The organism is Methylophilus aquaticus (genome assembly GCF_030769565.1).
Taxonomy (GTDB): Bacteria; Pseudomonadota; Gammaproteobacteria; order Burkholderiales; family Methylophilaceae; genus Methylophilus; species Methylophilus aquaticus.
On record NZ_JAVCAP010000002.1, the window covers coordinates 112010 to 168881 of the forward strand.

The 56872-nt window shown below is 50.4% G+C and carries 60 protein-coding genes (2 of these 60 cut by a window edge); 42 read left to right on the forward strand and 18 right to left on the reverse strand.

What is annotated here, in order from left to right; genetic code table 11:
• A protein-coding gene (ilvB, locus tag Q9291_RS02350) for a biosynthetic-type acetolactate synthase large subunit (protein WP_306388384.1) crosses the window boundary here: on the reverse strand, positions 1 to 1161 show its 5' portion. Its footprint begins 603 nt before the window's first position; 1161 of the gene's 1764 nt are visible here — the first part of the coding sequence; the start codon lies at positions 1159 to 1161; its stop codon lies beyond the left edge, outside the window.
• Between the two features lie 176 nt (positions 1162 to 1337).
• Between ilvB and Q9291_RS02355 the strand changes: the two genes are divergently transcribed.
• The 20 genes from Q9291_RS02355 to Q9291_RS02450 all read left to right on the forward strand — a co-directional run bounded on the left by Q9291_RS02355 (position 1338) and on the right by Q9291_RS02450 (position 21636).
• The gene (locus Q9291_RS02355; protein ID WP_306388385.1) at positions 1338 to 1646 is read left to right on the forward strand and encodes a hypothetical protein; all 309 of its coding nucleotides are present in this window, start codon (positions 1338 to 1340) and stop codon (positions 1644 to 1646) included.
• Positions 1647 to 1737: 91 nt separating this feature from the next.
• Positions 1738 to 2355: a 30S ribosomal protein S4 gene (rpsD, locus tag Q9291_RS02360; protein ID WP_306388386.1), complete on the forward strand. Its 618-nt coding sequence runs from the start codon at positions 1738 to 1740 to the stop codon at positions 2353 to 2355.
• 178 nt (positions 2356 to 2533) lie between these two features.
• Positions 2534 to 2773 (forward strand): hemin uptake protein HemP, encoded by a 240-nt coding sequence (gene hemP, locus Q9291_RS02365; RefSeq protein WP_306388387.1) that lies wholly within the window; start codon positions 2534 to 2536, stop codon positions 2771 to 2773.
• A 4-nt stretch (positions 2774 to 2777) separates the two neighbouring features.
• Complete coding sequence (locus tag Q9291_RS02370; protein WP_306388388.1) at positions 2778 to 3020, forward strand: hypothetical protein; 243 nt, start codon at positions 2778 to 2780, stop codon at positions 3018 to 3020.
• On the forward strand, positions 3020 to 3883 hold the full coding sequence (locus Q9291_RS02375; RefSeq protein WP_306388389.1) for an energy transducer TonB: 864 nt from the start codon (positions 3020 to 3022) through the stop codon (positions 3881 to 3883). The genes Q9291_RS02370 and Q9291_RS02375 overlap by 1 nt, the downstream gene beginning before the upstream one ends.
• Positions 3884 to 3911: 28 nt before the next feature.
• On the forward strand, positions 3912 to 4655 hold the full coding sequence (locus Q9291_RS02380) for a MotA/TolQ/ExbB proton channel family protein (protein ID WP_306388390.1): 744 nt from the start codon (positions 3912 to 3914) through the stop codon (positions 4653 to 4655).
• On the forward strand, positions 4652 to 5071 hold the full coding sequence (locus Q9291_RS02385; RefSeq protein WP_306388391.1) for an ExbD/TolR family protein: 420 nt from the start codon (positions 4652 to 4654) through the stop codon (positions 5069 to 5071). The genes Q9291_RS02380 and Q9291_RS02385 overlap by 4 nt, the downstream gene beginning before the upstream one ends.
• A gap of 43 nt (positions 5072 to 5114) precedes the next feature.
• A complete protein-coding gene (locus Q9291_RS02390) occupies positions 5115 to 6251 on the forward strand; it encodes a PepSY-associated TM helix domain-containing protein (protein WP_306388392.1) in 1137 nt (378 codons plus the stop codon).
• 47 nt (positions 6252 to 6298) lie between these two features.
• Positions 6299 to 6478: a hypothetical protein gene (locus Q9291_RS02395; protein WP_306388393.1), complete on the forward strand. Its 180-nt coding sequence runs from the start codon at positions 6299 to 6301 to the stop codon at positions 6476 to 6478.
• Positions 6479 to 6600: 122 nt separating this feature from the next.
• On the forward strand, positions 6601 to 7074 hold the full coding sequence (gene azu, locus Q9291_RS02400; protein WP_306388394.1) for an azurin: 474 nt from the start codon (positions 6601 to 6603) through the stop codon (positions 7072 to 7074).
• A 191-nt stretch (positions 7075 to 7265) separates the two neighbouring features.
• A complete protein-coding gene (locus tag Q9291_RS02405; protein ID WP_306388395.1) occupies positions 7266 to 8171 on the forward strand; it encodes a DUF6607 family protein in 906 nt (301 codons plus the stop codon).
• 141 nt (positions 8172 to 8312) lie between these two features.
• Complete coding sequence (locus tag Q9291_RS02410; RefSeq protein ID WP_306388396.1) at positions 8313 to 10412, forward strand: TonB-dependent siderophore receptor; 2100 nt, start codon at positions 8313 to 8315, stop codon at positions 10410 to 10412.
• 25 nt (positions 10413 to 10437) lie between these two features.
• A complete protein-coding gene (locus tag Q9291_RS02415) occupies positions 10438 to 12636 on the forward strand; it encodes a TonB-dependent receptor (RefSeq protein WP_306388397.1) in 2199 nt (732 codons plus the stop codon).
• Between the two features lie 15 nt (positions 12637 to 12651).
• Positions 12652 to 13956, forward strand: a complete 1305-nt coding sequence (locus tag Q9291_RS02420; protein ID WP_306388398.1) for a PepSY-associated TM helix domain-containing protein — start codon at positions 12652 to 12654, stop codon at positions 13954 to 13956.
• Positions 13957 to 14066: 110 nt separating this feature from the next.
• Positions 14067 to 16235, forward strand: a complete 2169-nt coding sequence (locus Q9291_RS02425) for a TonB-dependent siderophore receptor (RefSeq protein ID WP_306388399.1) — start codon at positions 14067 to 14069, stop codon at positions 16233 to 16235.
• Between the two features lie 438 nt (positions 16236 to 16673).
• A complete protein-coding gene (locus tag Q9291_RS02430) occupies positions 16674 to 18887 on the forward strand; it encodes a TonB-dependent receptor (protein WP_306388400.1) in 2214 nt (737 codons plus the stop codon).
• Positions 18888 to 18895: 8 nt separating this feature from the next.
• A complete protein-coding gene (locus tag Q9291_RS02435) occupies positions 18896 to 19576 on the forward strand; it encodes a Fe2+-dependent dioxygenase (RefSeq protein ID WP_306388401.1) in 681 nt (226 codons plus the stop codon).
• Between the two features lie 6 nt (positions 19577 to 19582).
• Positions 19583 to 20623: an alpha-hydroxy acid oxidase gene (locus tag Q9291_RS02440; protein WP_306388402.1), complete on the forward strand. Its 1041-nt coding sequence runs from the start codon at positions 19583 to 19585 to the stop codon at positions 20621 to 20623.
• A gap of 195 nt (positions 20624 to 20818) precedes the next feature.
• Positions 20819 to 21100: a PepSY domain-containing protein gene (locus Q9291_RS02445; RefSeq protein ID WP_306388403.1), complete on the forward strand. Its 282-nt coding sequence runs from the start codon at positions 20819 to 20821 to the stop codon at positions 21098 to 21100.
• An 8-nt stretch (positions 21101 to 21108) separates the two neighbouring features.
• The gene (locus Q9291_RS02450) at positions 21109 to 21636 is read left to right on the forward strand and encodes a cytochrome b/b6 domain-containing protein (RefSeq protein WP_306388404.1); all 528 of its coding nucleotides are present in this window, start codon (positions 21109 to 21111) and stop codon (positions 21634 to 21636) included.
• 33 nt (positions 21637 to 21669) lie between these two features.
• Here Q9291_RS02450 and tfpB read toward each other — a convergent pair whose 3' ends face one another.
• Both tfpB and nadC read right to left on the reverse strand, forming a co-directional pair.
• Positions 21670 to 23460: a type IV pilus assembly ATPase TfpB gene (gene tfpB / locus Q9291_RS02455; protein ID WP_306388405.1), complete on the reverse strand. Its 1791-nt coding sequence runs from the start codon at positions 23458 to 23460 to the stop codon at positions 21670 to 21672.
• A 108-nt stretch (positions 23461 to 23568) separates the two neighbouring features.
• Positions 23569 to 24435: a carboxylating nicotinate-nucleotide diphosphorylase gene (gene nadC, locus Q9291_RS02460; RefSeq protein ID WP_306388406.1), complete on the reverse strand. Its 867-nt coding sequence runs from the start codon at positions 24433 to 24435 to the stop codon at positions 23569 to 23571.
• Between the two features lie 151 nt (positions 24436 to 24586).
• Here nadC and Q9291_RS02465 point away from each other — a divergent pair, with 151 nt between their 5' ends.
• A complete protein-coding gene (locus Q9291_RS02465) occupies positions 24587 to 25210 on the forward strand; it encodes a glutathione S-transferase family protein (protein WP_306388407.1) in 624 nt (207 codons plus the stop codon).
• A gap of 63 nt (positions 25211 to 25273) precedes the next feature.
• On the opposite strand, the gene Q9291_RS02470 is transcribed toward Q9291_RS02465, so the two are convergent.
• The 3 genes from Q9291_RS02470 to Q9291_RS02480 form a co-directional block, all read right to left on the reverse strand.
• Positions 25274 to 25606, reverse strand: coding sequence for a hypothetical protein (locus tag Q9291_RS02470; RefSeq protein ID WP_306388408.1), 333 nt, complete (start codon positions 25604 to 25606; stop codon positions 25274 to 25276).
• Between the two features lie 77 nt (positions 25607 to 25683).
• Complete coding sequence (gene mnmA / locus Q9291_RS02475) at positions 25684 to 26778, reverse strand: tRNA 2-thiouridine(34) synthase MnmA (protein ID WP_306388409.1); 1095 nt, start codon at positions 26776 to 26778, stop codon at positions 25684 to 25686.
• The gene (locus Q9291_RS02480; RefSeq protein ID WP_306388410.1) at positions 26775 to 27206 is read right to left on the reverse strand and encodes an NUDIX hydrolase; all 432 of its coding nucleotides are present in this window, start codon (positions 27204 to 27206) and stop codon (positions 26775 to 26777) included. The genes mnmA and Q9291_RS02480 overlap by 4 nt, the downstream gene beginning before the upstream one ends.
• Positions 27207 to 27447: 241 nt before the next feature.
• On the opposite strand from Q9291_RS02480, the gene Q9291_RS02485 reads away from it, so the two are divergent.
• From Q9291_RS02485 to Q9291_RS02495, 3 genes are all read left to right on the forward strand, one after another.
• Positions 27448 to 27696 carry a CopG family ribbon-helix-helix protein gene (locus Q9291_RS02485; RefSeq protein WP_306388411.1) on the forward strand — a complete coding sequence of 83 codons (249 nt, stop codon included), beginning with the start codon at positions 27448 to 27450 and terminating at the stop codon, positions 27694 to 27696.
• A 38-nt stretch (positions 27697 to 27734) separates the two neighbouring features.
• The gene (locus tag Q9291_RS02490) at positions 27735 to 28034 is read left to right on the forward strand and encodes a type II toxin-antitoxin system RelE/ParE family toxin (protein ID WP_306388412.1); all 300 of its coding nucleotides are present in this window, start codon (positions 27735 to 27737) and stop codon (positions 28032 to 28034) included.
• 139 nt (positions 28035 to 28173) lie between these two features.
• The gene (locus Q9291_RS02495; protein WP_306388413.1) at positions 28174 to 28755 is read left to right on the forward strand and encodes a hypothetical protein; all 582 of its coding nucleotides are present in this window, start codon (positions 28174 to 28176) and stop codon (positions 28753 to 28755) included.
• A 39-nt stretch (positions 28756 to 28794) separates the two neighbouring features.
• Here Q9291_RS02495 and Q9291_RS02500 read toward each other — a convergent pair whose 3' ends face one another.
• Positions 28795 to 29430, reverse strand: a complete 636-nt coding sequence (locus Q9291_RS02500) for a YchE family NAAT transporter (protein ID WP_306388414.1) — start codon at positions 29428 to 29430, stop codon at positions 28795 to 28797.
• 33 nt (positions 29431 to 29463) lie between these two features.
• Complete coding sequence (locus tag Q9291_RS02505) at positions 29464 to 31398, reverse strand: peptidase U32 family protein (RefSeq protein ID WP_306388415.1); 1935 nt, start codon at positions 31396 to 31398, stop codon at positions 29464 to 29466.
• Positions 31399 to 31520: 122 nt separating this feature from the next.
• Between Q9291_RS02505 and Q9291_RS02510 the strand changes: the two genes are divergently transcribed.
• The 7 genes from Q9291_RS02510 to Q9291_RS02540 all read left to right on the forward strand — a co-directional run bounded on the left by Q9291_RS02510 (position 31521) and on the right by Q9291_RS02540 (position 36321).
• On the forward strand, positions 31521 to 31805 hold the full coding sequence (locus tag Q9291_RS02510; protein ID WP_306388416.1) for a CopG family ribbon-helix-helix protein: 285 nt from the start codon (positions 31521 to 31523) through the stop codon (positions 31803 to 31805).
• Between the two features lie 9 nt (positions 31806 to 31814).
• Positions 31815 to 32111, forward strand: a complete 297-nt coding sequence (locus Q9291_RS02515) for a type II toxin-antitoxin system RelE/ParE family toxin (RefSeq protein WP_306388418.1) — start codon at positions 31815 to 31817, stop codon at positions 32109 to 32111.
• A 59-nt stretch (positions 32112 to 32170) separates the two neighbouring features.
• Positions 32171 to 33424, forward strand: coding sequence for an adenosylmethionine--8-amino-7-oxononanoate transaminase (gene bioA, locus Q9291_RS02520; RefSeq protein WP_370530729.1), 1254 nt, complete (start codon positions 32171 to 32173; stop codon positions 33422 to 33424).
• Positions 33421 to 34836: a D-alanyl-D-alanine carboxypeptidase/D-alanyl-D-alanine endopeptidase gene (gene dacB / locus Q9291_RS02525; protein ID WP_306388420.1), complete on the forward strand. Its 1416-nt coding sequence runs from the start codon at positions 33421 to 33423 to the stop codon at positions 34834 to 34836. The genes bioA and dacB overlap by 4 nt, the downstream gene beginning before the upstream one ends.
• A 107-nt stretch (positions 34837 to 34943) precedes the next feature.
• On the forward strand, positions 34944 to 35408 hold the full coding sequence (locus tag Q9291_RS02530) for an FKBP-type peptidyl-prolyl cis-trans isomerase (protein WP_370530724.1): 465 nt from the start codon (positions 34944 to 34946) through the stop codon (positions 35406 to 35408).
• A gap of 76 nt (positions 35409 to 35484) precedes the next feature.
• Positions 35485 to 35910: an OsmC family protein gene (locus Q9291_RS02535; protein WP_306388421.1), complete on the forward strand. Its 426-nt coding sequence runs from the start codon at positions 35485 to 35487 to the stop codon at positions 35908 to 35910.
• Positions 35911 to 35913: 3 nt separating this feature from the next.
• Positions 35914 to 36321, forward strand: coding sequence for a VOC family protein (locus tag Q9291_RS02540; RefSeq protein ID WP_306388422.1), 408 nt, complete (start codon positions 35914 to 35916; stop codon positions 36319 to 36321).
• Between the two features lie 62 nt (positions 36322 to 36383).
• On the opposite strand, the gene Q9291_RS02545 is transcribed toward Q9291_RS02540, so the two are convergent.
• The 3 genes from Q9291_RS02545 to Q9291_RS02555 form a co-directional block, all read right to left on the reverse strand.
• A complete protein-coding gene (locus Q9291_RS02545; protein WP_306388423.1) occupies positions 36384 to 36701 on the reverse strand; it encodes a DUF2322 family protein in 318 nt (105 codons plus the stop codon).
• A 26-nt stretch (positions 36702 to 36727) separates the two neighbouring features.
• Positions 36728 to 37366, reverse strand: a complete 639-nt coding sequence (coq7, locus tag Q9291_RS02550) for a 2-polyprenyl-3-methyl-6-methoxy-1,4-benzoquinone monooxygenase (RefSeq protein ID WP_306388424.1) — start codon at positions 37364 to 37366, stop codon at positions 36728 to 36730.
• 92 nt (positions 37367 to 37458) lie between these two features.
• Complete coding sequence (locus Q9291_RS02555) at positions 37459 to 38883, reverse strand: S41 family peptidase (protein WP_306388425.1); 1425 nt, start codon at positions 38881 to 38883, stop codon at positions 37459 to 37461.
• A gap of 174 nt (positions 38884 to 39057) precedes the next feature.
• Here Q9291_RS02555 and Q9291_RS02560 point away from each other — a divergent pair, with 174 nt between their 5' ends.
• Positions 39058 to 39354 (forward strand): Rdx family protein, encoded by a 297-nt coding sequence (locus Q9291_RS02560; protein WP_306388426.1) that lies wholly within the window; start codon positions 39058 to 39060, stop codon positions 39352 to 39354.
• A gap of 20 nt (positions 39355 to 39374) precedes the next feature.
• On the opposite strand, the gene Q9291_RS02565 is transcribed toward Q9291_RS02560, so the two are convergent.
• Positions 39375 to 39962 carry a C40 family peptidase gene (locus Q9291_RS02565; RefSeq protein ID WP_370530730.1) on the reverse strand — a complete coding sequence of 196 codons (588 nt, stop codon included), beginning with the start codon at positions 39960 to 39962 and terminating at the stop codon, positions 39375 to 39377.
• 225 nt (positions 39963 to 40187) lie between these two features.
• Here Q9291_RS02565 and yoaA point away from each other — a divergent pair, with 225 nt between their 5' ends.
• Both yoaA and arfB read left to right on the forward strand, forming a co-directional pair.
• On the forward strand, positions 40188 to 42140 hold the full coding sequence (gene yoaA, locus Q9291_RS02570) for a DNA repair helicase YoaA (RefSeq protein ID WP_306388428.1): 1953 nt from the start codon (positions 40188 to 40190) through the stop codon (positions 42138 to 42140).
• Positions 42137 to 42538 carry an alternative ribosome rescue aminoacyl-tRNA hydrolase ArfB gene (gene arfB, locus Q9291_RS02575; RefSeq protein WP_306388429.1) on the forward strand — a complete coding sequence of 134 codons (402 nt, stop codon included), beginning with the start codon at positions 42137 to 42139 and terminating at the stop codon, positions 42536 to 42538. Before yoaA ends, arfB begins: the two co-directional genes overlap by 4 nt.
• Positions 42539 to 42630: 92 nt before the next feature.
• On the opposite strand, the gene argJ is transcribed toward arfB, so the two are convergent.
• Positions 42631 to 43857, reverse strand: coding sequence for a bifunctional glutamate N-acetyltransferase/amino-acid acetyltransferase ArgJ (gene argJ, locus Q9291_RS02580; RefSeq protein WP_306388430.1), 1227 nt, complete (start codon positions 43855 to 43857; stop codon positions 42631 to 42633).
• A gap of 202 nt (positions 43858 to 44059) precedes the next feature.
• Between argJ and Q9291_RS02585 the strand changes: the two genes are divergently transcribed.
• The gene (locus Q9291_RS02585) at positions 44060 to 44755 is read left to right on the forward strand and encodes a hypothetical protein (protein WP_306388431.1); all 696 of its coding nucleotides are present in this window, start codon (positions 44060 to 44062) and stop codon (positions 44753 to 44755) included.
• Between the two features lie 25 nt (positions 44756 to 44780).
• Here Q9291_RS02585 and Q9291_RS02590 read toward each other — a convergent pair whose 3' ends face one another.
• Both Q9291_RS02590 and cysS read right to left on the reverse strand, forming a co-directional pair.
• The gene (locus Q9291_RS02590) at positions 44781 to 45719 is read right to left on the reverse strand and encodes a hypothetical protein (protein ID WP_306388432.1); all 939 of its coding nucleotides are present in this window, start codon (positions 45717 to 45719) and stop codon (positions 44781 to 44783) included.
• A gap of 12 nt (positions 45720 to 45731) precedes the next feature.
• Positions 45732 to 47093, reverse strand: a complete 1362-nt coding sequence (gene cysS, locus Q9291_RS02595; RefSeq protein ID WP_306388433.1) for a cysteine--tRNA ligase — start codon at positions 47091 to 47093, stop codon at positions 45732 to 45734.
• Between the two features lie 288 nt (positions 47094 to 47381).
• Here cysS and Q9291_RS02600 point away from each other — a divergent pair, with 288 nt between their 5' ends.
• From Q9291_RS02600 to Q9291_RS02620, 5 genes are all read left to right on the forward strand, one after another.
• On the forward strand, positions 47382 to 48440 hold the full coding sequence (locus Q9291_RS02600) for a nuclear transport factor 2 family protein (protein WP_306388434.1): 1059 nt from the start codon (positions 47382 to 47384) through the stop codon (positions 48438 to 48440).
• Between the two features lie 78 nt (positions 48441 to 48518).
• Positions 48519 to 49766 carry a L,D-transpeptidase family protein gene (locus tag Q9291_RS02605; protein WP_370530725.1) on the forward strand — a complete coding sequence of 416 codons (1248 nt, stop codon included), beginning with the start codon at positions 48519 to 48521 and terminating at the stop codon, positions 49764 to 49766.
• A 26-nt stretch (positions 49767 to 49792) separates the two neighbouring features.
• The gene (locus Q9291_RS02610; RefSeq protein WP_306388490.1) at positions 49793 to 50335 is read left to right on the forward strand and encodes a peptidylprolyl isomerase; all 543 of its coding nucleotides are present in this window, start codon (positions 49793 to 49795) and stop codon (positions 50333 to 50335) included.
• A gap of 28 nt (positions 50336 to 50363) precedes the next feature.
• Positions 50364 to 50858, forward strand: coding sequence for a peptidylprolyl isomerase (locus Q9291_RS02615; protein WP_306388436.1), 495 nt, complete (start codon positions 50364 to 50366; stop codon positions 50856 to 50858).
• 3 nt (positions 50859 to 50861) lie between these two features.
• The gene (locus tag Q9291_RS02620) at positions 50862 to 51629 is read left to right on the forward strand and encodes a UDP-2,3-diacylglucosamine diphosphatase (protein ID WP_306388437.1); all 768 of its coding nucleotides are present in this window, start codon (positions 50862 to 50864) and stop codon (positions 51627 to 51629) included.
• Positions 51630 to 51663: 34 nt separating this feature from the next.
• On the opposite strand, the gene nusB is transcribed toward Q9291_RS02620, so the two are convergent.
• The 3 genes from nusB to Q9291_RS02635 all read right to left on the reverse strand — a co-directional run bounded on the left by nusB (position 51664) and on the right by Q9291_RS02635 (position 54327).
• Positions 51664 to 52134, reverse strand: coding sequence for a transcription antitermination factor NusB (nusB, locus tag Q9291_RS02625; RefSeq protein ID WP_306388438.1), 471 nt, complete (start codon positions 52132 to 52134; stop codon positions 51664 to 51666).
• A complete protein-coding gene (ribH, locus tag Q9291_RS02630; RefSeq protein WP_306388439.1) occupies positions 52131 to 52580 on the reverse strand; it encodes a 6,7-dimethyl-8-ribityllumazine synthase in 450 nt (149 codons plus the stop codon). Before ribH ends, nusB begins: the two co-directional genes overlap by 4 nt.
• A gap of 85 nt (positions 52581 to 52665) precedes the next feature.
• Complete coding sequence (locus Q9291_RS02635; protein WP_306388440.1) at positions 52666 to 54327, reverse strand: OFA family MFS transporter; 1662 nt, start codon at positions 54325 to 54327, stop codon at positions 52666 to 52668.
• 171 nt (positions 54328 to 54498) lie between these two features.
• On the opposite strand from Q9291_RS02635, the gene phoB reads away from it, so the two are divergent.
• A complete protein-coding gene (gene phoB / locus Q9291_RS02640; protein WP_306388441.1) occupies positions 54499 to 55203 on the forward strand; it encodes a phosphate regulon transcriptional regulator PhoB in 705 nt (234 codons plus the stop codon).
• 190 nt (positions 55204 to 55393) lie between these two features.
• Positions 55394 to 56872, forward strand: the 5' portion of a protein-coding gene (locus tag Q9291_RS02645) for a glycosyltransferase family protein (RefSeq protein WP_306388442.1). Its footprint extends 93 nt past the window's final position; the window shows 1479 of its 1572 coding nt (coding positions 1-1479); the start codon lies at positions 55394 to 55396; its stop codon lies beyond the right edge, outside the window.

The window sequence follows — 56872 nt, forward strand, 5'->3', positions numbered from 1 at the left end:
GATCACGTATTGTGGCTTGATCACGCTATCGGAGGTGGCGTAATCCATGGATTCTACGCCACGCCATTCGTTGATCTGTTTCCACCAGTCGGCGATTTCAGTGTGCTGGTTTTCTTCCTGCGCCAGAATTTCATTCATGTCCGTCAGCACGGAATGCACGTCACCGACAATCGGCACGTCGACCTTCACGCGTTTGGAAATGCTGGAAGGATCCACATCGATATGAATGATCGTGCGTTTCTGGCTGGTGAAGTGCTTTGGGTTACCAATCACACGGTCATCAAAGCGTGCACCTACCGCAAGCAACACATCACAGTGCTGCATGGCCATATTGGCTTCGTAAGTGCCGTGCATACCTAGCATGCCGACAAACTGTTTGTCGGTTGCAGGGTAGCCGCCCAACCCCATCAGTGTGTTGGTGACCGGAAAGTTGAGTGCTTTGGCCAATTTCACCAGTTCTGCTGCACCGTTGCCCAATACCAAGCCCCCGCCGGTATAAATCATCGGACGTTTTGCGCTCAGCAATAGTTTGACCGCTTTTTTGATCTGGCCGTTATGCCCTTTCAAAATCGGATTGTATGAGCGCATTTCTACCGTTTTTGGGTAAATGAAATCCGCGACATGTGCGGTGATGTCTTTAGGAATATCTACAACCACTGGGCCTGGTCGGCCGGTTTTGGCAATAAAAAATGCTTTTTTGATGGTCGGTGCAATGTCTTTAACATGCTTCACCAGGAAGTTATGTTTTACACATGGGCGGGTGACGCCCACCATATCCACTTCCTGAAAAGCATCCATGCCAATCGCCGGAACAGGCACCTGGCCGCTGATCACGACCAGCGGCACTGAATCCATATAAGCGGTGGCAATGCCGGTAATGGCGTTCGTCGCCCCTGGGCCGCTGGTCACTAATGCCACGCCTACGTCGCCTGTGGCGCGTGAGTAAGCATCGGCTGCATGCACTGCGGCCTGTTCATGACGCACCAGAATGTGCTTGAAGCCATTCTGTTTGTACAGAGCATCATAAATATGCAAGACCGCGCCGCCGGGATAGCCAAAAACAAATTTGACTTTTTCCTCGTTCAGACAATTAACAACAATGTCCGCTCCCGTCATCGATTTGGCGGGAGTGTCGGTCGCGGGGTGGGTTGAAGAATCCATAAAACCTTGATTTATTGGCTAATTAATGTTGAACCCTAAACATTAACTTGGTTTGGGTATTTGGTCAAGATTCAAGCGAAAGTTAACTTTATGCAGTCTGATTAAAAACGCGCACAAATGTTTTGACAATACAAATGAGAAGTATTATCATTTACAAAAAATGCGAGGAATGACTGATGCAATGCAATCACGAAGCTGAACAGACAGGCGTGTTTGATCCTGATTTACCTAACGCGAGTGCAGTGCTGGTGTCGCTGAGTTGTGTTGCCACCCGCTATGCCTGTAATCCTTCTGAGGATCTTGCTTTGCTTGGGTGGAGTCTGGCGCAAACGCTGACTGCACCAGAGTATGCCGAGAGCGGGTTGGTGGTGTCGGCGGCAAGACAGTTGATGCAGGAATGGCGCAACTTGCTGGATGCGCATCGCGAGTTTGCCATGCAGCAGGTCGTTACAGAGTTTATTCCGCAATCAGCCACTATGCAGTGAGTGATTGGGAGGTGAGCGGCAGGTTTGCGAAATGCCGGGCAGTCATGGCTACCCGGGGATGATTAATATTGAATGAGTTAAGGGTATGTAAATGGCAAGAACAACGGGACCAAGATTAAAGATTATGCGTGCATTGGGCGTGGAATTGCCTGGGTTGTCGCGCAAATCCATAGAAAATCGTCCTAATCCACCTGGTCAGCATGGCCAGCAGGCTTCGCGCCGTCGTCGCTCCGATTTTGCGGTGAAGTTGGTTGAAAAGCAGAAAATCCGCTTTAACTATGGCGTCAGCGAAAAGCAAATGCGCCGCCTGATGCTGGAAGCGCGTAAAGGCACTGAGCCTACTGGTGAAAAGTTGATGTCTCTGCTGGAGCGCAGGCTGGATAATGTGGTGTTCAGAGCTGGGTTTGCACCCACGGGTGTGGCTGCGCGCCAATTGGTCACCCATGGCCATGTGCTGCTGAATGGCAGGGCTGCCAACATTCCATCCATCCGGTTACGTGTAGGCGATGAGGTGGTGGTGAAGGAAAATAGCCGCAAGATTCCTATGGTGGTGGAGTCGCTGAAGGCCCCTGCACTCGATCGGCCAGAGTGGCTGTCAGTGGATACAACGGCTGCATCGGTGAAGCTTGGGCATTTACCATCCATCGCGGATGTGCCTTTTCCGATAGATGTGCAGCAGGTGGTCGAATATTACGCAAATCGCGTGTAACAACGCTTTTGTGTTGCAGAATTTGAGCAATGTCCCTAATCCCCCGACACATGTCCATTGCTCAAATACGGTGTTGCTTGCGACGCCGCAATCACCCCTGGTAAGGGTGTTCCTTGAAATCTGTGCCGCATTGTTCGCGCATGTAAGTCGGCTTTTTTTATTAATGACAGGGGTAAGGATGACGGAACATGTAAGGCCACTGGCGCGGACTGTCGAGCTCGCGAATGCCGGATATGTGAGTGACAGGCGACATGGCTTGCCGGAAATTAATGCGGACCAGCTATTTGGCGCATCCAATACCGTGGCAATCATGCATGCGGGTGAGGTGTATCTGCTCACGCGTACCAAGTTAAACAAGCTGTTACTGACCAAGCAGGGCGGGTTGTCGGCCACCATGCGGTCAGCATACAAGGAGTAATGGCATGACGGATGAAGCACATCAGCGTATATTACTGGCAAAAAATACAGCAGGTACGGTTGAATTTTGTGATAGTTGTGAAGTAGTTGAGTTGAATGTAGGCGCTACCAGCTTGCGTTTTTATATGGAAGATCTGGCTGTGCTGTCTACGCTGTTACGGGATGCGGATGCCCGGTTGCAGTATTATCAACTGGCGCAGGCCGGCATCGAGCAGATGCGTCCTACGTCAGCAAAGGAGTTGAATTAATGACACAGCGCAAAACGTGGGGGCAGTTGTCGTTGTCGCCCTCTCAAGATGTGCCTTCTGAGCTGCCTGAACTTAGCTTGCGTCGTCGCCAGCTGGGCGAGTTGGCGGGCGTATTTCGCTGGTCTGTACTGGCGGTAGAGGATATCTGGAGCGCGCACCGTCGCCAGCAATCATGGCCTTGTTTTGGCATGTTGGCGGTGGTGGCTGCGCACATCGCATTGATCTGGTGGGCGTTATATGAGATTGAGCCACCACTCTCCAAAGTGGAGCCGCCGCCGATGACGGTCTCATTGATCACCTTGCCCGCCGAGAAGACTGCACCCGAGCCGGAAATTGTACCTATTATCAAACAAAAGCCGGTTGAAAAACCTGTGATCAAGCCAAAAGAAACGCCTGTACAAAAAGTGGTTGAGCGGCCTGCTCCGGTAGTCGAGCGTATTGTGGAGCCTGCTGCCGATACGCCGCGTTTTGAGGCCAGTGCACAAGCAGCACCGCCACCACTGGCTGCGCCTGAGGCGGCGGCACCAGCCAAAGTGGCGGCTACACCGGTGGCTCCTCCCAAGCATGAGGTTGAGGAGAAAGAGGAGCCGCCAAAGTTTGGGGTGGCTTATCTCAACAATCCGGCACCGGAATATCCGCGGCTGGCGAAGCGCGCAGGTGAGCAAGGGCGTGTGTTGTTAAAAGTACTGGTAAACGCGGATGGCCTGCCAGGTTCGGTAGAAGTTTCAAAAGGCAGTGGTTTTGAGCGGCTGGATAATGCAGCTTTGGAAGCGGTCAAGCAATGGCGTTTTGAACCTGCCCGCAAGGGTGGCAAGGCCATTAGTGCTTATGTCATTGTGCCGCTGTCTTTTACATTGAATTAACTAAATTTTATCTGGAAAGGGTGTTGTTATGGAGTCTATGAACGGGCTGGCATTTATCAGTCAGGGGGGCGCGGTTTCAATTATTGTTGCGCTGATTTTAGCCACCATGTCAGTGTCAAGCTGGTATTTTATTGTGGTCAAGACGTGGCAGGCATTCAAGCATCGCAGTGCGGTGAGTGGCTATATTCGCCAGTTCTGGCAAAAATCAACCTTGCAGGAGGCCTTGCAAGATGTGCAGTTGCATTCTCCCGCATTTCGTTTGGCATTGACGGCCACCGAGTCTGCACAGCATCACCAGCAATATGCCAGCCAGTCACTGGCAGCCGTATGTAGTCAGGATGAGTTTATTGTGCGCCAGCTTCGCCGCACTTTGTCGCAAGAGCAGGCCACCATGGAAAGTGGACTATCTGTGTTGGCCTCGGTCGGTAGTGTGGCGCCTTTTGTTGGTTTGTTTGGGACGGTCTGGGGCATTTACCACGCGTTGACTGCGATTGGTCAATCCGGTGTGGCGACCATCGATAAAGTGGCTGGCCCGGTAGGTGAGGCGCTGATCATGACCGCGATTGGTTTGGCAGTGGCGATTCCGGCGGTATTGGCTTATAACGCCTTTATCAAGGCTAACCGCGGCGTGATGGCAGAGCTTGAGGGCTTTGCGCAAGACCTGCACACGTTGCTGACGACGGGGGCGCCACTGATGATAAAGCCAGGTAGCAAGCCTGCCAATGTGACGGCGATTCATACGAAAGTGGCCAATAAAGGCGGTAATGTATGATTGGCAATAACCCTTTCAGCAGCGGAGAGCATACGCAGCCGATGAGTGAGATCAACACCACACCGTTGGTGGACGTCATGCTGGTGCTGCTGGTGATTTTTATTATCACGGCCCCTTTGCTCACACATGCGGTCAAAATTGATTTGCCGCAGGCCACTTCACAACCTCTGGAAGAAAAGCCGGAAGTGATTGATCTGGCCGTGGATACTGACGGCAAGCTGTATTGGAATGACGCCGAGATCGATAAAGTCGATCTGGCCGCACGTTTGAGAGAAGCCAGTGCCAAACAGCAGCAGCCTGAGTTGCAGATTCGTGCGGATAAAAACACGCGTTATCAGGTATTGGCCGAAGTGCTGGCGCAGGCACAAACGGTAGGCATGAAGAAGGTTGGCTTTGTCAGCCAGCCGCAGCCGTAACTGTGCCATAACTATCACTGTATAAGTCACAAGGGTAAGCGACATGACGCCACAGCGACTTCGAACCTGGGTATGGATTCACAAATGGTCCAGTCTGGTGTGCACAGCATTTATGCTGTTGTTATGCCTGACTGGCCTGCCTTTGATATTCAGCCATGAAATTCACCACTTGCTGGGTGGCGAAATTGAAACGCCCAATATTGCACATCAGGGCCCCAATGCCTCGATGGATGACTTGCTCGGCGCTGCGCAGAGTTTGTATCCCAAACTGGTGCCGCAGTATATGTTTCGCGATGAGGATGAGCCGCTGCAGTGGACTGTCCGTTTAGGCGCCACGCCTACAGACCAGACACAGTTGCAAAATGTAGTGCTGGACGCACGTACGGCACAGGTATTGGGGCAGCCACCCGCCAACGAAGGCTTTTTATACGTGATGTTCAAGTTGCATGTCGACTTGTTTGCGGGCCTGCCGGGCATGCTATTTCTGGGGCTGATGGGCTTGCTGCTGGTACTGGCCATTATCTCCGGCATCGTGCTTTATGCGCCTTTCATGCGCAAGCTAGCCTTTGGTGAAATCCGCCATACACGCGGTGAAAAACTCAAACGATTGGATATTCATAATTTTATCGGGATCGTAACCTTGAGCTGGGCGCTGGTGGTGGGGTTAACCGGGGTGATTAATACCTGGTCAGAACTGCTGGTGAAATACTGGCAATTTGACCAGATGACGCAAATGGTCGCGCCTTACAAGCACTTGCCGCCGCCCACGCAATTCGCTTCTCTACAGCAATCATTGCAAGTGGCAGAGCGCACAGAGCCCGCCATGCAATTAGGCTTTATTGCATTCCCAGGTACGCCTTACACCAGTGAACACCATTACGGTATTTTCATGCGGGGTGATACACCACTCACCAAGCGGCTGTTCAAGCCTGTACTGGTGGATGCACAAACTGCGCAGCTGACTGATAGTCGTGACTTGCCTTGGTATCTGGTGGCTTTGCTGGTTTCGCAGCCTTTGCATTTTGGTGATTATGGTGGCATGGCATTGAAATGGATTTGGGCAGTATTGGATGTGTTGACGATTGTAGTCTTGTGGACTGGCTTGAAGTTATGGTGGAAAAAACGCCACCAATATGTCCCTGATGTCAGCACACGTATTGCATTGAGCGAGGCTTATTAACCGCATACATTGGCGAATGTGAAAAAATAATGGTGACGCATTTATTTATGGCAAACAAAAGCTTAAAACATATTTTTCTATGGCCGACAATCATTGCCATATTGACCAGCGCTGGTTTGGTCACTGCATTGCTATTTGATGATTCACGCGAGTGGCTATCGAATGCAGCAGTGGCTACACCGGTATTATTCGCGCTGTATTACTACTGGCTAAAACCCCAGCCATAAGCTTAATTGCCCTGATTGCTTGCCTGTGCATCCTGTACAGGCAAGGTACTTAACCAGCCAGCCAACGAGTGTTGTACTCCTTTAGCCAGCCAATCTTTCTAGATGGATGAAACGGAGCACACATGAACAAATACACACACTTGCATTGGCATACTCTTTCTATTCTGGCATCCGCCTTTTTTGGACTCCATCAATACGCACTGGCCGCAGACTCCTGCGAAGTGACGGTAGAAGCGACCGATTCCATGACCTTCACGACCAAGGAAATTGCAGTCCCCAAAAGTTGTAAGGCATTTTCAATTCACCTCAAACATACCGGCACGATGAGCAAAAATATCATGGGCCATAACTTGGTGGTCAGCAAGCAGACGGATCAGCAGCCAGTTCTGCAAGACGGCATGAAGGCAGGTGCCAGCCAATCGTTTGTTAAGCCGCAGGATGTCCGTGTGCTTGCCTTTACCGCGCTCATTGGTGGTGGAGAGCAGGCCAGCACGACATTTAGTCCGGCAAAACTTGAGGTCACAGCGAACTATGTCTTTTTCTGTTCTTTTCCTGGGCATGCTTCAGTAATGAAGGGTGCGATCAAATTAATTTAATCCGTTCCACAAGTTGAGAGTGCGGCGACGGCGTGTTCCACGTTCTCAGCAATGCATCTTTCAACAGAGCGTAAGGCTCATGCTTAATTAGCGCCTTATCCAAAAGTCACCTTGGAGCATTAAATTAAATGAATCTGTCAGATTTTATGGTTCGTCCCCAGCACGCTGCCTGGTTGACATGGGCTGTGAGCATGGCGCCGATGACTGTGTTGGCCTCTGCTGCCAATCAGGAGGATGCGGCAACCCGGGACAGGCAAGCCATTTTGTCCATGCAAGGCGAGTACGAAGTAGAGTTTAAATTTATTGAAACGGTAACCCTCAAGCCAAACTACCACCGCAAAGGTGAAAAGTTTTCCGGAGCGTTTGAGAAAGTCTATGTCGTTGAGGATACACCGACAAAAATTGTGCTTCAGCATTTGCTTATTTCTGATAATGGCGATGTGATCAAGCACTGGCGGCAGGATTGGTTATATGAGGCTACCACACGACTAGAGTTTACTGAAGACCAGGTCTGGCGAGTGAGAAAGATCGCCGACGACAAAATAACAGGCTACTGGACGCAGTGTGTCTATGAAGTGACTGATGCGCCACGCTACTGCGGAACGGGCAAATGGAACCACCATTACGGTCATCCTACCTGGACATCGGACCGTACCTGGCGCCCGTTACCCCGTCGCGAATATACCACCCGCAACGACTACAATGCGCTCAATGTCGAAAATCGTCACACCATCACTCCATCTGGCTGGACACATGAACAAGACAACACCAAAGTCGCGCGCAAAGGCGAAGCCACAGAAGCATTGCTTGTACGTGAGATTGGATTTAATGATTATCAAAAGGTTAAGGTCATCAATTTCAAAGCAGCAGATGAGTACTGGCAAAAAACATCCAGTTACTGGGCGGGCATCCGTCAACGCTGGGAATCGATTTTGCAGCAAAATAAGTGCTTGAAACTCAAGTTTGATCTAAATGATACGCAGCTGATGAATGTCGTGTTTGAGCAAGCGGAACAGCGCATTCAAGGTCGTCAGGCAGAGCAAGCCGCATTGGACTTGGCATTCTCGACTTGGGTGGCGGCCTGTCCAGCGCAGTGAAATGCCTAGCGACTGATTGGATCAATAGTTTGTCGGTATAAAAATAGCTTGCATTAGTTAATGATAATTATTATCATTTAAGACTTTCGCAAGCCAACGAGTCTCACTCCAGTAGCCAGCTGTTTGTTTACTGGAGTAGATATGTCCATTTTTCGAAAGAAAACGCTTTCCCTTGCCTTAATGCTGGCGATGCCTGCAACCCCACTATTGGCGGAAGATGGCCGTGTAGAAGAGCAAGCAACATTGTCAGAAGTGTCTGTGAAGGCACAAAAAGACCGCAAAAAAGATCGGTTTATCACGCAGGACCGAACCACCAGTGTCGGTAAAAGTCCGGTCAGCGTGCAAGATTCCCCGCAGTCTATCACCGTCGTTGATGTTGAGCAGGCGCGTGAAATGGGCGCACTGAACATTCAGGATGCTTTAACTTATGCCGCAGGTGCATATTCCGGCCGTTATGGTTTTGATACCAGAGGTGACTGGGTTTCAGTGCGTGGTTTTACACCCTCTATTTTTCTAGATGGTATTCGTACTTTGTATGGCTCTTACAACAACACGCGCATGGATATCTATACGCTTGAGAGCATAGAGGTTCTTAAGGGGCCATCATCCTCTTTGTTTGGTCAATCTGATTTGGGCGGGATCGTGAACGCAGTGACCAAGCGCCCGAAAAAAGAAGCTGCTCGCGAAGTTAACATGCAATATGGCATGTACGACCGAAAACAGTTGGCTGTTGACTTCACTGGGCCGGTGACTGAGGATGGCGAATGGCTATATCGTTTTGTTGCATTAAAGCGTGACAGTGGTACACAAGTTGACCATGTCAATGATGATGCTGTCTTGTTTATGCCATCGATTACTTGGCAACCCAGCGACAAAACCAGCATTACGCTGCAATACCTCCATCATGAGGTCGATACTGTTGTTTCTTCTCAGTTTTTGCCTTCCAAGGGGACAATACAATCCGCTCCGCTCGGCAGAATATCAAGCAGCACTTTCGTTGGTGAGCCTGGGTGGGATCGTTATGACATGAAAAGAGATGAGCTTTCGTTGTTTGTAGATCAGGCGTTGACCAGCCAAATTAAACTGATTGCCAATATCAGAAAAACCAACTCAAGTAGTGAAACTCGCGAGCATTGGGCAAGCGTCGGTGCAATTCCTGATAATGCGGGAAACATCACTAGAACAATACATACTGCAGACCGTAGCACGCATGTGTTTGCGACAGATACGCGCCTGCAGGGTGATTTTAAGCTGGGTGAAACGAAACATTTGGTTTCGCTTGGCATGGATTATCAAGATGCGCTATGGACAGAAAGCAATTACGCGTCTACCACCTCTGCTTTTGGTATCAACTTATATAACCCAGTCTATGGCAATGTTGATTACTCAAAGCTGGTTGGCGCTGAGCGCGATAACAACAAAATCGTGCAGACTGGTTTTTACCTGTCAGACCACATTGAATGGGGACCTTGGGTAGCTTCAGGGGCCATTCGACGCGATCATGCAACTAATACCTTGTTGCGATTCAATCAAGCGCTGGCTGATGTGGATTCGAGAAATTCGGCAACCACGGGACGCTTGGGTCTGATGTACCGTTTTGACAACGGTATTTCACCATACATTAATTACTCCGAAGCGTTTGTTCCAAATCTGGGAACGGATGGTGCAGGAGGCGTACTCAAGGCTACTGAAGGTGAGCAACGAGAGGCAGGCATCAAATATTTGTCGCATAGTGGCGATACTTCAGTGAATTTTGCCTGGTTTGACATCGAGCAAATCAATCGCGTTGTGCAGGGGAGCACGCCTGGTGGAGTCGCGCAAACGGGGGCTATTACGCAAGGGTGGGAAGTAGATGCGCGCCAACGTTTTGGCAAGCTTGATTTGCTCGCAAACTATACGCATATGAGCGCTATTAACGACGTCACAAAATTCCGTTTAAGTTCAATAGCTGAAAAAATTGGTTCAGCATGGGCACAATATCGATTTAACGATCATTGGCGCGCAGGCGTTGGTACGCGATATATTGGGGATGTGGTTGGTGGAACAGCGAATCTGCTCGAAGTGCCCTCGGTGACGCTATTTGATGCCATGGTTGGATTTACTTATGGCCCTTGGGACATTCGTGCAACTGTGAGAAATATCGCAGACAAAGAGTATGTTTCTTGGTGTCGAGGATTGAATCAAGATTGCGGTTATGGTGAACGAAAAAACGCAGTGCTTTCTGCGAATTACAAGTTCTAATAGAACATTTAATCCAGGACTCACCATGAAATGCACCCCTCAAAAACTGTCATTTGCCGTGCTTTATGCTATTTGTCTAAACCAAGCGGTTGCAGCAGAAAGCAAAACAAATGATGCTCAGGTTGATACCTTGGATGAAGTAAAGGTCAACGCCTCCGCGGATGCCAATGCCAAAGGACTGATGAAACCCTATGCCGGTGGTCAGGTTGCCAAAGGCGGCCGCGTGGGGGTGATGGGAAACCAGGATGCAATGGATACGCCGTTTTCCATCAACGCCTATACCAACGCGCTCATACAGAATCAGCAGGCGCGCAGTGTGGGCGATGTGTTGCTGAATGATCCTTCTGTACGTGTTGCCCGCGGTTTCGGTAACTTTCAGGAATCATACTTTATACGTGGTTATATTTTGAACTCGGACAGTGTGGCCTACAACGGCTTGTATGGATTGTTGCCACGTCAATATATCTCTGCTGAATTGTTTGAGCGGGTAGAGGTGCTGCGTGGCGCTTCTGCTTTCTTGAATGGCGCTAGCCCTAATGGTGACGGAATTGGAGGCTCTATTTCTTTATTGCCCAAACGTGCCCCTAATGACCCTTTAAATCTGGTGACAACAGGGTGGAGCTCTGGCAACCAGCAGTTTGTTTCAGCTGATATTGCACGACGTTTTGGACCTGATGACAGTGCCGGTTTGCGGCTGAATGTTTCCAAGCGTAAAGGGGGAACTGCTGTTGACCGAGAGCATGTTGAGCTTGATTTGATCTCGCTGGGGTTTGACTGGCGAGGCGAAAATATACGTGTATCCGCGGATGCTGGCTATCAGGACAATAAGCTGAATGAAACCAGAACCAACGTCACTTTAAGTGCCAGCAGTCCAGCAATTACTGGCGTGCCAAGCGCACCTGCCAGTGATAAGAACTGGGCTCAACCATGGTCATATTCGAATGAGCGCGATGTGTTTGGTACTTTGCGCGCAGAGTGGGATGTAAGCGCCCAGTTAACAGCCTATGCCGCAGCAGGCGCTCGCCATACCAAAGAGGCGAATTCCCTGGCAAATCTCACGTTAAGCAATTCAAGTACGGGTGCCGGGACGATGTCGAGATTCGATAATATTCGTGATGAATCAGTCATTACTGGAGAAGCTGGCTTGAAGGGGACGTTTAATACGGCCTCCATTGAGCACGACTGGGTGCTTTCTACCAGTGCGTATTCAGCAGTGCGCAAGATTGACTTTGCATTTCAGCATAGTTTAAACACTAATCTTTATACACCAGTTTATTATGCGCAACCCGCTTTCACTGGTGCTAATGCGGCTCCATTTGATCTCTACGTCAACTATGAGGCAAATCTGCAAAGCGTGGCGCTGGGTGATACCTTGTCATTGTTTGATAAGCGTTTATTGCTGACATTAGGCGCACGTCAGCAGAATTTGAAGTATATAAATAAAAACGCGACAGGTGCCACGACCAGTCAATACGACGAAAGCAAGTTAAGCCCAGCATTAGGTATGGTAGTTAAGCCATGGCAAGGGATCTCGCTTTATGCAAACTATATCGAGGCGTTGTCACAGGGTGATACCGCACCTGCAACTGCAAATGGGAGTCCGGTTGTGAATGCCGGTCAGGTGCTGGCACCATTTGTTTCCAAGCAAAAAGAGGTGGGTGCCAAATTTGATTTTGGTAAAGTGCGACTGACAACTGCTTATTTCACCACTGAGAAGCCCAGAGGAGTGACCAACACATCCAATATTTTTAAACAAGAAGGCAGCGAAGATCATCAAGGCGTAGAGCTGATGACTTATGGAGAGGTTATGGCTGGCCTGCGATTGCTGGGCGGTGTGACATGGCTGGATACCAAACAAAAGAACACCAATAATGCTGCTACTGAAGGCAAGCGCACGATAGGCGTCCCTGATAAACAAGCTAATTTGGGCGTTGAGTGGGATGTGCGAGGGGCATCAGGATTGACCTTGGATGCACGCGTGATTGTAACAGACAGTGTTTATGCCAATGCTGCCAATACACTTGAAGTACCCGGTTGGACAAGGCTGGATATTGGCGCACGCTATGTCACCGATATCAAAGGTAAATTAGTCACTGTACGAGGCCGTGTAGATAATGTGACTGACCGTGACTACTGGGCCTCCAGTGGCGGGTTCCCTAATAATGGCTATCTGGTATTGGGTGCGCCACGCATGGTCACCGTCAGTGCGCAACTCGATTTTTAATGTTTGAATCTATTTATGCGTCCATTCTTTCTTAAAGTGCACCGCTGGTTAGGCCTGGCCAGCGCGCTGTTTTTGCTGCTGACCGGGCTGACCGGGGCGCTCATTTCGTGGGACCACGAGCTCGATGAATGGCTCAATCCGGCGTGGATGCATAGCAGCGCAACGGGCGCACACTTGCCTTCACTTGCACTGGCACAACAGGTGGCCCATCGCTATCCGCAAGCACAGGTGACCTCGATTCCGCTTGCCGTGGAAGCCGGGCATACCCTGTCAATTGGCGTGAAGTCGCAGGTTGATCCTAGCAGCGGCCAGCTGTATGACCTCGGGTTTAACCAGGTGTTTATGGACCCGGTCACCGGGCAGGAACTGGGTAAGCGGGAGTGGGGTGCAGTGTGGCCGTTGGACCGTACCAACTTTGTCTCGTTCTTGTATAAACTGCATTACAGCCTGCATTTGCCCGAAATGTGGGGGATTGACCGCTGGGGTATCTGGCTGATGGGAATCGTCGCGATCATTTGGCTGATAGACAGCTTTGTCGGGGTTTACCTCACCTTGCCAAAGTCGGCAAAAGTGGCCAGACGCAAGCCGGGTGTATCCGCAACGATGTCCCATACGTCATTTGGCAAACGCTGGTTGCCTGCGTGGAAGATCCGCTGGAACAGTAGCGAGCATAAGCGCTACTTTGATCTGCATCGTGCGTTTGGTTTGTGGACATGGCTGCTGCTGATTATTCTGGCTTTTTCTGCGTTCGCACTCAATTTACGGCGTGAAGTGTTTATGCCGTTGATGCAATCAGCTTTTACATTGACGCCCACCCCCTTTGATTTACGCAAGCCACTGCCAAAATTGGAACAAGTGCCGCCTAACGTTGGTTTTGAACAGGTGCTGGCGCTGGCAATCCGTGACGCAAGGGCAAATGGCTGGCACGAGCCTGCCGGGCGCATTTCCTATAGTCTGCCTTATCAGCTGTTTAGCGTAGATTTTTACTCCCCTGACGCTGATCACGGCGTGGCCGGCGCAGGGCACAAGCGCTTGTACTACGATGCGATCGACGCCCGGCCATTGGGGCAGCGCATTCCATGGCAAGGGACGGCAGGAGACCTCATTTTGCAAGCGCAGTTCCCCTTACACTCAGGACGCATATTAGGCTTGCCGGGCAGAATTCTGATTTCTGTCATGGGTGTCGTGGTGGCCATGCTTTCTGTCACTGGCGTGTATTTATGGTGGAAAAAACGCAAGGCGAGAAAAGTATCCGTCATGATTGCGCAAGGCAGCACACAGCTGCATGCATACCGGCCCGATCGGGTGGATGTTTTTTGAGTCATTCACAAGCATAGTCATGCGATTGCATGGCTGTGATCTGAAATTCATATAGCAAGCCAACGAGTCATCACTCCTGTAGCCAGCCGTTACGTTACAAAGGGAGTTTTATGATGCACTTGCAATATAAGCAGTTTCGTTATCGCGTCCTGGTCGCCGCCACAATGCTGGCTTTACCGTATGTCGTGTTCGCTGAAACGACAGAATCCAGCAAAGAGCTTGAATCACTGCCGGAAGTAAGGGTGGTTTCAACCGCTGCGAAAGACCAGCCTTCTGAGAAAACAAAGTCATATACGGTTAAATCTACTGCAACGGCGACACGTTTGAACACCAGCCTCCGCGAAACGCCGCAATCTATTTCGGTGATTACCCGTGAGCAGCTGGACGACTTTCGCGTATTCAGTGTGAATGATGCGCTGTCTTATGCAACAGGTATTAAGGTCGAACAGTTTGAAACAGACCGCACCGAATATATGGCGCGCGGCCTTAATATTACTAATTTTCAGATAGATGGCCTCAGTACGCCAATCAGCTTTAGCGGTACGAACTATGGTGATCTGGATGTGGCATTGTATGACCGTATTGAAGTACTGCGCGGTGCCAATGGTTTATTAACGGGCACCGGTAACCCCTCTGCCACCATCAATTTTATTCGCAAACGTCCGACCAAAGATTTTCAGGCAAAAGCAAATTTCTCTTTGGGTTCTTGGGATAATCGCCGTCTCGATGCCGATGTATCAGGCAGTCTTAATGATGAGGGGAATGTGCGTGGGCGGTTGGTAGTCGCCAATCAACATAGAAACTCATACCTTGACCGCTACAGCACAGAAAGAAACGTTGTTTACGGCGTGGTTGAAGCTGACTTAACTGACAGCACCAATCTGGCTATTGGACACACTTATCAGCAAAACGACGCGAGTGGCAATAACTTTGGTAGCTTGCCTTTACTTTACTCTGACGGCAGTAAACGTCACTACAAAGTGTCTGATTCAACTGCGCCAGACTGGAGTTACAGGAATGTAGGGACCAATATTAGCTTTATCGAACTTACACATGAGTTTAATAACGACTGGAAGCTTAAGGGGCAGTTGACCCATAAAGAAGTCAGCTCTAAAGGACGTCATCATTATATTGATGGCACTGAAAACCGTTCCACGGGGTTGATTACATACACAAGCTATCCTTACATTTACGACTTTGCAACCAAAGACCATGTCGCGGATGTGTACGCCAACGGACCTTTTGAGTTCGCAGGGCGCAAGCACGAGCTGGTTGTGGGTGCAACGATGAGTAAGACCTATATGAAAGAGTATTCACGAACAGGCAGCACGCTTGGCAACACTTTCGTAAGTAGCTTTGATGATATAGGCGATTTTCCGCTGCCAACGTTCGGTGCCGAGAGTAAATCCTCAGACTACAGGGCTACAACCACCAATGTATATACCGCAGCTAAACTCAACCCTGCGGATGACTTAAAAGTGACGGTGGGCGGCAGCTTGCTGAGATACAAGTTGGACGGCGTGAGCTATGGTGTCGACCAAAGCGCAAAAGAAGACAATAAGTTCACACCGTATATCGGTGCCGTGTATGACTTGAATGACCTTCACTCCTTGTATGTGAGTTATGCGGGTATTTACAGACCACAAGTGGAGCGCGGTGCCAACTTAAAAACACTCGCCCCGCTAAAAGGCAAGAATTACGAGACAGGCGTTAAAAGCGAATGGTTTGATAAAAAGTTAAATACCTCTTTTGCACTCTTTAAAACCGAGCAGGAAAATCAGGCGCAGCAGATTGAAACGGCCAATACTTCGGGCGGAACGGTCAATATTTATCAAGGTATTCAAGCGACAACCAAAGGCTATGAAGTTGATATGTCTGGTGAAGTGAATGATCACTTAAGCATGAGTGCTGGTTATACCCGCTTAATGAGTGTCAAAGATGACCAGGACCAGAATGTGAATCCATTTTTACCTAGACACATGGTGCATGTGAGCACGGTCTACAAAATGCCATTTGTTCAGGACTTAAAAGTGGGGGCAAGCCTCAACTGGCAGAGTGATGTGCATGTAGATATTGGCAGTGTGCGGTATGAACAGGAAAGTTACGCTGTTTTAAATTTGATGGCTAATTATAAAATTGATCATCACTGGGATGCCGCTATTAACCTGTATAACGTGACAAACGAAAAATACTTGTCAAGCTTAAGGTATGCTTTCGCCGGTCAAGCCTATTACGCGGCGCCTGCAAGTGCGTTGGCCACCCTCACATGGAAGTATTAGCCATGAGGTTGATCTCGATTGCGGTGCGTTGAATCATGAAGTTTCATTTTTAAAAATTAAACGCCCTGCCAGCCAGCAGGGCGTTTTTTATTGAGAGACTTTTGTACGAATCAAAGTAAATACTAAAAAATGCATCACTTTTTCATCCTCGCGAACGCGGGGATCCGTGTAAGTAATTGATTCAAATGGACTTCCGCTTTGCGAGCATTCGCTACGCGAGTTGCCTGCTAAAACCACCACGCGGGAATAACGGGCGCTTGATTTTTTGTTAAAAGTTGTCTTTTTTTAGTTAACGCAAAAGTATCATTGAGTATAAATATACTTTCGCAGTATGTTTTGTTGTTTAACTTAATGAGAATTGTTATCATTAGGATTTTTATCGCAAGCCAACGAGTGATTGTCTCAAGTAGCCAGCAATTCATATAAACGGGAGAAACCATGCCTAAGGGCTTTAATAAAAAGGCAATGACGATTGCGCTGATGTTGGCATTGCCGGCACTTGCAGTTGCTGAAGAGCAAATCGCTGAGAGTTCGCAAACGATGACTGAAGTAAAAGTGAAGTCACAGCGCATACAGGATGCCCCGAACAAGGGTTATCAGGCGACTAAAACGCGCGTTGGCAAAACCTATCAGGACCCACAAGATGTGCCACAAGCCGTCACCACATTGACCAGAGAGTTGCTGCATGATCAGCAAGTGGGTTCATTGCGTGAAGCCTTGCGTAACGTGGTTGGCTTGTCAGTGAATGCCGCAGAAGGCGGCCGTGCGGGGGATAACTTTAATCTGCGAGGCTTTTATACATTTGGTGATATCTACCTGGATAACATGCGTGATACCGCACAGTACAACCGTGAGACATTTAACCTGGAACAAGTGGATGTGCTGCGCGGCTCTGCTGCGATGCTGTTTGGGCGCGGTCAGGCAGGTGGTGTAATTAACCAAGTGACCAAGATGGCTGAGTTGCAGGATAAGAACACGTTAACGGGTAGTCTGGGTAATTATGATTATCATCAGGTGACAGGGGACTTTAATAAGAAACTGACTGAAACTTCTGCAATTCGCGTCAATGTGATGGACAGGCACGAAGAAACCTATCGTAAGAATCCAACCACAGGCGATAGACCAGAGTTTGACCGTCAAGGGATTGCGATTAGTTTTGGCGCAGGCATTGGAACAGAGAATGAGTTTTTCCTGAACCATGTATATACACAGACTCGTGATGTGCCTGACTTTGGTATTCGTTTCTTTAATAAACGACCACAAAGCAATACTGCAAATGGCGCAAGCGATAAAACTTTCTGGGGGGCTAGCAATAACTTCGATGATAGTGATACACGGATAACCACGGGTATTTTTACCCACAAATTTGATGATAATACACAGCTTAGAACTCAGTTGCGTCATGCGAGTTATCAGCGTGCTTATTGGGCGAAATTACCTCCTGGGAATACGGCAACGCCAGCATTGCCGACGGTAAATAGTAGTGTAGGTTCAAATCAGGCGCGTTATCTTGACTATGAAACAATCAACTTGCAGTCGGATTTCAGCACCAAGCTTGAATTGGCGGGTATGAAGCATAGTCTGTTGACGGGTATTGAGTATTTAAACGAGAACTCCTACCGTGCAAACCTGGTGGACTTAGATAGTTCCTCCGGTTTCAATTTTAAACGACACACGTATGATCGAAGCAATCCAACCAAGTACGATGCAGATAATTATGCTGTATACGTGCAGGATAGCGTTGAATTTATTCCAAACTGGACAGCGCTGGCGGGTATTCGCAGAGATGAAATGAAGGCTAATTACTCTGCCGCCACTTCACCTAAGCTTGATTTTGGCGAAAACAGTTATCGAACCGGGTTGTCATGGCAGCCAAATTCTGACCGTCACTATTACGTGACTTTTAGTGACTCGTTTAGTCCAACGGCCGACTTGTATCAATTTACCACCGTGAGACAGCCCGCTGAGCGAGCCAGAACGCTTGAGTTAGGCTCTAAATGGTTATTTATGGATGGGGATTTGGCTGTTAGAACAGCTTTGTTTACCACTACTAAAGACTGGGAGCGTAATACAGACCTGTCAACGGCTGCTAATAACCCAATTCTGACAAAACGCCGGCGCACTAATGGTGTTGAGTTTGAGGTGACAGGTAAAGTTACCGATCGTTGGGATGTTTTTGCGGGGGTTGCTTTCCTGGATGCTCGAATTATTAATCCTGCTGTGAACGTTTGTGCCCAAATCGCCAATGGATGCCCAGTCGTTGGTCAAATTAACGTCGCCGATGCTCGTTTCGCGGGCGAACGCGCCAGAAATACGCCCATTGGCACATTTAATTTGTGGACGACCTATAAGCTCACAGATGCCTGGAAAGTTGGCGGTGGCGTAGAAGCCAAAGGCGAGCGTTATGCGTATGTACCCACAGCAGTTGATGCAAGTGCAAGCTTTACGAATGGCCATTTTAACCCTAACGCAGCACCAGGTTATGCACGCGTCGACCTGATGGCAGCTTACGAGCAGCCAAAATGGGCGGTTAGGCTCAATGTAAAAAACCTGATGGATAAAGTGTATTATGACGCAGTGTATGACAATGGTGGCTTGGTCGTGCCTGGCAACCGTCGCCAGGCGATCATCACTACCGAGTATAAATTCTAGGAGTTAACTTGCTGCTAACCTTGCCGGATGTGTTGCATCCAGATGAGTTGAAGACCATTCGCGGCCTGTTGCAGCAGGCACAATGGGTGGATGGACGCACCACCGCCGGTATTCAGGCAGCAACCGTTAAAAATAACCAGCAACTGGCCGAACAAGACCCGTTGCTGGAGCAAATTCGCAGGATCGTGTTGCAGGCATTGCATCGCGATCCTTTATTTTTTTCTGCGGCTTTGCCAGACAAAATTTTGCCGCCGTTTGTGAACCGTTATTCCGGCGAAACCAACCATTATGGCTTTCATGTCGATAGTGCCATGCGCAGCATGCCGGATGGCAGTGCGCGCGTACGCGCCGATGTTTCCGCCACACTCTTTTTTAATGATCCTGATGAGTATGAGGGCGGTGAGCTGGTGGTGCAGGACGTATTTGGTGACCAGCGCATCAAGCTCAAGGCGGGTTCAATCGTCATTTACCCTTCCAGCTCAGTGCATGCGGTGACCCCTGTGACTCGTGGGGAGCGACTGGCCAGCTTTATGTTTATCCAGAGCATGGTGCGTGATGCAGGGCACAGGCGCATGCTGTTTGATATGGATATGGCCTTGGTCAGGTTGCGTCAGCAGCACGGTGAAACCGCGGAGGTGGTGCAACTGACAGGTGTTTACCATAACCTTTTGCGCCAGTGGGCTTTATAAATACGCATGCAAGCACTTTCCTTATTACAACACTATGCGCAACAAGCGCAATCACTCTTGCCTGCCGATACTTGGCATTATCTGCAATCGGATGCCGGGTGCGGGCAGCAGAGCCTGGCTAATGTGCAAAGCTGGCAATCTGTGAAACTTTGCCCGCGCCCACTGGCAACTTTAAAGTATCCCAATACACGCTGCGAGCTGTTTGGCGAGCGCTGGGAACATCCGATCATGCTGGCGCCTGTGGCTTATCAAAAGCTGTTTCATGCGGATGGCGAGGTGGGTTCGGCGGTCGCCTGCAATGCCCAGCAGGGACAAATGCTGGTGAGTAGCCTGGCCAGCCAACCGCTTGAAGAGATTATTTCGCAGGCGCAGCAACCCTTGTGGTTTCAGTTGTACTGGCAAGGTGACCGCCCGCGTACGCTCGCCTTGCTACAAAAAGCCCTGGCGGCCGGGTACAGCGCCGTGGTGTTTACCGTAGATGCGCCAGTCAAGCAGGCGGTGATGGATTTGCCAGCAGGCATCTCTGCGGTTAATTTGTCACAGCCCCTTGCGCCAAAGGCTATCACTGCCGGGCAAAGCCAGGTATTTGATGGCTGGATGTCGCAAGCGCCCGATTGGGAGGATGTGGCCTGGTTACGAGATCAGTGTCCCGTGCCTTTCTTGCTGAAAGGGCTGATGCATGTGGAAGATGCCAGGCAGGCCGCAGGCCTGGGGTGTGATGGACTCATTATTTCCAACCATGGTGGCCGGGTGCTGGATACTACACCGACGGTCGTACAGGTGTTGCCTGCCATTGCAGAGGCTGTGGGCGGACAATGCAAACTGATTGTCGATAGCGGTATTCGCAGCGGGCAAGATGTATTCAAGGCCCTAGCTTTGGGCGCGGATGCTGTCTGCGTCGGCCGACCTTATCTCTGGGGGCTGGCTGCCGAAGGCGCAATGGGCGTGGCCAAAGTGATTCGCACCTTGCGCGATGAGCTTGAAATGACCATGGCATTGACCGGCGTTGCCAACTTGAAAGCGATACGCAAGACCGCATTGTTTTAACTGAGGCTTTTGCACGAATCAAAATAAACTCTAAAAATGCATCACTTCGTCATCCTCGCAAACGCGGGGATCCATGCAAGTGATTGATTAAAATGGATCCCGCGTTCGCGGGATGACGGATAATTGCTTCTTTTGTTAAAAACGGTCTCTTTTTAGATCGTACAAAAGTCTCTAACTGTAAATTAAGGATGTTCCATGTATAAAAAATTTCCACACTATTTGCTGGCGACCACACTGGCGCTATTAAGTACGAGCGTCTTTGCAGCAGCCGATTGCAAAGTCTATCCAAAAGAAGAATGGGCATCGGAAGATACGCTGAAGGAAGCGCTGGAAGCCGAAGGCTATACCATCAAGAAGTTTAAAGTGGATGGCAATTGCTACGAAATTTATGGCCGTAGCAAAGACGGTAAAAAAGTTGAAATTTACTTTGATATGAAAACCCTGGCCATTGTGAAGGCGATTGGACTCAAAGATTAATCCGCCGCATGCCGCAAGCTTCTGAAATGTTGTGGCCCTGGTGGGTGCGTCTCAGTCATTGGCTGGTGGCGTCGGGTGTGATTGCGCTGTGGCTGATGAGCTATGTCTGGTATGAAACCGACTGGCTGCATCGATTGGTCGGTTATGCCGTATTGGCCCTTGTTGCAGCACGCATTCTGCTTGGTTGCCTGACTAAAGTCAGTAGCGCACGTTTTTCTCTGCCTCGCTGGCATGCCATACGCGCACATATTGCCGAGATGCAGCAAAGAAAAATCACCCCCCATCAAGGGCATAATCCAGTGGGCCAGTGGGCGGTCTACCTGATCTGGCTGCTGATTGCAGCGCTGGCACTGACGGGCTGGCTGAGCCGTACCGATGCATTATGGGGTGAGGATTGGCCCGTGGAGGTGCATGGCCTGCTGAGCTGGACCCTTCTTGCCGTGATTGTGGTGCATGTTGCCGCAGTCATTTGCGTCGGCCAATGGTCGCGCCAGCATCTGGTGCGTCAAATGTGGCATGGCCGGTTTGAAAAATGATTAAAACCATGCTCAAACGTGCAACCAGCGTTGCTAATCGACCTCTATGGGCGGTGCAACCTTGAGCAACTCCTCGACTGTGGTCTGGCCAGCTGCTATTTTTTCAGCACCATTGAGCATCAGTGGCTGCATGCCAGCCTGCGTCGCTGCCTGACGTAATTCGAGCAAGTCTGTTTCAGGGGTGATCAATTTACGCAAAGCGGGTGTGAGCGTCAGCATTTCATAAATGCCGGTGCGTCCCCGGTAACCTGTTTGCCGACATGCCTGGCAACCGACGGCTTTCATGATGCTGGCCGGTTTTTTGGCTTTAAACGGACGTGTGACGCTGGCCCATTCTTCGTCTGAAATTTCGCTTTCGGTTTTGCAATGCGGGCACAGGGTGCGCACCAGTCTTTGCGCCATAATGCCTAGCAAGCTTGAGTGGATCAGGTAGGCAGGAATGCCCAAATCGAGCAAGCGTGTCACGGCTGAAGGTGCATCGTTGGTGTGCAAGGTTGAAAGCACCAGATGTCCGGTCAGTGCCGCCTGAATCGCCATGTCTGCGGTTTCCTGATCGCGAATCTCGCCCACCATGATAATGTCCGGGTCTTGTCGCATCAGGGTGCGTATGCCTTCGGCAAAGCCCAATCCTATATTTTGCGTGACCTGCATCTGGTTAAAAGCAGGCTCAATCATTTCAATCGGATCTTCTACCGAGCACACGTTGACTTCGCTGGTCGCCAGTTGCTTGAGCGTGGTATACAGCGTGGTGGTTTTACCGGAACCCGTGGGCCCTGTAACTAGAATAATGCCATTGGGCTGACGCGTCCATTGCGACCAGGTTTCGCTCTGGCGTTTGGAAAAGCCCAGCAACTGAAAGTCCTGCACCAGCAGTTCGGGCTTAAAAATCCGCATCACCAGCTTTTCGCCAAAGGCGGTGGGCATGGTCGATAAGCGCAGTTCAATTTCATTGCCATCATTGCTGACAGTTTTAATCCGGCCATCCTGCGGACGGCGTTTTTCCACCATGTCCATGCGCCCGAGCAATTTAATGCGGCTGGTAATGGCGTTCATAATGTTGCTGGGCAGTTGATACACCTGATGCAACACGCCATCAATGCGAAAGCGCATCAAGCCAAGATTGCGGCGCGGCTCCAAGTGAATATCGCTCGCCCGTTGCTCAAAAGCGTATTTAAACAGCCAGTCGACGATATTGACTACATGCTGTTCGTTAGCATCGAGCTGGCGGTCTTTGCCAAGTTCGATCAGCTGTTCAAAATTTTGTACGCCGACAATTTGACCGGCTTTGGCGGCATTGGCTGACTGAATGGCTGCTGAGAGCTGGTAAACCTCGGGCAGATAGCGTTGCAAATCCAGCGGGTTGACCATCACCACCTGGATGCGCAATTTGAGCATACGCTCCAGATCATGCAGCCATTCCTGATGAAACGGATCCGCCGTAGCAATCGTCGCAACGCCGTCTTTCACCGTAACTGGCATGATGCGCAGGCGTTCGGCATAGGCTTGCGAAACGATTTGTGCCGCCGCACTAAAATCCAGTTTCAGCGGATCAATCTGCAGGTAGGGGACTTCTGCCTTTTCAGCCACAAAACGGCTTAAACACTCCACGGTCAGTGTTTGCGAAGGCGCTTGCAGGTCAGCCCATTTTTGTTCGGCCACGATAATAATCGGATGCAGGTTGGAGCTATCCAGCTTGCGGTCTTTGTGCAGTTTCTCAGCCAGCGTTTTGTCAATACGGCCGTGCGTGACCAGCAGACGCAGCAAGTCTGATAACTTCAGGGTATGGATGGTTTTGGGCAGTAAAAAACGGGTTGGGCTATTCATCTCACGCGGCCAGCATGTGTACCAGCGATTGATGCAAAACTCATGCCACTAAAAAGTGGCAACAATGGTCACATTGGGCCGCTTAAGCGCGGCCAGTAATATCCGGGATTACAGTTGAATCCGCATGCTCAAGTCCACGGCCTGAATATGCTTGGTCAGTGCGCCAATCGAAATCCGGTCCACACCAGTCTCGGCAATGGCACGCACCGTGGTTAAATCCACATTGCCCGAGGCTTCGAGCAGGGCACGTTGCTGGTTGATTGTGACTGCTTTGCGCAAGTTGTCCAGCGTAAAGTTGTCTAGCAGAATACTGGTCGCCCCCGAATCCAGTGCCTGTTGCAGTTCATCCAGATTCTCTACTTCAATCTGAATATTGCTTGTTTTATTCAGGGCCATGGCTGCCTGCATCACTGCCGCAATCGAGCCGGCAGAGGCGATATGATTTTCCTTGATCAAAATCCCGTCATACAGCGCCAGTCGCTGGTTGTCGCCACCGCCAGTGAGTACGGCATATTTTTGCGCCAGCCGCAGCCCAGGCAGAGTTTTGCGTGTATCCAGTATTTTGCTGGGTAGCCCCGCAATGGCGTCGACATAGCGGCGGGTATGCGTTGCCACTGCCGAGAGTGTTTGTACAAAGTTGAGGGCAGGGCGCTCGGCTGTGAGCATGGCGCGGGCATCGCCCTGGATGTCTACAATCTTGCTATTTTCCGCAAGGCGGTCACCCTCTTGGGCATACCAATGCAACTGTATTGCCGGGTCCAGCTGTTCAAAGCACTGCTGTAACCAAGCGCAGCCACAGAGCACGGCCGCTTCACGGCTGATGATGATGGCACTGGCTTGGGTCCCTGCCGGAATCAGGGCTGCCGTCAGGTCGCCGTCTCCCATATCTTCAGCCAGTGCCAACCGCACTTGTGCGGCCACCATGGCAGGTGTGAGGTATGTGGGTAAAGAGTGATAAACAGCAGTCGGGGTCATGAATTGCGCCTGTGATTGAAAAATTCTGCATGTGACCGTTCTAAGCCCATGCCAAAAGCTATTATAATAAAAGCACTCCGGAACAGCAGCTTTTCATGGCGAGGTGTTTTACCGGAAAGCACAACACCTCCTCAATCTTACAGAGCATCCTATGCAGCTTTTATATACGGTTAATAGTCCTTATGCACGTAAAGTACGTATTGTCGCGATGGAAAAACACATCGATCTCACGCTGACCGAAGTCGTATTGTCTGCGCCGGACTGTCCCGTGAATCAACACAATCCGCTAGGTAAAGTGCCTGTGCTGGTGCTGGATGATGGCGATGCTTTGTATGATTCGCGTGTCATTGTAGAGTATCTCGATCACCGTACGCCAGTGGCACATCTGATTCCGCAAGACCACTCGGCAAAAATCAAGGTGCGTCGCTGGGAGGCATTGGCTGATGGCGTGTGTGATGCAGCGGTGGCCGTGATATTGGAGCAGCGCAAGCCGGAGTCTCAGCAATCTGCTGCCTGGATTGATAAGCAAATGGCAAAAGTGACTGCTGGACTGGCTGCGCTGGATAATGACCTGCTCAAGAAAAAATGGTGTGTGAATGAAACCTTTAGCCTGGCAGACATTGCCCTGGGGACTGCTTTGGGCTATGTTGATTTGCGTTTCAAGCAGATATGCTGGGAAGGCAAATACTGGCAAGAGAAATTCCCCAATTTGGCCAAGCATTATGCCGTGCTGGTGAAGCGCCCCAGTTTCAAGCAAACCATGCCGCAACCTTAAATCTAGCGGCGACCCCAAACAAAACGGCAAGGATCACTTGCCGTTTTTTGTCATATGCGCTGCTTAAATCGGCGTGATGTCGTCATCACCCAGCAAACTGTTCAAATTGTTTCTGTGGCGTAAAGTCTGGCGCTCATTCAAGCGTTTCTGTGCCGGGCTTGGGAAGTCAGTAAAGCTGATCAGGCTACGCTCAATCAAAATGCTGATGAGGTCTTCCAGCACCCGTGCCAGCTGAATGTCACTTTCACGGAATGTATTGTGCTTTTTCAACTCATCTTCCAGAAAATGCAGATAGTCCATATTGACATTATCCACTTGCACCCACTCCGCCGACACTTGTGTGTCCGGACTTGCGGCAATGATTTGACCTTGCGCATTTTTTAAAACATAAGCCATGAAGTGTCATTCCTTGTCAGTTGGAGGGTGCCCGTTCTTATATCAAACAAGTCACAGCAATAACCATGCCTTGTCTATTACAAGGCGCCATTAATGATGCCACCACCGAGACACACATTGCTCTCATACACCACCACGCTCTGCCCGGGTGTGATCGCCCATTGGTGCTGGCCAAAACGGATCGTCGCCTCTTCCGCATTCACCGCATCGATTTCACAAGGTGCATCCGGCTGGCGATAGCGTGTTTTGGCGGCATACACCCAGTTGGTACGCGGCTGTTCACCGCTGATCCAGTGCAGTTGCCCGGCTTTTAGGCCGTCGCTTTTGAGCAGTGGATGCTCATGGCCTTGCACCACAATCAATTCATTGGCTTCCATATCTTTACCCGCAACAAACCAGGGTTCGCCATTGCTTTCGCGGCTCCCCCCAATTTTCAGGCCCTGACGCTGACCCAACGTGTAATACATCAAGCCTTCGTGCTGCCCCACCACTTTGCCCTCAGGCGTGCGCATGACGCCGGGCTGCCGTGGCAAATAACGTTGCAAAAACTCCTGAAACGGTCGCTCGCCGATAAAGCAAATGCCGGTAGAATCTTTCTTCTCGGCATTGGCCAGCCCATATTCACGCGCAATCTCGCGCACCTCGCGTTTAAGATATTTGCCTAGCGGGAACAGGGTTTTAGAGAGTTGCGCCTGATTCAGGCGCGATAAAAAATAACTCTGGTCCTTGCTGCCATCATCTGCCTTGAGCAATTGAAAATTGCCCGCTTGAATCGGGTTTTCACGCACCTGCGCATAGTGGCCGGTCGCGATCAGGTTGGCACCCATGCCCATGGCATGATCCAAAAACGCCTTGAACTTGATTTCGGCATTGCACAGAATATCCGGGTTAGGCGTGCGGCCAGCCTGGTATTCCTGTAAAAAGTTAGCGAACACGCGCTCTTTGTACTCGGCACTGAAATTCACCGCTTCAATATCAATGCCAATCTTGTCGGCGGCTGAAACCGCGTCAATCAAATCCTGCTTGGAAGAGCAATACTCATCGGTATCGTCATCCTCCCAGTTTTTCATGAATAAACCGGTGACGCGGTAGCCCTGCTGCTTGAGCAATAATGCGGTGACGGATGAATCAACGCCGCCGGACAAACCGACAATGACGTGGGGTGTACTCATAATGCCTGACCTAAATGGGTAAGTAATTCTAAAGGATAGCGTTTGCCAGCGAGGTAATCCTGCACGCACAACAGCACCTGCGGACTGCGCATCAGTGTGCCATGCGCTGCAATTTCAGCTTCATCACGCCACAAAGTACCAATAATGCCATCGTCCAGTGCGCGCTCAGGGTGGTGCGCCCCCAGCCTGCCACTAAATGCAAATCGCAGGTAAGTAATGCCATTGACTGGATGCTGCCAGTGGTAAATACCCACCAGTGCTGCCGGCGTAAAGTCATACGCCGTTTCTTCCAGCGTCTCGCGGATTACCGCCTCAATAATCGTCTCGTTTTCTTCGAGGTGTCCGGCGGGCTGGTTAAATCGCATGCCGCGATCCGTGGTTTCTTCCACCAGCAAAAACTTGCCATCCTGCTCGATAATCGCAGCCACGGTGACATTTGGTTTCCATTGCAGGGAAGATTTTGAAGGGCTTGGAGAAGGTGAATTCAAAATGTGAGGACTTAATCAAAAACATTATTTTACCGCTATGTGATTGATTGGGCGAGGGATAGTTTTTGATGCGGAGCAGCTAAAAGCCCGCGTAGCCCTTATTCACCAAACTAAATGGATTGTTTTATTTTGTAGCACGCCTGTGCTACAGTTGAGTTTGGTTTTAAGTTTGGGGTGCATCATGACAACCACTACGATTCGATTACCTGAAGCGCTGAAAGCGCGCGTGTCAGAAGCAGCGAAGCGCGCAGGGACAACGGCACACGGATTTATTCTGGAAGCGATTGCTGAAAAGACCGCCCTTGACGAAAAGCGAGCAGACTTTAAAGCAGAGGCTGAACAGCGCTATGCGAAAATGATTGCATCAGGAGAATCCGTCGCTTGGGATGACATGAAAAACTATCTCAAAGCCAACATCGCCAATCAGTAAGCGCCTTTACCTAAAAGCCGCAAGCTTGTGCGCTAGTCATGCCAGCGATAGAACTCGCGCCCGAAGTGGGCCAGGACTTTCAGCGGATACTGGAACACTTAAATGCGTTTCAGGTTGAAAAACCACAGCAACGCATTGAGCAAATCATCCATGCGATCGACATCCTCACCCACAGCCCACTGATTGGTCGTCCTGCCGATTCTGGACTTCGTGAGCTTGTTATAGGTCGGCGTTCATATGGATACGTCGCACTTTATCGCTATATTTCAGAGATTGATACCGTTTTTATTCTAGCCATTAGAAGCCAAAATGAGGCTGGCTTTGCTGAGCGCGATTGAGGCTATACCTAAAGCCATGACGATTTTTCGGAGGTTAGCGAGTGTAAGGCATCCGTTTCGGTATGCCATATGAGCTATAAACCAGTCAGCATTTGCGCGGGCTATTTAGAATGACAATTTGCTTAAGGTTGTTTAAACAATGAGCCCAACTGACCTAGATGAAGTTCGTAACCGAATCGGCCGCTTATTACAAGCTGTGCAACATGCGGCAGGCGATAGCTACGAAACTTCATATAAGGCTATAGGGACTGACTTTTTGACTCACTTCCGTGCGATTGGTGTGAAAGCGCCTGAGCAACTGCAGGATGATTTTCTTAATCTCTTTGTTTGGACTTGGAGTTTAAAGGACTACATAAAGGAGTACTGCAAAGTAAAAGGGCTATCTATGCAAAAGATCGAGGATGTTGCGAATAAATCTAAATCGTTGCAATACGTGGCTGATATCGCAAATCGTGCAAAGCATGGCACTTTGCGCGAAAGTCGTTCGGGAGAGTTCGCGGAACTAGTAGGTGTTGGTTTCAATATTCCACAGGAGTCAATCGCTCGGATTTCTTTTGCTGGTCCAGAAGTGGTTCTTCATGTGGAGGAGACAAAATTAATACAAATCCGAGCCACCGTCCGGACTAACCAAGGAAAAGAGTTTGATGCGCTAGTTGTTCTAAAAGATGCAATAAGCACATGGGAAAATCAAGCGTTTGAAATGGTGCAACTTAACATATGAAGTTAGGTTGGGATGGATAGTCGGCTATGCATTGCCTTTTTATCCGAATAATTTAGGAAACAGCCCCTCCAGTCCATGCGCAATAAACTCCACCGACATCGCGGCCAAAATCAAACCCATTAATCGGGTCACGATATTAATCCCAATCTTGCCCAGATAGTGGGTAATGCCATCAGCCAGTAATAGCAGGCCCCAGATAAACAGTGAAATCAGCGCAATCGGTAACATCAGGCTGAGGTGTCCCCAAAAACCAGGATGTTGTTGTGCGGTGAGGATCATGCTGGAAATCGCGCCCGGGCCAGCCAGTAGCGGAATGCTGAGCGGCACAATCGCGATGACTTCGCGCTCGCTTAAATCTTGCGCTTCTTCAGGGGTTTGGCGCGTGGCGCTTTGTTTGCCGTGCATCATGGAGATAGAGATCAGTAAGAGTAAAATGCCGCCACCGACCTGAAACGAGGGGATGGTGATGCCAAAAAAGTCCAGTATGAGGTCGCCAATAAACGCAGAGACGCCAAGCACGATCATCACCGTAATCGCCACAGTCCTTGCAGTACGTGAACGCTCGGCCTTGCTCCAGCTACTGGTGGCGCTGATGAAGATAGGCAGGCAGCCAATGGGGTTGACGATGGCGATGAGTGCGATTGCGACTTTAAGCAGGTAGGCGTATTCGGTCATGCGGTCTCAGGCTCCCAGTCTTGCCTAATTCACTTAGGCAGGCCGTTTATCAAAAAAAGTAATCGGTTGCGGGGGTGGCAGGTTAAGAATGTTTTTGCGCACTTTGCCCATCACATGCATTTCGCAGGGTTTGCAGTCGAACTTGAGGGTATATCTATCATTGCCGCTGATGAGTGTCATCGGTTCGGCCGTGACCGTACCTTGCACGCCTATTACCCCTTTGGCTTCTTTCGGGCACAGGCCGTGGCTAAAGCGCAAACAATGTTTGGTGATCATGACCGGCACTTCGTCCAGCTTTTCGTTAGCCTCGTAGGCACTGTCTATCAGTTTGACGCCGTGCTTGTGGTAAAAGTCGCGCGCTTTCTGGTTGTAGACATTGGCCAGGTAGCTCAAACTGTCTTCAGGGTAAATGGCGGGGGGCTCCATTGCCAGGCGCAAGGCCGGACGTTCGTAGCCCAGCGTTCTGATTTCAAGCAGTTGCTCAACTGCATCGCGGCGCAGTTGATTGACAACCGAGGCCGGGATAAACCAGAGCTGGGTGAGTTCGAGGCTGGTTTCTCTGGCCACAAAATCGGTATTGCCTAGTTTGGCCAGATTTTCCTTGAGTGAGGCTTCGGCTTTGTGTACGTCATTGGCGGTTTGTTTCCCCGCATCGCATTGCGCCGTGGCGCTAAAGCCTTGTGCATCGGTCAGGGTCAGGGCAAAGCCATCGCGGGTTTCATATAGCACCGCATCCACGGCGATTTTGCGGCTGGCCGAGTCTTTTTCCAGCAGGCGCATAAAGGCGTGGTCGCGGTTGCGGTAGAGTTGGGTGTTGTTGCGGATATCGGCAGGCATTTCGTTGGGGAACAGGCGCTGGGTGTATTTATCCAGTGCTTGCGCCGTATTGACGCGCAGGCCCACCAGTTCTTTATGCACATCAAAAAAGCATACGCCGTCGCCGTTATGCAACACCACGTCGGTGGCCACATCAATAAAATCTTTGCCCACTTTGCGTACCTTGCCGAGTTCTTCGCCAGCGAATTTTGGCGTATCAAAAGCGCCAATATCCGCCTGGCGACCATTGGCAAAATAATCGGTCGCACTGCGGTTAAAGGTCTTTTCCGGTTGCGGTGTAAACGTGTAGCTCGCATGCCCGGCTGAGGATTTGTTGTATTCGGGCATCTCTTCCAGAATCTCATCCAGTAACTGGCGGTAATGCGCAGTGGCATTTTTCACATACGGCAAGTCTTTGTAGCGGCCTTCGATTTTAAAGCTGCTCACCCCTGCTGCAATGAGGGCGCGCAGGTTGGCGCTCTGGTCATTATCTTTCATCGACAGGTAATGTTTGTCCTTGCCGATAATGCGGCCTTTCTGGTCTTCCAGCGTATAAGGCAAACGGCATTCTTGCGAGCATTCGCCACGGTTGGCGCTGCGACCCGTGTGGGCGTGGCTGATAAAGCACTGGCCGCTAAAGGCCACGCACAACGCACCGTGGATAAAGTATTCTAGATTGGCAGTCGTTGCGTTGGCGATTTTTTTGACGGTGGCAATATCCAGTTCGCGTGCCAGCACAATCTGGCTAAATCCTACCTGGTCTAAAAACTGCGCTTTTTCAACAGTACGAATATCCGTTTGTGTGCTGGCATGTAGCTGAATAGGCGGTAAATCCAATTCCAGCAAGCCCATATCCTGCACAATTAGGGCATCGACGCCACTCTCATACAGTTGATGCACTAACTGGCGCACACCTTCAAGCTCGTTATCGTGGAAAATGGTATTCAGTGCGACAAACACCTCGGCATGAAAGCGATGCGCATGGCGCACCAGGCGCGCAATATCTTGCACCGTATTCGGTGCCTTGGCGCGTGCGCCAAAGGCAGGGCCGCCGATATACACGGCATCAGCACCATGGTTGATGGCTTCGATGCCAAAATCTGCATTTTTGGCCGGCGCCAGCAGTTCGAGGTGTTTACGTGTTTTTTGCATGGATAATGCATATAAATCAACAAGATGCGCACTATAGCACAAAGCGCCATATTGCTGCTTGGTTTGACAGGGAAAGCTTGAGGTGTTACTTTGGTAACACTTTTTTGGATGCAATGGAGGGCATGATGGCCACCACCAGTTTAAAGTTACCAGACAGCTTGAAAGAGCGCATCGCAAAATTGGCAGAAGCTGCTGGCAAGACACCCCATGCCTATATGGTCGATGCGATTGAGCAGGAAGCCAGTCGTAGTGAAAAGTATCAGGCATTTTTGGCGGAAGCTGAGGCCTCGTGGCAAGCGTATCAAGCAACAGGTTTGGCCTATGATGCTGACGAGGTGAATGCCTATTTTCGTGCCAAGCTGCAAGGTGTTGAGCTACCCAAGCCAGCACTCAAAAAATACAAATAACACGTTATTGTGGCCAGTCTTAACTACACGCCCCAATTTTGGGAACACATGGTGCGTATCACCGACTTTCTCTCGACGGTAGCCGATAGGGGACAAGCCTTGCACACGTATGATTTGATTGTCAGTGGCATACAGATATTGGTCCATCATCCTGAAATCGGTAGAAAATCTATGCAGTCTGATTTTCGAGAACTGGTCATTTCTCATGGAAATACGGGCTATATTGCCTTGTATCAATATCAACAATTGACTGAAATTGTCACGATAGTGGCCATCCGTCATCAGCGAGAAAGTGGTTATCATTGAGTCGTTCTTCATCCCTGTTACAACGCTCCCTGCAATCCGTGTGGCACCCTTGCACGCAGATGAAACACCACGAGCGTTATCCGCTTGTGCCGATTAGCCGAGGTGAAGGCGCCTGGCTGTTTGACGCAGATGGCAAAGGCTACCTGGATGCCGTGAGCAGCTGGTGGGTGAATCTGTTTGGGCATAACCAGCCGCAGATTAAAGCGGCCATCAGGGCCCAACTGGATCAGCTGGAGCATGTGATGCTGGCCGGGTTTACCCATGCACCGGTGGTCGAGTTATCCGAACAGTTAGCAGCACTGACCGGGCTGGGGCATGCCTTTTACGGCTCGGATGGCGCCAGTGCCACCGAAATCGCACTCAAGATGAGCTTTCATTACTGGCGCAACACCGGCCAACCGCACAAAACAAAATTCCTGAGTTTGCAGAACAGTTATCACGGCGAAACGCTGGGCGCGCTTGCCGTGACCGATGTGGCGATTTTTACCGACACTTATGCGCCCTTGCTGCAACAATCGGCGCATATGCCTAGCCCCGATAGTCGTTTAGCCGCGGATGGCGAGTCAGACCACGCCTATGCACTGCGCTGCGCGCAGGCGCTGGAAAGCCATGTCGCCCAACACCATGCCACGCTGGCGGCGCTGATTGTGGAACCGCTGGTGCAAGGTGCGGCGGGTATGGCCATGTACCATCCAGTGTATTTGCAGCGGGCGCGCGAGATTTGCCAGCGCTACCAGTTGCATCTGATTGCTGATGAGATCGCCGTCGGCTTTGGCCGTACCGGCACCCTGTTTGCCTGTGAGCAGGCAGGGGAACGCGTCAGTGACATTGCGGATTTTATTTGCCTGTCTAAAGGGATTACCGGCGGCTATTTGCCGTTGTCGGTGGTGCTGACGACCGACACGGTGTATCAGGCGTTTTACCATGACCAGGCGGTGAAAGGCTTTTTGCACAGCCACAGCTACACCGGTAATCCGCTGGCGTGCAGCGCGGCGCTGGCAACCCTGCAACTGTTTGCAGGGCGCGATGTGCTGAGCGAGAACCGGCAGACCGCGCAACAGTTATGGCAAGCTGTGCAAAGCTATGACTTGCCGCTACAACAGGTGCGTCAGCGCGGCATGATTACGGCGTTTGATATCGACACAAGCAACCCGCAGTTTGCCCACGACTGCTATGCGGCGGCACTCGAAAATGGGCTGTTATTAAGGCCTATTGGCAATACTGTGTACTGGATGCCACCCTATTGCCTGACTGCCGAAGATCAGGCGCATCTGGTGCGGGCGACACGGGCTGCCATTGTGGAGAGTTTATGATGCACTGGATAGGTCTGTGTGTCTGGCTGTGCGCAACGCTCGCCCATGCTGCGTTGCCCGGCTATGTGCAAGATGCCCTGACTAAAGCGCAACTGCCTGCTGACAGTGTGGCGATTGTGGTGCAGCCGCTGGATGGCAGTGCGCCACTGATTCAGCATCATGCCGGCAAAGCCATGAACCCGGCCAGTGTCATGAAGCTGGTCACCACCTATGCTGCATTGGAAGCGCTGACCCCCGCCTATCGCTGGAAAACCGAGGTGTACCGCAATGGATCGGTCAATCAGGGCGTTCTGGAAGGCGATTTAATCCTCAAGGGCTATGGTGACCCTGCGCTCAATGTCACCGAGTTCTGGCGTCTGTTGCAGCAGGTACAGCAGCAGGGCATCCGCCAGATTAAAGGCAATCTGGTGCTGGATAATACGGTATATATGTCTGAAGTCAGCCAGCGTCCGGTGCTGGATGACGAGCCACTGCGCGCTTACAACGCCAGCCCAAGTGCCTTGCTGGTCAATGGGCGCAATACCAGCTTCAGGTTTAGCCTCCGACAGGAAAATGCCAGCCCCAGGGTTATGATTGCGCAGGAGTTTGAGTTGCCGCAAATCAGCATCGTCAATCTTGTACAGCCACGCAAAGGCGTCTGTACTGATTGGCGCGCCGATTTGCGCTATGACGTGCATCCTCAGCCAGATGGCGCGGTAACCGTCACCTTTAGCGGGTCGCTGCCAGACCAGTGTGATGAGCGATACCTGGAGTTGAGTGTGATGAGCGATACACAGTATGCGTTTTTTACATTCAAAAAAATATGGCAGCAACTGGGCGGGCAGTTTTTAGGTGGACTGGTCATCGCTGCCACCCCGCCCAATACGTCATTGGTGACAAGCTGGTGGTCACCGCCACTCGATATTGTCGTGCGCGATATCAATAAATGGAGCAATAATGTCATGGCGCGGCAGCTGATGCTCACTGTCGGACTAGAGGCCGGACTGGTGCCTGTGGAGGAGGCCAGCGCCGCGTTGGCTGTGAAAGAAACCTTACGCAGGCGTGGCTTGCAGTTCCCCGAGCTGGTGCTTGAAAATGGCTCTGGGCTGTCACGCAATGAACGTATCAGCGCGGAACATTTGGCACAATTACTCGTCACAGCCTATCAGCGCCCGGTGATGCCGGTATTTATGGCATCGCTGCCAATTCTCGGACTGGATGGCACTACCAAAAAGCGTCTGGCAGCGCCGGGCAGTCAAGGCATGGCCTACCTGAAAACCGGCTCATTAGAAGGCGTGAGCGGTATTGCCGGTTACGTGCAAGACAGTCTGGGCAGGCGTTACGCGCTGGTGATGCTGGTGAATCACCCACGGGCTTCGGCCATCAGGCCAGTACAGGACTTGTTGCTCAAGCGCCTGATTGAAGGGCCGTGATGCATGCAACGAATGAGACGCCGTGCATGTGCGCGTATATGCGCCGGAAGAGGGCGTTTTGATTAAAAAGCGCGTATCATGTCGGTCAATTTTCAAGGAGCGAAACATTGAAATCTGCTATTAAAAAAACAAGTCTGGGACTGCTGCTGCTGCTGGCTATCGCTGGTTGCCAGGCCCAATCCAACTCCTCTAATGCAAAGGAAGCCGCACAAATGACTGCAAACGTTACCGAATTAAAGAAAATTGATACCCTGATCGGAGACGGCCGTGAAGCTGAAATTGGCTTTAATGTGACCGTGCACTACACCGGCTGGCTGTATGACGCCAGCAAGGAAGACCATAAAGGCAAAAAGTTTGACAGCAGCCTCGACCGCAATTCCCCGTTCAATTTCTTTTTAGGCGGTGGCCAGGTCATTCAAGGCTGGGATGAGGGTGTGCAGGGTATGAAAGTGGGCGGCAAGCGTACCTTGATTATTCCTTCTGAGATGGGGTACGGCGCACGTGGTGCTGGCGGCGTGATTCCGCCTAATGCCACATTGGTGTTTGATGTTGAATTGCTGGGTGTCAAATAAAAAATGAATGCTTTGGGGCAGCGGGATGCTGCCCCTGAAGGTTGTTAAGTCGAAAACGAAACGATAGGAAGTCGCGATGCAAGTCAAAGTGAAATGGATCGATGGTGTCAGCTTTGTCGGGGAGTCGGAAACCGGCCATGCAGTTGTGCTGGACGGCGCGCCTGAAAATGGCGGGCGCAATATTGGCATGCGGCCAATGGAAATGCTGCTGATTGGGATGGGGGCCTGCACTTCGTTTGATGTGGTGACTATTCTGAAAAAAGCCCGGCAACCGATTGTCGACTGTGTCGCAGAAATTTCTGCTGAACGCGCAGATACGATTCCGAAAGTATTCACCAAAATCCATGTGCATTTTGTTGTGACGGGTGAAGGGCTCAACGAAACGCAAGTTGAGCGGGCAGTGAAACTGTCAGCCGAGAAGTACTGCTCGGCCAGCATTATGCTGCAGAAGGCATGCGAAATTACGCATGATTTTGTGATTCAAGCACCCAGTTTTGAGTAAGCGATGACTATTCCAGCAGGCATGATAGGTATACGCCATGTGGCCTTGTTTATAAAGGATCTGGAAGCTGCGGTAGATTTTTATACCCGCATCGTCGGCATGCAGATTGAATGGCAGCCTGATCCGGATAATGTGTATTTGACCAATCAGGGCGATGTGTTTGCCCTGCACCGGGTGGAGTATAAGGCAGACCCCTTACAACGACTCGACCATATTGGCTTTGTGCTCAGTGATGCACCGTCTGTGGATGCGTGGCATGCCCATATGGTGGCGCAAGGCGTGCGTATTACCGAAGCACCTAAAAGCCACCGGGACGGTTCGCGCGGGTTTTACTGTCTGGATAGCGTTGGCCATTTGCTGGAGTTTATTTACCATCCCCCCATTGTCCGCCACGGCCAGTTGCAGACCTGATGTCTGCGGGGAATAAAGCCAGCCAGTAAAACAAAAAACGCAGGTTTCAAACCTGCGTTTTTTTATTCTGTAATCACTGTCATCGACAGTGTCTGTTCTTTATCCAGTACCATCAACAAGCGGTCAATATTGGGGTGTTTGCCAGGATGATTTTCGGCATCTTCGGTATGCTCGGCATACAGGGCCAAGCCCTCTACCGCTGCATCGGTGTTGATCTCGCCATACAGTTTAAACAGATGGTGATACACCTTGATCGAGCCTTGGGTGCCAGGTTTGTTTTCAATCGCCCCAGCTGGCTGGTTTGCTGCATCATACAGCTCAATGCGTTTAACATGGTCTGCAGCGTCGAGGGTCAGTAAATTGTCACTAAATTTTTGCATGGTTAACTCTGGTTGATACTGAAATATTACAGGCGATAAGCCGTGTGTGTCATGACCTTTGAAGCCAAGCGCATGACCCGTTTTAAAGGGCCTGGCAGTGCAGCACCGCCTAATTGTTCCGCGGTATCTGCATGCTGCTCTTCGTCTGCTTTCATTTGCGCCACAATCGCTCTTGAAGCATGGTCCTGCGGTGGCAACGTGTGCAGGTGGCTGTCAAGGTGGGCAGACACCTGATGTTCTGTTTCGGCCAGAAAGCCGAGGTTCCATTTGTCGCCCAGCAAGCCAGCGGTGATGCCCATGCCAAAGCTTGCGCCATACCACAACGGATTCAACAGGCTTTTGCGTCCGCCGAGCTCGGCAATCCGTTGCTCACACCAGGCCAGATGATCGACTTCTTCACGCGAGGCTTGTTTGAGTGCTTCGACATGAGATGGATTACGAGAGAGCAGTGCCTGGCCACTGTACAAAGCCTGTGCACAGACTTCTCCGACATGGTTTATCCGCATCAGGGCAGCCGCATGCTGGCGTTCGCTATCAGACAGCGTGCTGGATTCAGTCGCTTGCGGGCAAGGACGGCTAGCGATTGCGGAGCTAAATACGGTGCGCAATCCCATGTCCAGTACAGAAATGACTTTATCCAATGTTAACGGTGGCAAGGCTGACATGAATGACTCCAAATGAAACTGCACCCGTTATTCGTGCAATATGACAAATGCTGCATAAAGCGGCAATGCAGACCTGCATTGCCGCTGATGTATTACGGTTTTGCGGCGCTGACCTTGGCTGGTTCAGGGGCCTTCAATACAGGCTGGCCTTTGAGCAGGTTGAGAGCTTGCATAAACTGGAAGTCATCCTTGCTGGCCGGTTCAATCGGGCCGCGTGTTTCGGCATGTTTTTCTTCTTTCAGTTTGTCTGCAGCGGCTTTTGCTTTGGCATCATCGGCAGATTTGTCAGCATTGGCTTTGCCTTCGTTCGGGTTTGACAGGTGGCGCTTCAGATCGGCCTCGTGCAAACTCAGGCTAGGGTCGGAGCCATCGTCAACATTCATGTCTGGCACGATGCCCTTGGCTTGAATCGAGCGGCCATTTGGCGTGAAATAACGTGCCGTTGTCAGTTTGATGGCACTGCCATTGTTCATTGGCAGAATGGTTTGTACCGAGCCTTTACCAAAACTCTGGATGCCCATGATGGTGGCACGCTTGTGATCCTGCAAAGCGCCAGCCACAATTTCAGAAGCAGAAGCCGAGCCTGCGTTAATCAATACCACAATGGGCACGGATTTGAACTCTTCCGGTAAATCTTTCAGGTAGTCTGACTTGCCACGACGCGCATAATCCATTGGTGTGGCTGTCAAGCGCATTTTGGAATCTGCAACACGGCCTTCTGTATACACAACCAAATCATCTTTAGGCAGGAAGGCAGCAGACACGCCGACTGCGGCATCCAGCAAGCCACCTGGGTTATTACGCAAATCGAGTACCAACCCTTTTAGCGGCGTCTTATTCTCTGCACTCAGTGTTTTCAGCGCTTTGGCAAGGTCCTCACCAGTACGCTCCTGGAACTGGGTAATACGTACATAACCGTAGTCCTGTTCAATCCATTTGTTTTTAACGCTTTGTGCCTTGATGATCGCACGGGTCAGTGTGAATGTCAGCGGCTTGTCTTCGCCTTTGCGGACGACAGTCAGTACTATCTTTGTCTCAGGGACGCCACGCATGCGTTTAACGGCATCATTGAGGCTCATGCCACGCACTTGGGCATCATCAAGTTTTATGATGAGGTCACCTGATTTCAGCCCCGCTTTGTAAGCAGGGCTGTCTTCAATCGGGGTGACCACTTTCACCAGTCCATCTTCCATGGCGACTTCAATGCCAAGGCCGCCAAACTCGCCTTGTGTACCAGCTTGCAGCTCTTTATAAGCATCGGCATCCATGAACGTGGAGTGTGGGTCCAGACCTTGCAGCATGCCTGACAGAGCCTCATTAATCAGTTTTTTATCTTCAACTGTCTCAACATAGTCAGATTTTACCTTGGCAAATACTTCAGCAAACACTCTTAGCTCATCTATAGGGAGTTGAGCTACGGAGGTTTTATCTGCCCAGGCAGAGATGTTGAGGCTTACCAGGATGCCAATAAATACGCCAGCGCCGATTAAGCCGAATTTTTCAAATTTGGAACGCATAAAGTGCCTTGTGTGATCGAGTAAGCGAAGAATGTTACTTTGTTTAGGGTCTGCTTGCATGTAAATGCTATCAGCTCGTTTTACAGAGTGAGGAAATTAGAGTTAAGTTCATTTTCCGCTATTTCAATAAAATTGACTATACTTAAGTAGAAAATTAATGAGCCGGTTAAAACCATGCAAAAGCCTATCGTAGAAATTGAATTTTGTACACAGTGCAGATGGTTATTGCGTGCAGCATGGCTGGCGCAAGAACTGCTGACCACTTTTGAATCTGATCTTGGATCGGTTAACCTGATCCCCGGGACCGGAGGGGTGCTGGATGTGCGTTGCGACGGGCAGTTGATTTTTTCACGTAAAGCAGCCGGGCGTTTTCCTGAGTCCAAAGAGCTCAAGCAGATGGTGAGGGATTTGATAGATCCTGACAGGCCACTCGGCCACAGTGATACAGCAGTAAAGCCAATGCTGGAGTAGCTGCCTGCTGGCGCGGGTCGCTACTGACCGGACGCTTCAGCTTCCAATCGCTTTGCACCGTTGTAGCGTGTACGCCAATAACGTTCGTCCATGCTTTCGATACGTACTTGCGCACCGGCGCGGGGGGCGTGAATAAACTGGTTGTTGCCGACATAAATACCTACATGCGAAAAGGCGTGTCTAAGTGTGTTAAAAAACACCAGGTCCCCTGGCTGCAGCTCTTCACGTTTGACAGCCTTTCCCATGTCACTGATGGTGCGTGCGGAAGGCGGCAGGGAAATTTGTGCGGCATGCTTGAACACGTATTGTACAAAGCCACTGCAATCAAAGCCGGTTTCAGGGCTGCGGCCCCCGTATTTATAGTCAACACCAGTCAGGCTCAGCGCGCGAATCATGATCTCTTCTACTTTTTCTGACCATGAACTGCTCACGCCATCCATACTGTCCAGCACGTCTTCCTGCTTGTAGCTGTAAGCCGTCTGCCAGCGTTTGTCATCGCCCAGCACAGAAGCGCCTGAGGGAGAGCCCCCTGGCGCGGCAATGCTTTTGCACTGGCATAGCAATATGCTCACAAGCAGGGCAATGCAGCGAATCACAGGTTTTTTGATGGCGCTCATTATATAGAGTGATAGGTGAGTTAATAGCACAAGGTTAACAGGAATCCGTCATATGGTAAAACGCACCATTAAAAAGCTAGCCCACTTAACATTGCCATAAATGTGCTTTGTATGCAAGCATGGCCCGTTACGATGTCAGGGCAATGGTGCGATTCAAATAAGTTTTTGGTGATAAAAGCCCAAGCTGATGAGGATGTAACGTGGGATAATTATGTCATGTCTCTTTCACAACAAGTGATCACTGTCTTTTCTGAAAATGGTGCTCTGGCACAGGCCATGCCAGATTTCAGAAGTCGTCCACAACAGCAAGAAATGGCCCAGGCCATTGCTGAGGCTATAGAGCAGCAGCAGCAACTGGTGGCGGAGGCCGGCACTGGTACTGGCAAAACCTATGCCTACTTGGTCCCGGCATTGTTGTCAGGCGGCAAGGTGATTGTGTCAACCGGCACCAAAACACTGCAAGACCAGTTGTATCAACGCGATTTGCCCGCAGTGCGCGAAGCGCTGAAAGTGCCGGTAACTGTGGCCATGCTTAAAGGGCGTGCCAACTATATCTGTCATTACCATTTACAGCGTGCCAGCCAGGAAGGGCGCTTTCAGTCACGCGAAGATGCGCAATATATTCCCATTTTACAAAGTTTTGCCGAACATAGCCAGAGTGGCGACAAGGCCGAGCTGGTCGAAGTGCCGGAACAGGCTACTGTCTGGCAACAGGTGACCTCAACGCGTGATAACTGTGTTGGTCAGGATTGCCAGTTTTACAAGCAATGCTTTGTCATGGAGGCGCGTAAGCAGGCGCTGGCCGCAGATGTGGTGGTGGTCAATCACCATTTGTTTTTTGCCGATGTCATGCTGCGCGATGAGGGCGTGGCCGAGTTGTTGCCGAGTGCCAATACGGTGGTGTTTGACGAGGCCCACCAGCTGCCAGAAGTGGCCGGGCTATTTTTTGGTGAGGATATTTCCACCTCGCAATTGATGGACTTGGCGCGTGACAGCCAGATGGCCTATCTTACGCTGGCAAAAGATTGTGTCGCCCTGAGTGAAGCCGTGCCACCCCTGGAAAAAGCCTGCCGCGATTTTCGCCTGGCGTTTCAGTTTGAAGGCGCGCGCATGCCCGCGCAAAAAGCATTGGCGCTGAAAAACTTTACCGAATGTTATCAGCGTATGCTTGAAACCTTGGCAGACTTGACCAAAGTGCTGGAAACGCAGGCCGGACGCGATCCGCTGCTGGAAAAATGCTGGCAGCGCGGAGAAGCCTTGTTGGTATTGCTGGCCGCATGGCTCAAAGGCGACCATGCAAACCTAGTGCGCTGGGTGGAAGTATTTAGCCAAAGCGTGCAGTTGCATGCGACCCCGCTGAGTGTTGCCGATGGCTTTGGCAAACAGCTCAATGCCCAGCCCAGGGCCTGGATATTTACTTCCGCCACGCTGGCTGTCAAAAGTGATTTTAGTCACTACCAAGGGCAAATGGGCTTATTGTCGGCGCAAACCCGCTACTGGCAAAGCCCGTTTGATTACGATCAGCAAGCCCTGCTCTATGTGCCGGAAGGCATGCCGGAACCGAATAGCAGTGCCTATGCCGCAGCCGTCGCTGCCATCAGCCTGCCAGTGATTCAAGCCAGCCAAGGGCGCGCATTCGTCCTGTGCACTTCACTCAAAGCCATGCGTGAAGTGCACGCCTTGCTCAGGCAGGCCTTTGAAGAGCAAGGCGTGGCCTTTCCCTTGCTGATGCAGGGCGAAAGCAACCGCACCGAGCTGCTGGAACGTTTCCGCACCCACGGGAATGCCGTGCTGGTTGGCTCGCAAAGTTTTTGGGAAGGGGTTGACGTACGTGGTGAAGCACTTTCCTGTGTGATTATCGACAAACTGCCGTTTGCGCCACCTGATGATCCGGTGTTGTCTGCCCGCATCGACAAGATGAATGCCGAAGGTAAAAATGCTTTTATGGAATACCAACTGCCGTATGCTGTGATTACGCTGAAGCAGGGCGCTGGACGCTTGATTCGTGACGAAAGTGATTCCGGTGTGCTGGTGATTTGTGACCCGCGCCTGGTTGATAAGCATTACGGGCGAAGGATCTGGCAAAGCTTGCCGCCGTTTAAGCGTACGCGCAAACTAGACGAAGTTGAGGCCTTTTTTGCCCGTGAAGCAGCCACTATTGACACATGATTCAGATCGCGGAAACGGAGTACACACTGACCGCTATTCGCGCGCAAGGTGCAGGTGGGCAAAACGTGAACAAGGTTTCATCCGCGATACATTTACGCTTTGATATTGCTGCTTCATCACTGAGTGTCTGGCTAAAAAATCGGCTGCTTGAGAGTAAAGATCACCGGATTACCGCCGACGGTGTGTTGGTGATCAAGGCGCAGCAATACCGTACGCAGGAGGCCAACCGAAAAGATGCAGTCAATCGCTTGCATGCGGTGGTGAATGCCGCCAATCATGTGCATGCCACACGCTTTGCGACGCGGCCAACGCGCGCTTCGCAAAAGCGGCGGGTGGCAGGCAAGATACAGCGTGGGGTCATTAAGCAAAAGCGAGGCAGGGTGGTGGATGATATTTAGAGGCGCGGATACCATGGAAATGTATGTAGGCGGATATGGCGTTCCTTAACGACGTGCTGGTAAAAGGAAACGCCATTTAAGCTCGCACAAGATTACGAGCGATAATCTGCATTAATCTTCACGTAGTCGTAAGAAAAGTCGCAAGTCCAAACCATGGCATTGGCGCTGCCACGGTTGAGTACCACGCGCACCAGGATGTCACTTTCTTTCATCACTGCCGCGCCTTGCTCCTCCCTGTAACTTGCGGCACGGCCACCTTTCTCGGCCACTAGCACATCGCCCAGATACAATTGCATGGTATTGACGTCCAGATCGTCAATACCTGCGTAGCCAATGGCCGCCAGAATCCGACCGAGATTCGGGTCAGAAGCAAAGAATGCAGTTTTAATCAGTGGTGAATGCGCAATGGCATAAGCTACTTTGCGACACTCTTCCACATCTCTACCGGCTTCTACCTGAATCGTCATAAACTTGGTCGCGCCTTCGCCATCACGCACAATCGCTTGTGCCAGCTCAATCGCCACGTCGGTCAGTGCGTCGCGCAATACTGAGAAGTCAGCACTTTGTTCGGTGATTTGCGCATTGCCTGCCTGGCCAGTGGCCATCAATATCAGGCTGTCGTTAGTGCTGGTATCGCCATCGACAGTGATGCAGTTAAAGGATTTGTTGACGGCATATTGAATAATGGCATCCAAAGCGGACTGCGAAATGGCGGCATCGGTCGCGATATAGCCCAGCATGGTCGCCATATTCGGGTGAATCATGCCAGAACCCTTGCTGATGCCGGTAATGGTCACGGTTTTGCCATCGAGTGTGAGCTGACGCGAAGTGCCTTTGGCCACAATGTCGGTCGTCATGATGGCTTCGGCGGCATTGAGCCAGTTATCTGCCTGCAGATTGGCCACCGCTGGCGGAATACCTGCCAGCAACCTGTCCATAGGCAGCGTTTCAAGAATTACGCCGGTAGAAAACGGCAGCACTTGCTCAGGGCTGATATTCAATGCCTGTGCGACACCAATACAACTGGCGAGCGCGTCATCCATCCCTTGCTGGCCAGTCCCTGCATTGGCGCACCCCGTATTCACCAGTAACGCACGGATACCTTTGTTCGATTGCAAATGCGCTTTACATACCGTCACGGGGGCGGCACAGAAGCGGTTGAGGGTAAACACACCGGAAACGCTGCTGCCCTCGGGCACGGTGATCGCCAGCACATCTTTACGGTTGGGTTTACGGATGTGCGCTTGGGCATAGCCCAGATCTACGCCTTTAACAGGCAGCAAGGTATCTGCCGCTGGGGCAGTGAGTTTTACGGGCATTCTGGTTCTCTCATCGGTTTCATCATCAATCAGGCTTATATTTTACAAGAGAATTGTGAAAGAAAATTTCCTTTTAAGCGCACGCACAATTTGTGCTGTTTGCTTCTAATTGATTCATGCCGATGTGGTAATCTTTTAATTGTTAAAACTTGATAGGAAAGCGAGTCTTAACAATGACTACAACTTACTCTATGGAAGAAAAATGAAAAAAATAGTTTTGATGGTGTTGATGCTTGGCCTTGTTGGCTGCGCGACTGTGCAAAAACCTGTAGCGCTGGATGATCATTTTTGGGAAAACCGTAAGCCTGTGATTGGCTTGGCCAAGTCGGTAGTGCCCAAGCCTGATGCATTTATGACTGGCAATATGGGTTTACTTGATATCGCGATTAATCGTGGCAATGCAAAATCGCTGATCACGCATCTGGAAAAGATGGATTACACCAAGGTGCAGACAATTGATAAAGAATTTTCTGCGCAATTACAGGAAAGAGGATTTCAGGTTAAAAAAATTGATCAGGCCATCGATTTGCAAAAAATGCAAAAGTTTTCAGGTAAATCAGAGACTGTGCAATATGCAGAGTACGACTTCCGCAGCCTGAAATCGAACAATGTCGATTATTTATTGCTGCTGGCTGTCGAACGCGTTGGCACGGTTAGAAATTATTACGGATTCATGCCCACCGGCGCCCCGATGGCTGATTTTAAGTACAAAGGTTTTTTGGTTGATTTAAATACAAACGAACTCAAGTGGTACGTGGACGATGTCAGCAATATGCCGGTTGCTGAGCCATGGGATCAGGTGCCAGATTTTGCAAACGTCACAACAGCGGTCAATATCAATGTTGATCGCGGTATCGATAGCTTGGGAAATGCCTTTTTCGGTGGTCAGTTAAAGTAGTACGCGACGCCTCAACGTCGCTGGCTCAGTGGGCGATCTGCGACTTTGGAGCGGAGATCAACTGGGCAGCATCATAAGCAAACATCCGGCCGGCAATACGGTCGGGTGTTTCAGACAGTACAAGCAATGGATGTTTATCAATTTTACCGGTATTTGTATTTATCATTGCCATTTCCCTGACCGCTGTTTCGGGTCCTGTTTTCCATGCAGGATCTAAAAAATCATTGATGAACATTTCTACAGAGGCTTGCAGGCCATCCCTGATGGATTGTTTTAGCCGCTCTCCATTGTTTTGTGTCCAGTTGGTTTTTAATAAGCCCTTATCCTCGCTCATGATGGGATTGGACACATACTTGACCTCGGAGAGGTAGGCCGGCTTTACCTTGTCTTTGAGCCATAACCTGGGGCTGGTCTCAAAGCACAGGGATTGCAACTTGCTGTCAAAATAAAGGCGGTTCTCAAAGGTCAAAATATAGTTTTGCTTTATTCTGACCAAAAGACCCGCTTGATTAAGTGTATTTCTGGACAAGGCATTTTCGACTTCAAACTGGGTATGTGCAAAATGCTCTGCGAGTTTTTGCTGTAAGACTGCATTAAACTCCTCGCTGATATCCATCGTTTGCAGAATACTGCTCAAGTCAGCATTAAATTTTGCGGCAGCGTCGCTTTCCTTTGATTGATGGCTATTGATCAAGCTGACAGCAATCAAGGCGCCTATCAGTGAAGACACCGCATCCCCGCCTTGCACTTGCGGCGTCTGGATAAAAGTTGCATTGTGATGTGATAGCGGAAAAATGCTGAATTTGCTGGTATGCGTCATGATGTGCATAGCATCCGCTTTATCCTTAAAGCCTTCAATGTCCATGACAACCGAGTGCAAATAAGCGGCTTCTTCAGCACGGATATTAGTCGCAAGCAGCAGAAAAAAGACGATCAGTGATTTGGAGAATGATAGAGATGACATGATGTATACCGTTTAGGCGCGGCGCCAGGTCGTCCCTTGCGCCGTATCTTCAAGCACAATGCCGGCCTCGGCAAGGGTTTTGCGAATGCGATCAGCTTCTGCGTAGTCTTTGGCTTTTTTAGCGGCGATACGGGCGGCAATCATGCTTTCAACATCCACTTCGTTGTGCTCAGTCCCACCTTGCAGGAATTCCTCTGGACCGCGCTGCAGCAAGCCAAGAATAGCAGCCAGTTGTTTCAGCAATGCGGCGGTTGCCCCTGATTTGCCTTTATTCAGATCGTTGGCCAGTTCAAACAACACGGCGAGGGCTTCCGGCGTATTGAAGTCATCATCCATGGCAGCTTTGAATTTGGCCGCGTGTGGCAGTTGCCAGTCGATGGGGCTTTCGACAACATCTATCCCGCGCAGTGCGGTATACAAGCGGGTGAGCGCCTGCTTGGCGTCATCCAGGTGTTTGTCTGAATAGTTGAGCGGGCTGCGATAGTGCGCACGCAGAATAAAGAAGCGCACCACTTCGGCATCATATTTCTCCAGCACTTCGCGAATTGTGAAAAAGTTGCCGAGTGATTTGGACATCTTTTCATCATCCACGCGGACAAAACCGTTATGTACCCAGTAATTGGCCATGGTACAACCGTGTGTGGCTTCACTTTGTGCAATTTCGTTTTCATGATGCGGAAATTGCAGGTCCTGACCACCGCCATGAATATCAAAATGAGCGCCGAGATGCACTGCGCTCATGACGGAACATTCAATATGCCAGCCAGGGCGACCATTACCCCAGGGGGATTCCCAGTAAGGCTCGCCAAGTTTAACTGATTTCCACAAGACAAAGTCCAGCGGGTCTTGCTTGGCACCATCCACATCCACCCGTTCGCCCGCGCGTAAATCCTCCAGGCTTTTACCAGACAATTTGCCATAGTCGTTAAAGCTACGCACTTTGTAAAAAACATCCCCATTGTCAGCCTGATAGGCAAAGCCTTTTTCAATCAGTTTGCCTATCATGTCCAGCATGCCCTGTACGTGCTCGGTAGCCCGTGGCTCGAGATCCGGGCGGATGATGCCCAGCTTTGCCGAGTCTTCATCCATCGCGGTGATAAAGCGCTGAGTCAGGCTTTGAATGGTCTCGTTGTTTTCATTAGCACGCTTGATGATTTTGTCATCGATGTCGGTAATGTTGCGCACATAGGTGACTTCATAATCGCTGGCACGAAACCAGCGTGCCACCATATCAAACACCACCATGACGCGCGCATGCCCCAAGTGGCAAAAGTCGTAAACCGTCATGCCGCAGACGTACATACGAATTTTATGCGGGTCTATCGGTATGAAATCCTGCTTTTGGCGGCTGAGAGAATTGTATATTTTTAACATGCGGATGAGCGTCTAAAAGGGTTGAATACGTGATACACTTGAGGCGGTTTTAAGTGCTTGTGATGGTGTTAAGATAGTTGTAACTATGTAAGCGTTGCCATGTAATGTTTCGGTATAATCAGTCAGTGCCATCTGGTCTGGTTGTCAGTACTATTAAACTGGCACATCGCACCACATATCGTTGTCGAAAGCTTTTGACAGCGTTAATTGACCGGATATGATCCGTCTCTATTACAATCCAAGTATAACATATTGCTAAAATTCAACGATTGTTCAGGTAATTAACTCATGAATGCAACATTAATCAAGTATCTGCTGGCGATAGCTGTGGGTGTGGGCCAAGGTGCGGTTTTTAATAGCGGTTGGGCCGGGCAGGCCACCAATGTTGAACTGCGTGAAATTAACCAACTGTCAGAACAGGGTAATCAAGTTGCAGCCTTGGATCGAGTGAACAGTTATCTGGCGGCCAATCCTAAAAATGCCGAGGCCATGTTTATGCGTGGTGTGATTATGGTTGAGTTGGGCAAGCGCGATGAGGCTATCAAGGCGTTTACCGATTTAACCGACAAGTATCCTAATTTGCCGGAACCGTATAATAATCTGGCAGTCTTGTATGCTGATCAAGGTCAGTATGATAAAGCCAGAAAAGCGTTGGAATCCGCAATTAAAACACATCCAAGTTATGCCACTGCTCACGAAAATCTCGGGGATATTTACGCGCGTCTGGCTTCGGAAGCATATGACAAAGCACTGAAGCTTGATACGTCCAACACCCGCGCGCAAAGCAAGTTGTCTATGATTACCGATTTGTTTGGTGGGAAGCGCAGTGTTGCGCGTACCGCACCTGCTGCTGTGAACCCGCCAGCAGCAGTCACCCCTCCGGCAGCCACTGCGCCGGCTTCGAATTCACCGCCTGCTTCAACCACGGCGCCCGTAGTCGTACCACCACCCGTGGTGGCCGAGGCTAAGAAGCCGCAACAAGAGTTAAAATCTGTAGACAATAGCGAACAAGCTGTGCTGGATGCGGTGCATGCCTGGGCTGAAGCCTGGTCATCACAACATGTGGATCGTTATCTGGATAGTTATGCCAAAAGCTTTAAAACGCCGGGCGGTGAGTCTCGTCAGCAGTGGGAGTCGGTGCGTCGTGATCGTGTCAGCCGCCCTTCAAAAATTTCAGTCAAGCTGAACAACGTTGAAGTTAAAATGAATGGCGATAGTGCTGCGACGGTTTATTTCAGGCAAGTGTACAAAGCAACGGGCTTGGATGCTAACTCGAATAAAACGCTGAATATGGTAAAAGAAGGTTCGCGCTGGGTCATCAAGCAAGAGCGGGTTGGTCGTTTCTAAGCGGACTGATCGTTCAGTAACTAGATGGTCTGCGGGCGTTGATTTGGCAGGCTTGGTGCGGTGAATTGTGGCAAACGAATGTATAATGTCGGTATGAGGGGTTTGAGAAAATACTGCTGGGTTGCATTTGTAGCTTCTGCGTTGTTGCCGTGGAATGCGACTGCTGTCAATCAAGACGAGTTGACGGCACGTTTGTTTGTGCAAAATAAAAACACCAATATTGTTGAGCGCATGTTGGTACAAACTTTACAATCGATTAAAGAGGGTCGCCTGCAACAGGCACTTGACTATGTGGATCAGTTGCTCACTATCTCCCCCAACTTTGCATTGGCTCACCTGATTCACGGAGACTTGCTCTCTGCCAAAGCACGCATATTAAATGGCTTTGGCGATGCCAGTGTGGCGGATAATGGTCGAATTCAGGATTTTAAAGAAGAAGCAGAAATCCGGATTCGCAACTACTTTGACCGGAGTCGTGGATTAACTCAGCCTAATATGCTGGTGCAGTTGTCTGGCAAACAAAGTCACGTGTTGTTTGTCGATACGGCGAAATCCCGTCTGTACGTATATGAAAAAAATGCTGATGATAACCTGAAGTATATTGCTGACTACTATGTCACGATAGGTAAAAACGGTATTGGCAAAAAAGACCAGGGCGACAAACGCACCCCGATAGGTGTTTACTTTGCCTCCAAAAAGCTGAACCGCCCATTGCCGGATTTATACGGGGATGCAGCGTATCCGCTTAACTACCCGAATGAAATTGACAGCTTTGAGCGTAAAACCGGCTCAGGTATCTGGATCCACGGTACGCCGCATGATACGTATAGTCGGCCACCGAGAGCCAGTGATGGTTGTGTCGTATTGTCTAACCCCGATGTGAAGGCCTTGCAGGAGATTCTGCAAATTGGAAATACGCCGGTGGTCATCGGTGTTAATTTTCAGTGGGTCAATCCGCAGTCGCTTAAAACGCAACAATCGCTTAAGGCTGATCTTAAGTCAGAAATTGAACAATGGCGCAAAGATTGGGTCTCTCAGGATACTGATGCTTATTTGTCGCATTACGCCTCTGATTTCTTTTACTCGGATGGCAGCTTATCTAAATGGTCCAGCTATAAGCGTCAAATTCAGGCAGCAAAACCCAAGGTAGCAGTCAACTTGAACGATGTGAGCATGTTCACTTATCCGAATGCCAACCGACAAATGGTCGTTGTGGATTTTGAGCAAGAGTTTATCGGCCCTGCACTGCGTAACGTGATGAAAAAACGTCAGTACTGGGTGCAGGAAAGCGGGCAATGGAAAATTTTATACGAAGGGTCGGCATGAGTTATTTGCAGTCATGGCTAATATCGATGGTACTGCTGTGCAGTGTTTCTTTTGCGCAAGCCGCAACACAAGTGCAATTCGAGACCAGTCAGGGTAATTTCGTGGTGGAAGTGGAGGCCAGTAAAGCGCCTAAAACCGTTGAAAATTTTTTACAGTATGTGAAAGATGGCTTTTATACAAATACTGTATTTCATCGTGTTATTGGTCGTTTTATGATTCAAGGTGGCGGCTTTGACCGCGAACTGAATGAAAAGCCAACGCGTGCACCGATTGTGAATGAGTCGAGTAATGGTTTGCTCAATCAGGTGGGCACCATTGCCATGGCACGTACACAGGACCCTAACTCTGCCACCGCACAGTTTTTTATTAACGTGGCAGATAATCAGTTTTTAAATTACACCAGTCCAGAGCCAAGTCTTATTGGCTATTGTGTATTTGGAAAAGTGATCTCTGGCATGGATGTGGTTTTTAAAATCAGTAATTTACCGACAGGCAATCAGCGAGGTTTTTCTGATGTTCCTATCCGTGCAGTGATCATCAAACGCGCTGCAATTATCAGCGCCAAATAGTCCCACCCCTTTTTAAACGGAGAATATTTTGGTTAAATTGACCACCAACTTCGGTGATATCACCATTGAACTTAATGCGGAAAAAGCACCGGTTACTGTTGCTAACTTTTTAAGCTATGTGGAAAAAGGCTTTTACGATGGCATGATTTTTCACCGTGTGATTAAAGAGTTCATGATTCAAGGCGGTGGTTTTGACGTCAATATGAAGCAGAAAGCCACCGATGCGCCCATCAAGAATGAAGCAGACAATGGCCTGTCGAATGATAAATACACTCTGGCGATGGCCCGTACCATGGTGCCAGACTCTGCCTCAGCGCAATTCTTCATCAACGCAAAAGATAACAGTTTTTTGAACTTCTCATCTCCCACCACGCAAGGCTGGGGCTACTGTGTGTTTGGTAAAGTGATTGCAGGTATGGATGTCGTAGATAAAATCGAAGCTGTTGCAACGACCAGCCGCGGTGGCCATCAGGATGTGCCAGTTGAACCGGTGATTATTGAAAAAGCGGTTGTTGTTGCCTAAGACATGACCAGCTGGATCATTTCCGATCTGCACCTGAGTGCGCAAAGGCCTGCGGTAACGCAGGCTTTTTTGCATTGGTTACAAACAACCGTCGCTGAGGCCAAAGCGCTGTATATTCTCGGAGACTTTTTTGAGGTATGGGTTGGTGATGATGTGCTGGATGATCCAGAGCATGGGGCTGAGTTTTTGCCGGTGGTGCAGACTTTAAGTCAGTTGTCAGCGCGCGGCGTCAGGCTTTACGGCATGCATGGCAATCGGGATTTTTTAATCGGTCAGCGATTTGCACAAGCATGCGGTATGCAATTACTGGAGGATCCCGCCTTGCTCGAAGCTGGCGATAAACGTATTCTGTTGACGCATGGTGATGCGCTGTGCACGGACGATGTCGCTTATCAGGCTTTTCGTACACAAGTACGCAATCCACAATGGCAGCATACTTTTCTGAGTCAGCCACTAGGTGCCCGTATCGCATTTGCCGATCAGGCCAGAGACCAAAGCCGACAAAGCAAAGCCGTACAGAGCATGCAAATCATGGATGTGAATGCAGAAGCTGTTGCCGGCATCATCCGGCAGTATCGCTATCCAGACATTTTGCTGCATGGGCACACACACAGGCCAGCTATCCATGCACTTTATATTGATGGGCATGCTTGCCAGCGCTGGGTGCTGGGAGATTGGCATGACACAGCCACGGTGTGCAGTCTCGATAAAAGCGGATTGAAAGCGCGGATACTGGATCTAACCAGGCCTATCAAAAACAGCGCCATCTAGGCGCTGTTTTTGCATGTATGAAAGCCGGTAGCGGTTATTTTTTCGATTGCTGGCCAAACTCTTGCGGACGCACCTGTGCGGCAATTTTATCTAGCACGCCATTGATGTATTTGTGACCGTCAATGCCGCCATAGGTTTTGGCGAGCTCTACGCCTTCGTTAATGGCAACGCGATATGGAATGCTCATATCAAACATCAGTTCATAGCCTGAAATGCGCAAAACGGCATGCTCAATCGGGCTGAGCTCCTCTATTTTGCGATCAACAAACTGGCTGATCATGCCGTCGATTGCTTCCGTATTTTCCAATACCCCAGTCAGCAATTGTTTAAAATAGGCTTCGTCAGCTTTATGGTATTCTGGATCGTCGAGGCTATCCAATCGCAACTGCTTGACATCGCTTGCATTCATCCGGTTACAATAAAGTGCTTTTAATGCCAGTTCGCGTGATTTTCGGCGGTTTTTGCTGCCTTTTGCTTTTTGCGGTGCAGCTTGTTCAGTACTCATAGCGCATTCACCAGGTTAGCCATTTCGATTGCAACTTGTGCCGCTTCAGCCCCTTTGACTGCGATGCGCGCTTCTGCCTGCGCATCATTTTCTGTTGTGAGAATAGCATTAGCAACAGGAACGCCGGTATCACGCTGTACCTCGGAAATTCCGCGCGCAGATTCATTGGAAACCACTTCAAAATGATAGGTTTCACCGCGAATAATCGCGCCCAGTGCAATCAGCGCATCATATGACTCGCTCAATGCCATATGCTGCAAGATGAGGGGCGTTTCCAACGCGCCCGGTACACTTGCAAGCGTAATGTCGTCCGCCTTGACGCCGAGTTTGAGCAGTTCCTGCTCACAGGCTTTAAGCAAGCCTGCGCCAATGTTTTCGTTAAAGCGGGAAAGGACGATACCGATTTTCTTGCCAGTACCGTCCAGATTTTGTGTGATGGTTTTCAATTGCAGAACTTCCGTAGGCTAAAGACCACCATTTTAACCGAAACGGTGCTGTTCATGTCAGGCCGTTGCAGCAATCAGTGTAATCTCAGGCAAATAGAGACCATGCTTTCTGTACCGTCATCCATATGCCATAGCTAATCGGGATCAATACGGCCAACCATGCCAGTTTCACCATGACTCCTGGCGTTCTGGCGTCATTGAGAGCAAGCTGCCCACTTTCATTCTTCGATTTTATGCCTGCTTGCTGTTCTACTGCCAGCTCGCTGTCTGACATAAAGTATTTGTCAGCCACCGGCCTGACCAGCAGATTGGCAACAAAGCCCACGCCCAGCAATGCCGCGAGAGTCATAAAGATGGGGGCATAGATTTCAGCATAGGGAATCTGCGCCTCTAATCGCACATCATGCATGTAATTGACGATCACCGGACCAAGAATCCCTGCTGTTGACCATGCTGTTAATAGTCTGCCATGAATGGCACCCACAAACTGCGTGCCAAACAAATCGGCCAGATAGGCAGGAATGGTGGCAAAGCCGCCGCCATACATCGAAGCAATGACGCAGAACACCAGCAGGAATAAGGCCAGTTGGTGGTGGTTGGCTGCATAAGTACCACAGACATACAGCATGGCACCTAGCACGAAAAATATAAAATACGTGTTACGGCGCCCCAGCTTGTCTGAGGAAGTTGCCCAGCCGATGCGGCCAAAAATATTAAACAGCGAAATCAGGCCCACGAATCCTGCGCCTACCGCAGCGGCGGAAGCCGTCAATGCTTCATCCGCCTTGATGTCAGCGAAAGTCAGGGCTGGATTGCCGATCAAGCCCCCGCCGAAAGTTTCTTGCAGCATGGGGGCCGCCGCACCAATGATACCGATTGCTGCGGAAACATTCATACACAGAATAAGCCACAATAACCAGAATTGCGGTGTCTTATGTGCATTTTTCAAATGCACATGGCGGGTGGCAACCATGCGGTTATGTTGCTGGTCTGGCGGTGTCCAGCCCTCGGGTTTCCAGTTGGCTGCCGGTACGCGATAGCCAAGAGAGCCGAAGGTCATGAAAACAGCATAAATGAGTGCAAGTACCACAAAAGTTTGCCAGACACCAGGGTCGGTATGAGTGGCAAACAGGCTCATTAATTTGGTCGCCAAAGGCGAGCCTATCATGGCGCCACCGCCAAACCCCATAATGGCCAAACCGGTGGCCATGCCACGCCGGTCAGGAAACCATTTGATCAGGGTCGAAACCGGCGAGATGTAGCCCAGGCCTAAGCCAACGCCGCCTATGACGCCGCTGCCTAGCCACATCATCCATAACTGATGCTGATGGACGCCGAGTGCCGAAATGAGCAAGCCACCACACCAGCACAGCATGGCAACCAAGCCGGCCTTGCGCGGGCCAGCTCTTTCAAGCCATCCCCCCCATGCCGCCGCCGAACACCCCAGTAAAACAAAAAACAGTGTATACATCCAGCCGAGGTCAAATTGCGTCCAGTTGCAATCCGTGGCAAATAACGCATGCCCGGTGCCGACAATTTTTTCTGCAAAGGTCGTCGCGCCTGCCGCGCATGCTGCAACCGGTTTACCATCAGCGCCTGTGAGCGCAGCGCCCAGCGGCTTCCAGAACACGCTGAAGCCATAGGCCATGCCAATAGAAAGGTGTACTGCCAATGCAGCTGGTGGAACCAGCCATCGATTAAATTTTTTGCCTGCCGTGATATGTTCTTTGGACAGATTAAGCAACATCTAAACCCCCTTGATTCTTCCCTGTTACATATTGTTACACTTTGCAGTAAAAGGCAATAACAGCAAAATTAAATTTATGTGAGGTTGTCATTAAAATGTCATAATTCATTCATAAACTGGCGAGCATTCACAGAAATAAATTCTGTTGAAAAATTGCTTAAAGGGAGTGTCATGGCGGCAGCAAATATATTGGTAGTAGAAGACGAGCCGGCGATTCAGGAATTATTGGCCTTAAACATCAAACAGGCCGGGCATCATGCGATTCGCGCCACCAGTGTCGAGCATGCGCAGATGCTGTTGCGTGAAACGATGCCGGACTTGATTCTGCTGGACTGGATGTTGCCAGGCATGAGCGGCATCGAGTTTGCACGTCGCCTCAAATCTGACAGTCTGACCAAAGAGGTGCCGATTATCATGCTGACCGCCCGAGGCGATGAGTTTGACAAGGTGCGTGGCTTGGAAGTCGGCGCAGATGATTATGTCACCAAGCCATTTAGCCCGCGTGAGCTGAATGCGCGGATTAAAGCCGTGTTGCGTCGCCGTGCGCCGCAAATGACCGATGACCCGATTGAAATTGCCGGTTTGCATCTCGACCCTACCACGCACAGGGTGACCGGGCACAATGTGCACATTCCTTTGGGTCCTACCGAATTTAAACTGCTCCATTTTTTCATGACCAACCCGGAGCGCGTACACAGCCGCACGCAACTGCTGGACAAGGTCTGGGGGGATCGCGTGTTTGTAGAGGACCGTACGGTAGATGTCCATATCCGTCGTCTGCGCAATGCGCTGGTAGCTTCCAATCACCAGGACATGATTCAGACCGTGCGTGGATCGGGGTATCGTTTTTCGGTGCATACTGAAGTCGGTCAATAAACAACGCCCGCTTGTCTGGTCGTGCCAATAAATATGCCGGGTGGCACGGCCTCGCCTACTATCTAATGCATGGCAGTCATGATACGCTTGCGCCTGTCAAAATTCAGTGATTGTAATGCTTATGAAGCCTGGCCCAGCAACGTACTCTGTCTTACCAATCACATGGGTTAATCGCCTGATTTGGTTGGGTTTGTTTGTTTGGGTTGGATTGTCCTTCCGTCAGCATGGCATCAGCAACGATGAGTATGTCCAGCATACCTATGGACAAATGTTGCTCGACTGGTATCGCACCGGGTTCCGGGATGACGATGCCTTTCATTACCGCAATCTTTACCTATATGGTGGCTTGTTTGACATTGTGGCTGCGTGGCTCGAACCGCATACCAGCCTTTGGGTGTGGGATTTACGCCATCTGTTGTCTGCCGGATTTGGCTTGCTCGGTTTCTATGGTGTCTCCCGTTTTGCACATTTGCTGGGAGGCTTGCGCTTGGCCGTACTCTCCATGCTGCTGCTGTTTCTCACGGTCTCATGGTCTGGCACCATGTTCACCCATACCAAAGATGTTCCCTTTGCCACCTGCATGCTTTGGGCTTTGTATGCGACCGCACTGGTGGTGCGCGACATGGAAAATGTCAGTGGGAAGATCATTGTGTTACTGGGGCTTGCTGTCGGCGGCGCGCTCGGCTTGCGCGTGGGTGGCGCGTTTGCTGTTATTTACCTGATACTCCTGGTGATCTGGCGCGTCTGGCTTGACCACAAACATCAGCACACGCCTGTTTTTTCGCGCTTATGGCGCATGGTGCTGGTACTGCTGCCAGCCGCTGTACTGGCTTTTGTATTTATGGCGATCTGCTGGCCATGGAGTGTGATTGAGGCTGACAATCTGCTGGAAGCAGCCAGAGCATTCTCGCATTTCGATTTCAACATGCAAACCATCGTTAACGGCGTGGTCTACAACATCAGCGGAGTGCCTCGCAGTTATTTGTTCCAGTATCTGGCTGTCAAACTGCCCGAAGCCAGTCTACTCAGCTTGTTCGCGGCCACTGTAGTGTGCCTGTTTGGCCGTCAGCACTTAGACGTGGCCGATACGACGACACGCTTGACCATGCATACTTTGCTCACGGGTATTTTATTTCCATTGGTGTTTGTCATGGATGACAGACCTGCGCTCTACAACGGGGTGCGTCACTTTACTTTTCTGGCGCCTTTGCTGGCAATTTTATCAGCCTGGGCAATTGTAGCGGTCTGGCAGGCCATCGGGCGCGGCCAATGGCAAAGCGGCAACACCTGTCACTCACTCTGGGGTCAGGCAATCTGGGGCGGTGTCATGGTCGGATTAATGCTGGTGACCTTGTTTGATATTGTGCAGTTGCATCCATACCAATACGTTAGGCTGAATCGTCTGGTGGGTGAGCAGCAAGCGGCCCAATACAAATGGGAGGGCGATTACTGGTCGAGCGCCTTGCGCGAGGCCGCCGGGCAGCTGAATGCGAAAAAGCTGCCGCCTCAGTCACATCCTTACTGGGTGGCCGCTTGCGTGGATACCCCGCAAATTGAACCGTATCTGGATAAACGTTTCAGCGTGACCCGCCGCTGGGAAGAAGCAGACTTCTTCCTGTCGACGACGAATATGCATTGTCACGAGGTGATGCAGGGCCAATTAATCGGG

Coding starts and splice junctions, on each gene's coding strand:
- argJ (WP_306388430.1), bottom strand. CDS start 43,857: ATGCCCGTAAAACTCACTGCCCCAGCGGCAGATACCTTGCTGCCTGTT.
- Q9291_RS02355 (WP_306388385.1), top strand. CDS start 1,338: ATGCAATGCAATCACGAAGCTGAACAGACAGGCGTGTTTGATCCTGAT.
- Q9291_RS02420 (WP_306388398.1), top strand. CDS start 12,652: ATGCGTCCATTCTTTCTTAAAGTGCACCGCTGGTTAGGCCTGGCCAGC.
- Q9291_RS02465 (WP_306388407.1), top strand. CDS start 24,587: ATGCAGCTTTTATATACGGTTAATAGTCCTTATGCACGTAAAGTACGT.
- bioA (WP_370530729.1), top strand. CDS start 32,171: ATGAAACACCACGAGCGTTATCCGCTTGTGCCGATTAGCCGAGGTGAA.
- Q9291_RS02635 (WP_306388440.1), bottom strand. CDS start 54,327: ATGTTGCTTAATCTGTCCAAAGAACATATCACGGCAGGCAAAAAATTT.
- dacB (WP_306388420.1), top strand. CDS start 33,421: ATGATGCACTGGATAGGTCTGTGTGTCTGGCTGTGCGCAACGCTCGCC.
- Q9291_RS02395 (WP_306388393.1), top strand. CDS start 6,299: ATGGCAAACAAAAGCTTAAAACATATTTTTCTATGGCCGACAATCATT.
- Q9291_RS02555 (WP_306388425.1), bottom strand. CDS start 38,883: ATGCGTTCCAAATTTGAAAAATTCGGCTTAATCGGCGCTGGCGTATTT.
- arfB (WP_306388429.1), top strand. CDS start 42,137: ATGATTCAGATCGCGGAAACGGAGTACACACTGACCGCTATTCGCGCG.
- Q9291_RS02375 (WP_306388389.1), top strand. CDS start 3,020: ATGACACAGCGCAAAACGTGGGGGCAGTTGTCGTTGTCGCCCTCTCAA.
- Q9291_RS02470 (WP_306388408.1), bottom strand. CDS start 25,606: ATGGCTTATGTTTTAAAAAATGCGCAAGGTCAAATCATTGCCGCAAGT.
- azu (WP_306388394.1), top strand. CDS start 6,601: ATGAACAAATACACACACTTGCATTGGCATACTCTTTCTATTCTGGCA.
- Q9291_RS02495 (WP_306388413.1), top strand. CDS start 28,174: ATGAGCCCAACTGACCTAGATGAAGTTCGTAACCGAATCGGCCGCTTA.
- Q9291_RS02590 (WP_306388432.1), bottom strand. CDS start 45,719: ATGTCATCTCTATCATTCTCCAAATCACTGATCGTCTTTTTTCTGCTG.
- Q9291_RS02605 (WP_370530725.1), top strand. CDS start 48,519: ATGTATAATGTCGGTATGAGGGGTTTGAGAAAATACTGCTGGGTTGCA.
- mnmA (WP_306388409.1), bottom strand. CDS start 26,778: ATGAGTACACCCCACGTCATTGTCGGTTTGTCCGGCGGCGTTGATTCA.
- Q9291_RS02440 (WP_306388402.1), top strand. CDS start 19,583: ATGCAAGCACTTTCCTTATTACAACACTATGCGCAACAAGCGCAATCA.
- Q9291_RS02560 (WP_306388426.1), top strand. CDS start 39,058: ATGCAAAAGCCTATCGTAGAAATTGAATTTTGTACACAGTGCAGATGG.
- Q9291_RS02500 (WP_306388414.1), bottom strand. CDS start 29,430: ATGACCGAATACGCCTACCTGCTTAAAGTCGCAATCGCACTCATCGCC.
- tfpB (WP_306388405.1), bottom strand. CDS start 23,460: ATGAATAGCCCAACCCGTTTTTTACTGCCCAAAACCATCCATACCCTG.
- Q9291_RS02540 (WP_306388422.1), top strand. CDS start 35,914: ATGACTATTCCAGCAGGCATGATAGGTATACGCCATGTGGCCTTGTTT.
- cysS (WP_306388433.1), bottom strand. CDS start 47,093: ATGTTAAAAATATACAATTCTCTCAGCCGCCAAAAGCAGGATTTCATA.
- nusB (WP_306388438.1), bottom strand. CDS start 52,134: ATGAGTACTGAACAAGCTGCACCGCAAAAAGCAAAAGGCAGCAAAAAC.
- Q9291_RS02430 (WP_306388400.1), top strand. CDS start 16,674: ATGCCTAAGGGCTTTAATAAAAAGGCAATGACGATTGCGCTGATGTTG.
- Q9291_RS02620 (WP_306388437.1), top strand. CDS start 50,862: ATGACCAGCTGGATCATTTCCGATCTGCACCTGAGTGCGCAAAGGCCT.
- rpsD (WP_306388386.1), top strand. CDS start 1,738: ATGGCAAGAACAACGGGACCAAGATTAAAGATTATGCGTGCATTGGGC.
- yoaA (WP_306388428.1), top strand. CDS start 40,188: ATGTCTCTTTCACAACAAGTGATCACTGTCTTTTCTGAAAATGGTGCT.
- phoB (WP_306388441.1), top strand. CDS start 54,499: ATGGCGGCAGCAAATATATTGGTAGTAGAAGACGAGCCGGCGATTCAG.
- Q9291_RS02545 (WP_306388423.1), bottom strand. CDS start 36,701: ATGCAAAAATTTAGTGACAATTTACTGACCCTCGACGCTGCAGACCAT.
- Q9291_RS02445 (WP_306388403.1), top strand. CDS start 20,819: ATGTATAAAAAATTTCCACACTATTTGCTGGCGACCACACTGGCGCTA.
- Q9291_RS02610 (WP_306388490.1), top strand. CDS start 49,793: ATGGTACTGCTGTGCAGTGTTTCTTTTGCGCAAGCCGCAACACAAGTG.
- Q9291_RS02535 (WP_306388421.1), top strand. CDS start 35,485: ATGCAAGTCAAAGTGAAATGGATCGATGGTGTCAGCTTTGTCGGGGAG.
- Q9291_RS02380 (WP_306388390.1), top strand. CDS start 3,912: ATGGAGTCTATGAACGGGCTGGCATTTATCAGTCAGGGGGGCGCGGTT.
- Q9291_RS02510 (WP_306388416.1), top strand. CDS start 31,521: ATGATGGCCACCACCAGTTTAAAGTTACCAGACAGCTTGAAAGAGCGC.
- Q9291_RS02405 (WP_306388395.1), top strand. CDS start 7,266: ATGGCGCCGATGACTGTGTTGGCCTCTGCTGCCAATCAGGAGGATGCG.
- Q9291_RS02585 (WP_306388431.1), top strand. CDS start 44,060: ATGAAAAAAATAGTTTTGATGGTGTTGATGCTTGGCCTTGTTGGCTGC.
- Q9291_RS02385 (WP_306388391.1), top strand. CDS start 4,652: ATGATTGGCAATAACCCTTTCAGCAGCGGAGAGCATACGCAGCCGATG.
- hemP (WP_306388387.1), top strand. CDS start 2,534: ATGACGGAACATGTAAGGCCACTGGCGCGGACTGTCGAGCTCGCGAAT.
- Q9291_RS02390 (WP_306388392.1), top strand. CDS start 5,115: ATGACGCCACAGCGACTTCGAACCTGGGTATGGATTCACAAATGGTCC.
- Q9291_RS02490 (WP_306388412.1), top strand. CDS start 27,735: ATGCCAGCGATAGAACTCGCGCCCGAAGTGGGCCAGGACTTTCAGCGG.
- Q9291_RS02415 (WP_306388397.1), top strand. CDS start 10,438: ATGAAATGCACCCCTCAAAAACTGTCATTTGCCGTGCTTTATGCTATT.
- Q9291_RS02485 (WP_306388411.1), top strand. CDS start 27,448: ATGACAACCACTACGATTCGATTACCTGAAGCGCTGAAAGCGCGCGTG.
- Q9291_RS02370 (WP_306388388.1), top strand. CDS start 2,778: ATGACGGATGAAGCACATCAGCGTATATTACTGGCAAAAAATACAGCA.
- Q9291_RS02600 (WP_306388434.1), top strand. CDS start 47,382: ATGAATGCAACATTAATCAAGTATCTGCTGGCGATAGCTGTGGGTGTG.
- Q9291_RS02410 (WP_306388396.1), top strand. CDS start 8,313: ATGTCCATTTTTCGAAAGAAAACGCTTTCCCTTGCCTTAATGCTGGCG.
- coq7 (WP_306388424.1), bottom strand. CDS start 37,366: ATGTCAGCCTTGCCACCGTTAACATTGGATAAAGTCATTTCTGTACTG.
- Q9291_RS02505 (WP_306388415.1), bottom strand. CDS start 31,398: ATGCAAAAAACACGTAAACACCTCGAACTGCTGGCGCCGGCCAAAAAT.
- nadC (WP_306388406.1), bottom strand. CDS start 24,435: ATGACCCCGACTGCTGTTTATCACTCTTTACCCACATACCTCACACCT.
- Q9291_RS02450 (WP_306388404.1), top strand. CDS start 21,109: ATGCCGCAAGCTTCTGAAATGTTGTGGCCCTGGTGGGTGCGTCTCAGT.
- Q9291_RS02425 (WP_306388399.1), top strand. CDS start 14,067: ATGATGCACTTGCAATATAAGCAGTTTCGTTATCGCGTCCTGGTCGCC.